General features: G+C 40.2%; 56 protein-coding genes and 1 tRNA gene (2 of these 57 running past the window's edge). 26 read left to right on the forward strand and 31 right to left on the reverse strand.

The genetic code is table 11. The features are described 5' to 3' along the window. Together kbl and paaZ are read right to left on the reverse strand one after the other, a co-directional pair. A protein-coding gene (kbl, locus tag ABDZ97_RS17045; protein ID WP_343791021.1) for a glycine C-acetyltransferase crosses the window boundary here: on the reverse strand, window positions 1-978 show its 5' portion. It extends 210 nt beyond the left edge of the window; the window shows 978 of its 1,188 coding nt (coding positions 1-978); its start codon is at window positions 976-978; its stop codon lies off the left edge, out of view. A gap of 20 nt (window positions 979-998) precedes the next feature. Further along, entirely contained in the window at window positions 999-3,050 is a 2,052-nt protein-coding gene (gene paaZ, locus ABDZ97_RS17050) for a phenylacetic acid degradation bifunctional protein PaaZ (protein ID WP_343790748.1), read from the reverse strand. 166 nt (window positions 3,051-3,216) lie between these two features. On the opposite strand from paaZ, the gene ABDZ97_RS17055 reads away from it, so the two are divergent. Further along, window positions 3,217-3,960: a hypothetical protein gene (locus ABDZ97_RS17055; protein ID WP_343790751.1), complete on the forward strand. Its 744-nt coding sequence runs from the start codon at window positions 3,217-3,219 to the stop codon at window positions 3,958-3,960. 33 nt (window positions 3,961-3,993) lie between these two features. Continuing rightward, window positions 3,994-4,185, forward strand: coding sequence for a hypothetical protein (locus ABDZ97_RS17060; protein ID WP_343790754.1), 192 nt, complete (start codon window positions 3,994-3,996; stop codon window positions 4,183-4,185). Between the two features lie 58 nt (window positions 4,186-4,243). Here the strand turns inward: ABDZ97_RS17060 and hflX are convergent, their stop codons facing one another. From hflX to ABDZ97_RS17075, 3 genes are read right to left on the reverse strand one after another with little or no spacing between them, the layout of a single operon-like run. Next, window positions 4,244-5,437, reverse strand: coding sequence for a GTPase HflX (hflX, locus tag ABDZ97_RS17065; protein WP_343790757.1), 1,194 nt, complete (start codon window positions 5,435-5,437; stop codon window positions 4,244-4,246). 3 nt (window positions 5,438-5,440) lie between these two features. Next, window positions 5,441-5,770: a c-type cytochrome gene (locus ABDZ97_RS17070; protein ID WP_343790759.1), complete on the reverse strand. Its 330-nt coding sequence runs from the start codon at window positions 5,768-5,770 to the stop codon at window positions 5,441-5,443. Continuing rightward, window positions 5,761-6,204: a hypothetical protein gene (locus tag ABDZ97_RS17075; protein WP_343790762.1), complete on the reverse strand. Its 444-nt coding sequence runs from the start codon at window positions 6,202-6,204 to the stop codon at window positions 5,761-5,763. The genes ABDZ97_RS17070 and ABDZ97_RS17075 overlap by 10 nt, the downstream gene beginning before the upstream one ends. A gap of 92 nt (window positions 6,205-6,296) precedes the next feature. On the opposite strand from ABDZ97_RS17075, the gene ABDZ97_RS17080 reads away from it, so the two are divergent. Together ABDZ97_RS17080 and ABDZ97_RS17085 are read left to right on the forward strand one after the other, a co-directional pair. After that, a complete protein-coding gene (locus ABDZ97_RS17080) occupies window positions 6,297-9,344 on the forward strand; it encodes an amidohydrolase family protein (protein WP_343790765.1) in 3,048 nt (1,015 codons plus the stop codon). Then, the gene (locus ABDZ97_RS17085; protein ID WP_343790768.1) at window positions 9,331-10,638 is read left to right on the forward strand and encodes an amidohydrolase family protein; all 1,308 of its coding nucleotides are present in this window, start codon (window positions 9,331-9,333) and stop codon (window positions 10,636-10,638) included. The genes ABDZ97_RS17080 and ABDZ97_RS17085 overlap by 14 nt, the downstream gene beginning before the upstream one ends. Window positions 10,639-10,706: 68 nt before the next feature. Here the strand turns inward: ABDZ97_RS17085 and ABDZ97_RS17090 are convergent, their stop codons facing one another. The 4 genes from ABDZ97_RS17090 to ABDZ97_RS17105 are packed head-to-tail and all read right to left on the reverse strand — an operon-like array spanning window position 10,707 to window position 17,290. Beyond that, a complete protein-coding gene (locus tag ABDZ97_RS17090) occupies window positions 10,707-14,177 on the reverse strand; it encodes an efflux RND transporter permease subunit (RefSeq protein ID WP_343790771.1) in 3,471 nt (1,156 codons plus the stop codon). A 7-nt stretch (window positions 14,178-14,184) separates the two neighbouring features. Next, the gene (locus ABDZ97_RS17095; protein WP_343790774.1) at window positions 14,185-15,297 is read right to left on the reverse strand and encodes an efflux RND transporter periplasmic adaptor subunit; all 1,113 of its coding nucleotides are present in this window, start codon (window positions 15,295-15,297) and stop codon (window positions 14,185-14,187) included. Between the two features lie 30 nt (window positions 15,298-15,327). After that, window positions 15,328-16,680: a TolC family protein gene (locus ABDZ97_RS17100; protein WP_343790777.1), complete on the reverse strand. Its 1,353-nt coding sequence runs from the start codon at window positions 16,678-16,680 to the stop codon at window positions 15,328-15,330. Beyond that, window positions 16,673-17,290, reverse strand: coding sequence for a TetR/AcrR family transcriptional regulator (locus ABDZ97_RS17105; protein WP_343790780.1), 618 nt, complete (start codon window positions 17,288-17,290; stop codon window positions 16,673-16,675). Before ABDZ97_RS17105 ends, ABDZ97_RS17100 begins: the two co-directional genes overlap by 8 nt. A 104-nt stretch (window positions 17,291-17,394) precedes the next feature. Here ABDZ97_RS17105 and rnhA point away from each other — a divergent pair, with 104 nt between their 5' ends. Then, complete coding sequence (gene rnhA / locus ABDZ97_RS17110) at window positions 17,395-17,877, forward strand: ribonuclease HI (RefSeq protein ID WP_343790784.1); 483 nt, start codon at window positions 17,395-17,397, stop codon at window positions 17,875-17,877. A 10-nt stretch (window positions 17,878-17,887) separates the two neighbouring features. Here rnhA and ABDZ97_RS17115 read toward each other — a convergent pair whose 3' ends face one another. The 3 genes from ABDZ97_RS17115 to ABDZ97_RS17125 form a co-directional block, all read right to left on the reverse strand. Then, on the reverse strand, window positions 17,888-18,583 hold the full coding sequence (locus tag ABDZ97_RS17115; protein WP_343790787.1) for a CTP synthase: 696 nt from the start codon (window positions 18,581-18,583) through the stop codon (window positions 17,888-17,890). Window positions 18,584-18,674: 91 nt separating this feature from the next. Then, window positions 18,675-19,301: a hypothetical protein gene (locus ABDZ97_RS17120; RefSeq protein ID WP_343790790.1), complete on the reverse strand. Its 627-nt coding sequence runs from the start codon at window positions 19,299-19,301 to the stop codon at window positions 18,675-18,677. Between the two features lie 97 nt (window positions 19,302-19,398). Beyond that, on the reverse strand, window positions 19,399-19,716 hold the full coding sequence (locus ABDZ97_RS17125) for a hypothetical protein (protein WP_343790793.1): 318 nt from the start codon (window positions 19,714-19,716) through the stop codon (window positions 19,399-19,401). 166 nt (window positions 19,717-19,882) lie between these two features. Between ABDZ97_RS17125 and ABDZ97_RS17130 the strand changes: the two genes are divergently transcribed. From ABDZ97_RS17130 to ABDZ97_RS17155, 6 genes are all read left to right on the forward strand, one after another. After that, complete coding sequence (locus ABDZ97_RS17130; RefSeq protein WP_343790796.1) at window positions 19,883-21,175, forward strand: aminopeptidase P N-terminal domain-containing protein; 1,293 nt, start codon at window positions 19,883-19,885, stop codon at window positions 21,173-21,175. Window positions 21,176-21,179: 4 nt separating this feature from the next. Further along, a complete protein-coding gene (locus ABDZ97_RS17135) occupies window positions 21,180-21,914 on the forward strand; it encodes an alpha/beta fold hydrolase (RefSeq protein WP_343790800.1) in 735 nt (244 codons plus the stop codon). A gap of 287 nt (window positions 21,915-22,201) precedes the next feature. Further along, on the forward strand, window positions 22,202-22,978 hold the full coding sequence (locus ABDZ97_RS17140) for a LytR/AlgR family response regulator transcription factor (protein ID WP_343790803.1): 777 nt from the start codon (window positions 22,202-22,204) through the stop codon (window positions 22,976-22,978). Window positions 22,979-22,980: 2 nt separating this feature from the next. Further along, entirely contained in the window at window positions 22,981-25,965 is a 2,985-nt protein-coding gene (locus ABDZ97_RS17145) for a ligand-binding sensor domain-containing protein (RefSeq protein ID WP_343790806.1), read from the forward strand. Window positions 25,966-26,016: 51 nt separating this feature from the next. Beyond that, window positions 26,017-26,253: a hypothetical protein gene (locus ABDZ97_RS17150; protein WP_343790809.1), complete on the forward strand. Its 237-nt coding sequence runs from the start codon at window positions 26,017-26,019 to the stop codon at window positions 26,251-26,253. A 190-nt stretch (window positions 26,254-26,443) separates the two neighbouring features. Next, the gene (locus ABDZ97_RS17155) at window positions 26,444-27,994 is read left to right on the forward strand and encodes a hypothetical protein (RefSeq protein ID WP_343790812.1); all 1,551 of its coding nucleotides are present in this window, start codon (window positions 26,444-26,446) and stop codon (window positions 27,992-27,994) included. On the opposite strand, the gene thiL is transcribed toward ABDZ97_RS17155, so the two are convergent. Beyond that, on the reverse strand, window positions 27,973-29,019 hold the full coding sequence (gene thiL, locus ABDZ97_RS17160) for a thiamine-phosphate kinase (protein WP_343790815.1): 1,047 nt from the start codon (window positions 29,017-29,019) through the stop codon (window positions 27,973-27,975). The genes ABDZ97_RS17155 and thiL overlap by 22 nt on opposite strands. Before the next feature lie 126 nt (window positions 29,020-29,145). Here thiL and rseP point away from each other — a divergent pair, with 126 nt between their 5' ends. After that, complete coding sequence (rseP, locus tag ABDZ97_RS17165) at window positions 29,146-30,459, forward strand: RIP metalloprotease RseP (protein ID WP_343790818.1); 1,314 nt, start codon at window positions 29,146-29,148, stop codon at window positions 30,457-30,459. A 12-nt stretch (window positions 30,460-30,471) separates the two neighbouring features. Here the strand turns inward: rseP and ABDZ97_RS17170 are convergent, their stop codons facing one another. Next, window positions 30,472-30,915: a nucleoside deaminase gene (locus ABDZ97_RS17170; RefSeq protein ID WP_343790821.1), complete on the reverse strand. Its 444-nt coding sequence runs from the start codon at window positions 30,913-30,915 to the stop codon at window positions 30,472-30,474. Window positions 30,916-31,062: 147 nt separating this feature from the next. Here ABDZ97_RS17170 and ABDZ97_RS17175 point away from each other — a divergent pair, with 147 nt between their 5' ends. Next, window positions 31,063-31,947, forward strand: coding sequence for a hypothetical protein (locus ABDZ97_RS17175; RefSeq protein ID WP_343790824.1), 885 nt, complete (start codon window positions 31,063-31,065; stop codon window positions 31,945-31,947). A gap of 50 nt (window positions 31,948-31,997) precedes the next feature. On the opposite strand, the gene ABDZ97_RS17180 is transcribed toward ABDZ97_RS17175, so the two are convergent. Then, on the reverse strand, window positions 31,998-32,663 hold the full coding sequence (locus ABDZ97_RS17180; RefSeq protein ID WP_343790827.1) for a signal peptidase II: 666 nt from the start codon (window positions 32,661-32,663) through the stop codon (window positions 31,998-32,000). A gap of 12 nt (window positions 32,664-32,675) precedes the next feature. After that, window positions 32,676-33,065 (reverse strand): TraR/DksA family transcriptional regulator, encoded by a 390-nt coding sequence (locus ABDZ97_RS17185; protein WP_343790830.1) that lies wholly within the window; start codon window positions 33,063-33,065, stop codon window positions 32,676-32,678. 125 nt (window positions 33,066-33,190) lie between these two features. Here ABDZ97_RS17185 and ABDZ97_RS17190 point away from each other — a divergent pair, with 125 nt between their 5' ends. The 8 genes from ABDZ97_RS17190 (at window position 33,191) to ABDZ97_RS17225 (ending at window position 37,584) form a co-directional block, all read left to right on the forward strand. Continuing rightward, complete coding sequence (locus ABDZ97_RS17190) at window positions 33,191-33,832, forward strand: NAD(P)H-dependent oxidoreductase (RefSeq protein WP_343790833.1); 642 nt, start codon at window positions 33,191-33,193, stop codon at window positions 33,830-33,832. A gap of 1 nt (window position 33,833) precedes the next feature. After that, window positions 33,834-34,880, forward strand: coding sequence for a hypothetical protein (locus ABDZ97_RS17195; protein WP_343790835.1), 1,047 nt, complete (start codon window positions 33,834-33,836; stop codon window positions 34,878-34,880). 106 nt (window positions 34,881-34,986) lie between these two features. Next, window positions 34,987-35,427, forward strand: coding sequence for a single-stranded DNA-binding protein (locus tag ABDZ97_RS17200; protein WP_343790837.1), 441 nt, complete (start codon window positions 34,987-34,989; stop codon window positions 35,425-35,427). A gap of 119 nt (window positions 35,428-35,546) precedes the next feature. After that, a tRNA-Asn gene (locus tag ABDZ97_RS17205) sits at window positions 35,547-35,620 on the forward strand. Window positions 35,621-35,670: 50 nt separating this feature from the next. Next, on the forward strand, window positions 35,671-35,958 hold the full coding sequence (locus tag ABDZ97_RS17210) for a GIY-YIG nuclease family protein (protein ID WP_343790840.1): 288 nt from the start codon (window positions 35,671-35,673) through the stop codon (window positions 35,956-35,958). A gap of 109 nt (window positions 35,959-36,067) precedes the next feature. Beyond that, the gene (locus ABDZ97_RS17215; protein WP_343790843.1) at window positions 36,068-36,355 is read left to right on the forward strand and encodes a GIY-YIG nuclease family protein; all 288 of its coding nucleotides are present in this window, start codon (window positions 36,068-36,070) and stop codon (window positions 36,353-36,355) included. 197 nt (window positions 36,356-36,552) lie between these two features. Continuing rightward, window positions 36,553-37,227 (forward strand): SCO family protein, encoded by a 675-nt coding sequence (locus ABDZ97_RS17220; RefSeq protein WP_343790846.1) that lies wholly within the window; start codon window positions 36,553-36,555, stop codon window positions 37,225-37,227. A 9-nt stretch (window positions 37,228-37,236) separates the two neighbouring features. Beyond that, window positions 37,237-37,584 (forward strand): Rieske (2Fe-2S) protein, encoded by a 348-nt coding sequence (locus ABDZ97_RS17225; RefSeq protein WP_343790848.1) that lies wholly within the window; start codon window positions 37,237-37,239, stop codon window positions 37,582-37,584. A 48-nt stretch (window positions 37,585-37,632) separates the two neighbouring features. Here the strand turns inward: ABDZ97_RS17225 and ABDZ97_RS17230 are convergent, their stop codons facing one another. Together ABDZ97_RS17230 and ABDZ97_RS17235 are read right to left on the reverse strand one after the other, a co-directional pair. Beyond that, window positions 37,633-38,127, reverse strand: coding sequence for a hypothetical protein (locus ABDZ97_RS17230; RefSeq protein WP_343790851.1), 495 nt, complete (start codon window positions 38,125-38,127; stop codon window positions 37,633-37,635). Window positions 38,128-38,196: 69 nt separating this feature from the next. Next, on the reverse strand, window positions 38,197-40,785 hold the full coding sequence (locus tag ABDZ97_RS17235) for a lamin tail domain-containing protein (RefSeq protein WP_343790854.1): 2,589 nt from the start codon (window positions 40,783-40,785) through the stop codon (window positions 38,197-38,199). A gap of 60 nt (window positions 40,786-40,845) precedes the next feature. Here ABDZ97_RS17235 and ABDZ97_RS17240 point away from each other — a divergent pair, with 60 nt between their 5' ends. Beyond that, window positions 40,846-41,826 carry an aspartate-semialdehyde dehydrogenase gene (locus ABDZ97_RS17240; protein ID WP_343790857.1) on the forward strand — a complete coding sequence of 327 codons (981 nt, stop codon included), beginning with the start codon at window positions 40,846-40,848 and terminating at the stop codon, window positions 41,824-41,826. Between the two features lie 46 nt (window positions 41,827-41,872). Next, window positions 41,873-42,283 (forward strand): OsmC family protein, encoded by a 411-nt coding sequence (locus ABDZ97_RS17245; protein WP_343790860.1) that lies wholly within the window; start codon window positions 41,873-41,875, stop codon window positions 42,281-42,283. 15 nt (window positions 42,284-42,298) lie between these two features. Here ABDZ97_RS17245 and ABDZ97_RS17250 read toward each other — a convergent pair whose 3' ends face one another. Then, window positions 42,299-43,012 carry a VIT1/CCC1 transporter family protein gene (locus ABDZ97_RS17250; RefSeq protein WP_343790863.1) on the reverse strand — a complete coding sequence of 238 codons (714 nt, stop codon included), beginning with the start codon at window positions 43,010-43,012 and terminating at the stop codon, window positions 42,299-42,301. Window positions 43,013-43,177: 165 nt separating this feature from the next. Between ABDZ97_RS17250 and ABDZ97_RS17255 the strand changes: the two genes are divergently transcribed. Further along, complete coding sequence (locus ABDZ97_RS17255) at window positions 43,178-43,528, forward strand: helix-turn-helix domain-containing protein (protein ID WP_343790866.1); 351 nt, start codon at window positions 43,178-43,180, stop codon at window positions 43,526-43,528. Between the two features lie 4 nt (window positions 43,529-43,532). Here the strand turns inward: ABDZ97_RS17255 and ABDZ97_RS17260 are convergent, their stop codons facing one another. From ABDZ97_RS17260 to ABDZ97_RS17280, 5 genes are all read right to left on the reverse strand, one after another. Next, entirely contained in the window at window positions 43,533-44,279 is a 747-nt protein-coding gene (locus ABDZ97_RS17260; protein ID WP_343790869.1) for a hypothetical protein, read from the reverse strand. Window positions 44,280-44,309: 30 nt separating this feature from the next. After that, window positions 44,310-46,805, reverse strand: a complete 2,496-nt coding sequence (locus tag ABDZ97_RS17265; RefSeq protein WP_343790872.1) for a DUF5686 and carboxypeptidase-like regulatory domain-containing protein — start codon at window positions 46,803-46,805, stop codon at window positions 44,310-44,312. A gap of 74 nt (window positions 46,806-46,879) precedes the next feature. Next, a complete protein-coding gene (locus ABDZ97_RS17270) occupies window positions 46,880-48,088 on the reverse strand; it encodes a hypothetical protein (RefSeq protein ID WP_343790875.1) in 1,209 nt (402 codons plus the stop codon). Window positions 48,089-48,102: 14 nt separating this feature from the next. After that, window positions 48,103-49,176 carry a hypothetical protein gene (locus ABDZ97_RS17275; protein ID WP_343790878.1) on the reverse strand — a complete coding sequence of 358 codons (1,074 nt, stop codon included), beginning with the start codon at window positions 49,174-49,176 and terminating at the stop codon, window positions 48,103-48,105. A gap of 12 nt (window positions 49,177-49,188) precedes the next feature. Then, window positions 49,189-49,863, reverse strand: coding sequence for a hypothetical protein (locus tag ABDZ97_RS17280; protein ID WP_343790882.1), 675 nt, complete (start codon window positions 49,861-49,863; stop codon window positions 49,189-49,191). 26 nt (window positions 49,864-49,889) lie between these two features. Here ABDZ97_RS17280 and recJ point away from each other — a divergent pair, with 26 nt between their 5' ends. Continuing rightward, the gene (gene recJ / locus ABDZ97_RS17285; protein WP_343790884.1) at window positions 49,890-51,635 is read left to right on the forward strand and encodes a single-stranded-DNA-specific exonuclease RecJ; all 1,746 of its coding nucleotides are present in this window, start codon (window positions 49,890-49,892) and stop codon (window positions 51,633-51,635) included. Here the strand turns inward: recJ and ABDZ97_RS17290 are convergent. After that, window positions 51,632-52,369: a TlyA family RNA methyltransferase gene (locus ABDZ97_RS17290; RefSeq protein WP_343790887.1), complete on the reverse strand. Its 738-nt coding sequence runs from the start codon at window positions 52,367-52,369 to the stop codon at window positions 51,632-51,634. The genes recJ and ABDZ97_RS17290 overlap by 4 nt on opposite strands. 65 nt (window positions 52,370-52,434) lie before the next feature. Then, window positions 52,435-52,863: a lipocalin-like domain-containing protein gene (locus ABDZ97_RS17295; protein WP_343790890.1), complete on the reverse strand. Its 429-nt coding sequence runs from the start codon at window positions 52,861-52,863 to the stop codon at window positions 52,435-52,437. 60 nt (window positions 52,864-52,923) lie between these two features. Here ABDZ97_RS17295 and ABDZ97_RS17300 point away from each other — a divergent pair, with 60 nt between their 5' ends. After that, window positions 52,924-53,436 (forward strand): DUF2480 family protein, encoded by a 513-nt coding sequence (locus ABDZ97_RS17300; RefSeq protein WP_343790893.1) that lies wholly within the window; start codon window positions 52,924-52,926, stop codon window positions 53,434-53,436. A gap of 5 nt (window positions 53,437-53,441) precedes the next feature. On the opposite strand, the gene ABDZ97_RS17305 is transcribed toward ABDZ97_RS17300, so the two are convergent. The 5 genes in view from ABDZ97_RS17305 to ABDZ97_RS17325 are tightly spaced (at most 4 nt apart) and all read right to left on the reverse strand, a layout consistent with a single transcriptional unit that may run on beyond the window. Next, window positions 53,442-54,854 (reverse strand): class I adenylate-forming enzyme family protein, encoded by a 1,413-nt coding sequence (locus ABDZ97_RS17305; protein WP_343790897.1) that lies wholly within the window; start codon window positions 54,852-54,854, stop codon window positions 53,442-53,444. Next, window positions 54,838-56,043 carry an FAD-dependent oxidoreductase gene (locus tag ABDZ97_RS17310; protein ID WP_343790900.1) on the reverse strand — a complete coding sequence of 402 codons (1,206 nt, stop codon included), beginning with the start codon at window positions 56,041-56,043 and terminating at the stop codon, window positions 54,838-54,840. The genes ABDZ97_RS17305 and ABDZ97_RS17310 overlap by 17 nt, the downstream gene beginning before the upstream one ends. Beyond that, complete coding sequence (locus ABDZ97_RS17315; protein ID WP_343790903.1) at window positions 56,036-57,301, reverse strand: hypothetical protein; 1,266 nt, start codon at window positions 57,299-57,301, stop codon at window positions 56,036-56,038. Before ABDZ97_RS17315 ends, ABDZ97_RS17310 begins: the two co-directional genes overlap by 8 nt. Window positions 57,302-57,305: 4 nt before the next feature. Then, a complete protein-coding gene (locus ABDZ97_RS17320) occupies window positions 57,306-57,554 on the reverse strand; it encodes a phosphopantetheine-binding protein (protein ID WP_343790906.1) in 249 nt (82 codons plus the stop codon). Continuing rightward, window positions 57,555-57,671 carry the 3' end of an ABC transporter permease gene (locus tag ABDZ97_RS17325; protein WP_343790909.1) on the reverse strand. Its footprint extends 1,161 nt past the window's final position, so the window shows 117 of its 1,278 coding nt (coding positions 1,162-1,278); its start codon lies beyond the right edge, outside the window; it ends in the stop codon at window positions 57,555-57,557.

Consider the following 57,671-nt stretch of genomic DNA (forward strand, 5'->3'; position numbering starts at 1 on the left):
AACGATAGGAGAGTCTCCCGGTTTAATATCAAAACCTGCTTCAATTATGTGTTTCTTAAAGTATTTTGTGTTCTCTTCCAGACGATCTCTCAACTCAGTTGTTGCACTCAGGATCTCAAAGATTTTGATGGATGCTCCAACGATACTAGGTGCCAGAGAATTTGAAAACAAGTAAGGACGTGAACGCTGACGAAGCATTTCAATAACCTCTTTCGGACCGGTAGTATAACCACCCATTGCTCCACCCAAAGCTTTTCCGAGTGTTCCCGTAATAATATCTACCTTGTCAAGAACACCATGGTATTCCGGCGCACCTCTTCCTGTTCTGCCAATAAATCCTGCAGCATGACATTCGTCTGTCATTACTAACGCATCATATTTTTCGGCCAGTGCACAGATCTCATCCATTTTCGCAATATCACCATCCATTGAGAAGACACCGTCTGTCACAATAATCCGGTTACGTTGCGCCTGTGCCGCTTTTAGCTGAGCCTCAAGGTCTGCCATATCACTATGCTTATAGCGATAACGCTGCGCCTTACACAAACGCACTCCATCAATAATTGAAGCGTGATTCAACTCATCAGAAATAATAGCATCATCAGCCGTAAAAAGCGGTTCAAAGACTCCCCCGTTTGCATCAAAAGCTGCTGCATACAAAATGGTATCTTCCGTACCGTAAAACTCTGCTATTTTACGTTCTAATTCTTTATGAATATCCTGTGTACCACAGATAAAACGTACTGAGCTCATCCCAAATCCGTGAGAGTCCAAAGCGTCTTTTGCAGCCTGAATCACTTCAGGATGTGATGACAACCCCAGGTAATTATTCGCACACATAATCACAACATCATCCTGCGTAGTTACGTTAACGGACGCTCCCTGTGGCGTGGTAATAATACGCTCTTTTTTATATAATCCTGCTTCTTTTATTTCTTTCAACTCCTGATCGAGTTGTGCTTTCATTTTTCCGTACATATTATTCAACTATTCGTTTTCTATTTCGACTGATCCAGTTTTTTCACCATGGTAAGAATAGTAGCCATTGCTACTGTTTCGCCTGTTTCATCATACACATCTACCAGGAATTTAACAATCCCTTTTGCGATATCTTCCTCAGAACGTTTTTCCTGATCCACCTTTTCTTTTACTGTAAATCGCACGCCAATTGTTGCTCCGGGATATACCGGCTTCGTGAAACGTGCCTCGTCAATTCCATAATTCAAAAGAACCGGTCCTTTTTTCGGATCGACAAACAATCCGGCAGCTTTAGAAAGAATAAAGTATCCGTGTGCCACACGTCCTTCAAAAATCGTCCCCTCCAACGAGGTTGCATCCATGTGCGCATAGAAATTATCACCACTGACATTCGCAAAGTTGACAATATCTGCCTCGGTAACTGTATGCTTATGTGTAAAAACAGTCTCTCCAATAACCAATTCTTCAAAATGTTTACGGAACACATGTGGATTTGCTTCCGGCTGGGCTGCTCCGACCTGGAATTGTTTTGTGATTTCTGTTATTGTGGTAGGGTGTCCCTGAATAGCCGTGCGCTGCAGATAATGCAAAACACCTCTTTTTCCTCCCATTTCTTCTCCACCTCCGGCACGTCCGGGACCACCGTGTGTAAGAAGTGGCATCGGAGAACCATGTCCTGTACTTTCTTTTGCACAAGCTTCATTCAAGACGAGAATACGACCATGCATTGAAGCAGCTCCTACAACATATTCGGTTGCCACTTTATCATCTGCCGTAACAATGGAAGACACCAGAGAACCCTTCCCCAGTTTTGTAATTTCTATCGCTTCATCCAAATTCTTGTAAGGAAGAATTGAGGAAACCGGCCCAAAAGCTTCAATATTGTGGACATCTGTTTTTGTAAACGGATCATCATTCACAAACAAAATCGGGCTAAAAAAAGCTCCTGCATTCTTATCCGCTCCCACAACTTCAAAAGTATCCAGATCACCATATACGATCTGTTGAGATTTTGCCAATTGCTCTACACTTTCACGAACACGTTGTACTTGTGTACGGGTCGCCAAAGCTCCCATTCGAACTCCTTCTACAGCAGGATCTCCGATTGTTGTAGAAGCCAGACGTTTTGAAACGGCATTCTGCACCTCTTCTACAAGATTCTCAGGAACAACAATACGACGAACAGCTGTACATTTCTGACCCGCTTTTACTGTTATTTCTCTGGTAACTTCTTTGATAAAGATATCAAACTCCGGTGAACCCGGAGTTACATCCGGTCCTAATACACAAGCATTCAACGAATCGGCTTCCAGATTAAATGCAACAGATTCCTCAACGATATGCGGAAGTGCTTTCAGTTTTTTCCCGGTAGCTGCCGAACCTGTAAATGTGACAACATCGTTACAATTTACATGATCGATAATACCTCTTCCCAGTCCGTTCACCAACTGAAGTGCTCCTTCAGGAAGGATCTTTGAGTCAATAATATCGCGAACCATAACCTCGGTAAGGTATCCCGTATACTCAGAAGGTTTAACAATTGCCGGCACCCCTGCCATCAGGTTCACTGCAATTTTTTCCAACATTCCCCATATCGGAAAGTTGAAGGCATTGATATGAACCGCAACTCCTTCTTTCGGCACCATAATATGATGTCCTATAAACGTTCCTCCTTTTGAAAGCGGTGCGGCTACTCCGTCCACATAATAAGGCAAATCCGGAAACTGACGGCGCAGGGAAGCATTTGCAAACAAATTCCCAATCCCTCCTTCAATATCAATCCAGGAGTCTACTTTAGTAGCCCCGGTCCATGCACTTACTTCGTAATATTTATTTTTCCTTTCCAACAGAAAAAGAGCCAATGCTTTCAGCATTCTTCCCCTTTCCTGAAAAGTCATTTTTCTCAACACCTTTCCTCCGACAGTACGACCATAATTCAGGATACTCTCGTAATCCAGCCCTGCACTGGAAGCTTCGCCTATCTTAGCTCCGGTTATTGCGTTAAACAATTCGATTTCTGTTCCTTCTCCGTCCATCCATTTTCCCTGGACGTAGTTCTGATATCGCTGCATAGTATTATACGTTTTTCAAAATAGAGCTCTAATTTACCTAAAATATTTAACCCGAAAGGAAATTTTACGTTGCAGGAAATCATATCCGAATAGGTAATTCGTCCTATTGCCCACTGACTTCGTTTACAGTATGTTTGTGTTCAATTAATAACGAAAAACTATTCTTATGAACCACAAAATCGTATTTACCGGATTATTCGTAGCCCTGATTGGGATGAGCTCGTGTAAAAAAGAAGAAATCATTGACGAAATTATTGATGAAACACCCACCACTCAATCAACCCCACCACCATTCCCTACCCTTTCCAATTCAGACGGAACATTGGTTGCAATAAAAGTACAAAGTTCTCAATCCTCTCCTATCGGACCTGTCACAATGACAATTGGATTAGGTGTCGCTGCATTTTATGAATCCAACAATATTGACAATTTAATTGATGCGGGAAATGTAAACGTAAACAGCAAACAATTAACAAAGCAAACAAACAATTCCTATGTGTTTCAACCGGACGCATCTAACGCCACAGGAGTTGATTTCAGCGGTGGTGTGTCATGGAGTGTAACAGGATCTGCTGCCGTAAGTGCCTTTAGTTTCGATCCTTCAATTGCCTTCCCTTCTGCCGGAGAGATTACCAGTTCAGAAGTGGTTAATAAGGCAAATGGGTACACGCTAACCATTTCCAGTGTTACAGATGCGGACTCTGTAATTTTCCAGGTTGGAAGTGTTCTAAAAACGGTTCCTGGTAACACAACATCGTGTTCGTTTAGTGCTGCCGAACTTTCCGGTTTATCCAATGGCTCAAACGTTGCTCAGGTAGCTGCTTACAAAATGGAAAATGCCACGATAACAGGAAAAAGTTATTACTTCATCAATGAAACTGTTGCCACCCAAACAGTAACGATTGAGTAATAATTCGTACTATTGAAGTAAAGTAAAACAACTATGAAAACAGTATTTCTTGTGTCCGCAATAGCAATCCTGACGCTTTTAACTTCCTGTAAAAAATGTGGAGAATGTTCTGTAAAAGAGAATAATGTCTATGACAAGGAGTATTGTACCGGAAATGCAATTGAAGATGCAATTTATGAAGACGCTAAAGAGGAATGCGAATACCTTGGTGGCACATTCGGATAGTTGATTAATTAAAAAGCCGGGATCAAAAATTATCCCGGCTTTTTGCTTCTATATTTCTCTAGTACAGAAAATTATTATACGGATACCGTACTTCAAAAATCTTCTTTACTTCTTCGTAAGTGATTTGTCTCAGTTCGTCAATATTCTCCTTTTTACTTGCAGAGATAAACACACATTTATCCTCAATCCTTGACACCCACATCTTCTTCAACTCGTCCAAAGAATATACTTTGTCTTCATCTTCTTCCAAATCAAATTCATCTTTCGGGAAGAAGCGTAAGGCATCAATTTTATTAAAAACTACAATTGTTGGCTTATCTGTACCATCAATTTCTGCAAGCGTCTCATTGACTATATTGTAATGTTCTTCAAAATTAGGATGCGAAATATCAACGACATGTAAAAGTAAGTCTGCTTCTCTTACCTCATCTAATGTCGATTTAAAAGATTCCACCAACATGGTGGGCAACTTTCTGATAAATCCAACTGTATCCGAAAGTAGAAAAGGTAAATTGTCAATCACTACTTTTCTTACCGTTGTATCCAATGTTGCAAACAGTTTGTTTTCTGCAAACACTTCCGACTTACTGAGCAAATTCATCAACGTGCTTTTTCCCACGTTTGTATAACCCACCAATGCAACGCGAACCAATTGTCCCCGATTACTTCGCTGGATACTCATTTGCTTATCAATTGCCTTCAATTTCTCCTTGAGCAAAGCAATTTTCTGCTGAATAATACGCCGGTCGGTTTCGATCTGGGTTTCTCCGGGTCCTCGCATACCGATTCCCCCTTTCTGACGTTCAAGGTGGGTCCACATTCGTGTCAAACGGGGTAACAAATACTGATACTGTGCTAATTCAACCTGTGTCTTAGCATGTGAAGTCCGCGCCCGTTTAGCAAAAATATCAAGAATCAGGTTGCTCCGATCCAGAATTTTACATTCCAGTATTCGCTCTACGTTCCGGAGTTGTGAAGGAGACAGTTCATCGTCAAATATGACAAGGCCTATTTCTCTTTCGGTAATAAACGTTTTGATTTCCTCAATTTTCCCGCTTCCGACAAAAGTCTTCGGGTTAGGAACATCAATTTTCTGTAAAAATCGCCCACATGTTTCAGCTCCTGCTGTTTCAGCCAGAAAGGCTAATTCATCAAGATATTCTCTCGCCTGCAATTCATCCTGGTGCTGTGTTATCACACCAACAAGAACGGCTTTTTCCGGTATATGTTCAGTTAAAATAAAATCTCCCATCCACTAATTCTGCAACGTTTGCACATGATCGATCACGGCCTGAATTTCTTCAGGAGTCAGCACTTCCTTAAAAGGCATCATATCCCCTGATCCGTTCGAAACTATTTTTCCGATCTCATCCCGTGAAAGTGAAGAAATTGTCAGGTCTTTCGCTCCTGAAACTCCTCCTTTTCCATTGTATTTATGACAAGCTGCGCAATGAATATTGAACAACTTTTTTCCGTCTGCTTTTTCCTCTTTCTGCCCTGTCTCATTCCCCGTGTTTTCAGGAGTTGAAGAACATCCCATCAGAAAAGCAACAGATAATCCAAAAACAAAAAACCTTAGAACCATGATCCTCCCAGGTTTCTGAATGGCCATGGAATACTAGCTACAATCAGGATCAATGCAAAAATGTAAGCAATAAAAATAGTCTTGTGCTTTTTTGCAGGATCTTCTGCTCTTTTGGATTTAGAATGTCCGACAGTAACCAAAATAATTGCCAATATCATACCGAATACATGCTCCAAACCATAAAAACGGTTCAGCGATGATTCGAACATATATTCAAAACTCACTTTAGAGCTTGTGAAGTACAGCACTAACCCTATCAACAGCTGAATATGCATGAAAATCATTGCAAACAAATTCAGTTTTCGATCCCCTTCAGAATATATTCCTGACTTTTTCTTCATCGTTGCATTAAAAATAGCCGCAATCAACAAAGCCAATACGATCCATCTTAACCCCGAGTGCGAACGCACTAAAATATTTACTACTGTGTCCATAATGTGTATTTGGAATCAAAAATACTTAAAATTCGCGGATTCTTGAGTTTTCAAACCTTTTAACTATTTTCACAAACTCGAAATATTCGCAGATGAGGAATTTACTGGTTATTTGTAGCTTTTTATTGATCTCAGCCGGTCTTTTTGGTCAGCTTTCAAGACCTGCTAACGGAGTAAAAGAATCCAACCCCAGATACGTTGGTATCAAAGGTGTTACACTTGTTGTCAGCAGTGACGAGATCATTGAGGATGCCGATGTATTGATTGAAGACGGAAGAATCTCTAAAATAGGCACAACCCTTCAATTTCCAAAGGGGACACAAATTCATGAGTTTACCGGTGAATATCTCCTTCCTGGATTTATAGAGATAAATACAGACATCGGAATTCAACAGGCACCACAGCAGCATTCCGGGAATCCGTATTCTCCTCAATTGGAAAGCAGTAAACAGGGTCCCTATTATTGGAATGAAAGCATACATCCTGAAGTTCAGTCTTTAGACCTTTATCAGTTTAATGTGAAAGAAGAATCGAAACTCTCAGATAAGGGGTTTACTTTCTCGGTTCCCCATGCCGCCAATGGGGTTGCCCGCGGAACTGCACCCCTAATTGCTTTGGGAGAAGTTCCACATCATGAAAAGGTACTATCGGGAAACGCAGCTGCTTTTTTTAGTTTACACAAAGGAAACTCAAAGCAAACATATCCATCCTCTCAAATGGGAGCTATTGCATTATTAAAACAGGCTATCATTGATGCGAAATGGTATGCAAGTTCTTCTGATAATTCTGAGAATGTATCGCTTGAACATCTCTCAAAGCAACTGCAACAAAAGCTCTTTTTTACCGCAGAAGATAAACTGGAAGTATTGCGAATCTCAAAAATAAGTAAAGAGTTCGGACTTGAAACCGCTATCGTATGCGGAGGGGATGAATATCAGCAAATAGAAGCGATAAAAGCAGGTGGGCATTCTTACATACTTCCGTTAAAATTTCCCGAAGCATTTGATGTGGTCAACCCCTTCATTGCAAAGGAAATTCCTCTTCGTTTATTGAAACACTGGGAAATGGCTCCTGCTAATCCAGCCATTTTTTATGCGGAAGAGATTCCCTTTGCCTTTACTTCTTCGGGAATTGAAAAGGCAAAAGACTTCTGGGCTGCAATTCATAAGACAATTGAAAAAGGACTCCCCTGGAAAAAAGCACTTGATGCTTTGACCTGCGTTCCTTCAAGAATTCTTGGAATGGACAATGAAATTGGTTCATTAGCATCCGGTAAGCTGGCTTCTTTCTCTGTTTATTCTGCTAATCCATTTACAGATAAAAGCGCTGATCTATTGGAAATCTGGAGTGTAGGACACCGATCCATCCTAAAAGCAAATACGACCAATGATATCCGGGGTACCTATAATATTAAGCTTACCACTCATCTCTATACCCTTAAAATTGAGGGTGAGATGAATAAGCTTTCTGCAACTGTTTACCCGGGAGCAGACTATAAACCCAAAGAAAAAGACACCAATGCCGTTGCCTGTACTATTTCCTTTAACGATCGGGATCTCGTTCTTCAGTTTAATCTGAAAGATTACCATTATAAAGGAGCTGTGCTGTTAAATGGGAAAACATACCCGAAAATGGGAGCCATGGAAGGTTCAGGAATGTTACCAACAGGAGAATGGATTAAATGGACTGCCATAAAAAACACAGCTTATAAAGCGAACAAACCCAAAGAGGAACTACCAGCAATCGATACAATAGCCGGTAATCATATTTGGTTTCCGCACATGGCTTTCGGAAGAGACTCTCTTCCCACACACTCAACCTATCTTATCCGGAATGCTACTTTATGGACGGGAGAAGAAGAAGGTATTATTGAAAATGGGGATCTATTAATTGTTGATGGAAAAATCAAACATGTAGGAAAAGGAACTTTTCACGTCCCTTCAGGAACCAAAGTAATTGACGCCAAAGGGAAAGTCGTAACCGCCGGAATCATCGATGAACATTCGCATATTGCAATTTCAAAAGGAGTTAATGAAAGTGGTCAGTCGGTAACTGCCGAAGTTTCTATCGGGGATGTTATCAACCCGGACGACATAAACATATATCGTCAGTTAGCCGGAGGGGTTACGTGTTCACAACTGCTCCATGGCTCGGCCAATGCTATTGGAGGTCAGTCAGCAATTATTAAATTAAAGTGGGGATTCGGACCGGATGAGATGCTTTTGGATAATGCTCCGAAATTTATCAAGTTTGCTCTGGGAGAAAATGTAAAGCAGACCAATTGGGGAGATTTTCAAACGATTCGCTTCCCTCAGACTCGAATGGGTGTAGAACAGGTTTATTACGATGCTTTTTATCGTGCCCGCGCCTATATGGATGCTACTACCAAAAAGAAAAAAGGGCAGCAACAGGAAACCAAACGCGATCTTGAACTGGAAGTTCTGGCAGAAATTCTCAGAGGAGAACGTTTTATCACCTGTCATTCTTATGTGCAGAGCGAAATCAATATGCTGATGAAGGTAGCTGACAGTATGGGATTCACCCTCAACACATTCACGCATATTCTGGAAGGGTATAAACTGGCAGATAAGATGCGAGAACATGGAGCAGGAGGATCTACATTTGCTGACTGGTGGGCCTATAAATATGAAGTAATTGATGCCATACCACACAATGCCAGCTTATTAACGGATCAGGGAGTAACAACAGCCATTAATTCAGATGATGCCGAAATGGGAAGAAGGCTTAATCAGGAAGCTGCCAAATCCGTAAAGTATGGAAATATGTCTCCTGCAGAAGCCTGGAAACTTGTAACCCTGAACCCGGCAAAACTTTTGCACCTCGATGATCGGATGGGAAGCTTAAAAGCAGGAAAAGATGCCGATATTGTTATCTGGTCAGACAATCCTTTATCTATTCATGCTCGCGCAGAACAAACCTTTGTTGACGGTTTATTACTGTATGATAGTCGTGCGACTGAAAGCCTGAATACAAAAAATCAGGCAGAGCGTTCAAGAATCGTTTCCAAAATGCTGAATGCTGCAAAAAACGGAGAAAAAATAGTTCCCTATTCTGCCAAAACCCTACCTCGTTATCATTGTGACACAGAAGAAACAGAACATCATCATGAAGCGCATTAATATACGACCCCTTTTCCTTTGTCTTGCTTCTCTTTTTCCTTTATTCGGAAATGGGCAAACGCCTGCTCAGAAGTTCGAAGGTAAAATTTTAATCGAAAACGGCATTCTGCACACCGGTACAGGGCAGGTTATTGAAAGGAGTTATATTGTCGTCGAAAATGGGAAAATTACTTTGGTCAAAAACGCCCTTGCTTATACGCTAGACAAGTCGGAATTTGATACGGTAATCAATGCCCAAAATCAACATATTTACCCGGGATTTTTTGCTCCCAACTCTACTTTGGGACTTACGGAGATTGACGCTGTAAGAGCTACACGTGATTTTTATGAAGTTGGTGAGTACAATCCACATGTACGATCGCTCATTGCCTATAACGCTGAGTCTTCTGTTACCTCAACGGTACGTAGCAACGGAGTTCTTTTTGCTCAGGCGACCCCAAGAGGAGGTGTGATTTCCGGGAGTTCTTCATTATTTCTTCTGGATGGCTGGAACTGGGAAGATGCTGTACGCCTACAGGACGACGGGATTCACCTGCACTGGCCCGGGTTTATAAAAAGAAACTGGAAAACGGTGAAAGCTAATGAACAGTATACTACCGAACGTGAAAAGGTGAATGATTTTTTCACTGCCGCAAAGGCATACGCTGAAGATAATTCAAAAGACAAATCAATAGATCTCCGTTTTGAGGCAATGAAAGGATTGTTCACAGGAAACAAACGATTGTACATACACGCCAATTACATCCAGGAATTACTCGATATCATAGATTTCTCAAAAGAACTTACTGTACAATTTCCGGTCATTATCGGAGGATACGATAGTCATCTTATCACCGCCCAGTTGAAAGACGCAAAAATTCCTGTAATGCTGGGACGTGTCCATGATTTGCCACAACGTGAAAGTGATGATATTCACCTTCCGTTTAAGCTTCCATACCTTCTTCAAAAAGCAGGTGTAACCTTCTGCCTTCAGAATGCAGGTGACATGGAAGCTATGAATGCCCGGAATATTCCTTTTCTAGCGGGTACTGCGAGAGCCTACGGACTAACTACAGAAGAAGCTATCACAGCCATTTCACTAAGTTCAGCGAAGATAATCGGAGTTGACAAATTATATGGTTCCGTTGAAGAGGGAAAAATGGCAACACTCTTCATTTCAAAAGGAGATGCGTTAGATATGAGTAGCAACAAGATTACAACCGTTCTTGTTGACGGTAATTTTATGGATCTGACCAATAGACAAGAAGAGCTTTATCAGAAATACAAAAGGAAATATACTTCTGAAGAAAACTAAAAGAACCTGAATAAAAAAGCCATTTTCACAATGAGAATGGCTTTTTTGATTGCTATGAAATACTTGAATTATATATTACTACGCATCTTCCACCCGGCAACTTTGTATATCCATAACTTCAATCTGTACAACGACAGATACATCGCAGGAACAATTACCAATGTAAGGAAGGTAGCAAACGTAAGTCCGAAAATAATTGTCCAGGACATTGGAGAGAAGAACAGGTTATTATCTCCCCCAAAATAAATCTTGGGATCATATTCAGACAAAAGACTAAAGAAATCTATATTAAAACCTATTGCCAAAGGAATCAACCCCAACACCGTAGTTATTGCTGTTAATAATACGGGACGTAGTCTCGTTTTACCTCCTTCAATAGTTGCGTTAATCACATCTCCCATAGGTAATGTTTCAAATTCGCTCAACCCTAATTCCTCACGTTTTTCCACGCGAATCAGGTTCGTATAGTCGATCAATACGATTGCATTGTTTACAACGACTCCGGCGAGAGAAATAATACCAATCATTGTCATGATAATCACAAAGGACATTCCGGAAATAACCAACCCGAGGAAAACCCCGATTAACGAGAAGACAACACTCGTCATAATGATAGCCGGAGTAGAGAACGAGTTAAACTGCGTTACAATAATCAACATGATAAGGAATACCGCTATCAACAAGGCATTACTCAAGAATGCCATTTCCTTTTGCTGTTCATCCTGCTGTCCGGCAAAACGATAAGTGATCCCCTCTGGTAAACCTATTTCTGTTTCGTAATCTCTCATTTTCAACTTCAACTCTTCAACCACCTCATTCGCATTGTATCCTTCTGCGTTTTTAGAAGTCACAGCAACCATTGAAACCTGATCTTTCCGGTTTACTGCCGAGTATGAAATATTGTCCATCGGTGGTAGAACTACTGATCGGATAGGAATCCGTAGCAATTCTCCTTTATTATTTCTAAAGATGAGTTTTTGGTCCAGTAAGGCATTCAGATCCTCCCGGTTATTCTTATCAAACCGAACAACAATATCGTACGTATCCTCACCTTTTGTATACGTTGCAATATCCTGACCTAATAATGCCTTACGAATTGCCATTCCGACCGCCATTGTAGAAGAGTTCAGCTTTCGAACCTGATCTCTGTCTACCACAAAAGGTATTTCAGGACGATTTGCCTCCACATCCATTTTCAATTTTTCCACTCCGGCAACATTCAAACGAGCCAGGTAATTCTTAATACGGGATGCTTCCTGAATAATTTCTGAATAGTCCTTTTTTCCGGATACTTCAATGTAAATCGGGTCTTTCTGTGGGGGACCTTCTTCATTCTTTTCTGCAGAAATTTCTATATCCGCTGTAAATTGCTGCGGAAGTTCAGATTGTATCTTTTGCAGTATTTCAGACGTTTGTATACCATCCCGATACTGGAATTCAGAAAAATTAATTGTGATCTTTGCCTTATGAGGTGTCGCCCCCATAGACACTTCGTTTTCGGAACCGGTACCTTCACCAACCTGAGTGATGATTGACTGTATAATTCGTGCATCCGGATCCTCAATCTTACTATCACGCTCAAGATACGGAGCAAGAATTTCATCCAGCGCTTTCTCAGCCTGTAAAGCTGTTTGATTCGTTACTTTGATATCCGTACCAATCGGATGTGTTACGTACACACTTACATACTTTGGTTGGTTAACCGGGAAGAAATCAACTTTTGGCTGAAACACCCCAACAAGAACCACAGAGAAAATCAATAATAAGAATGTTCCTACAATAAAAATCACTGGTTTTCTCCCTGACAAAGCATAAGTTAGAAAACGTGCATAGAAGGCTTCTAATTTCGGCAGGAATTTGTTTTGGAACCACTCCATAATCGGGAATAAAACAAACACATTGACAACTGAGATGATTCCCAAAATAATCAACAGGTTCCCGAATGTAATGATGCCACCCGCTAAAAACAGACCTCCAATCACCAGTAATCCTATACTGATAATAACCGTTTTTCGCTTGTTAGGAGAATCTGCTCCTACTTTCATGTACAATGCAGTAAGCACCGGATTGATCACAAGCGCGACAAAAAGTGATGAGCCTAATACAATCATCAGTGTGATCGGAAGATATTTCATAAACTCTCCCATGATTCCCGGCCATATCGCCAAAGGAACAAACGCAGCCAGTGTAGTTGCTGTTGACGCAATAATAGGCCAGGCGACCTCTCCGACTCCTTTTCGGGCAGCCTTAAACGGCTCCATCCCAAGATCCATATAACGGTAAACGTTTTCTACAACCACAATTCCGTTATCCACCAACATCCCGAGTGCAAGCACCAGTGAAAAGAGTACCATCACATTCAATGTTACTCCCATCGCATTCAAAATCATAAAGGACATGAACATCGACAATGGAATAGCCACCCCTACAAAAAGAGCATTTCGCAGCCCCAGGAAGAATAACAGAACCAGTACAACCAACAGAATACCAAAAATGATGGAATTCTCCAGGTTAGAAACCATGTCCCGTGTCATGTTTGACTGGTCATTTGTTTTCGATATTGAGATTCCGCTCGGAATCATCCCTTCATCTTTTGCTTGTTTCAATAATGCATCTATTTTCTCGGAAGCGTCCAACAGGTTCTTTCCTCCCTGCTTTTTCACATCCAGCATTACTACAGGTTCTCCAAACTCACGTGCGTACGAAGTTGTATCAGCATTACCAAAATATACTTCGGCAATATCTTCCAGATGCACAGGCATATAGTCATCCTGTTTTACAATCACCTTTTTTAGCTCATCTGCATTCTGAAATTCCCCATCAATCCGGATGTTCTTACGCACACCATCCATCAGGATTTCCCCCCCCGGAATAGTCTGGTGCTCTGAGGAAACTGCATTTTCTATATCTGTTAAGGATACATTTACAGCCTCAGCTTTAAGTCGATCCACTTCAATACGCATCTCCTGTTCCTGGATACCGCGTATATCCACTTCATTAATTTCCTGAAGATCTTCTATAATGTCTTCCAGATACTCTGCTGTTTCTTTCAACTGTTGCGGATTATCTCCACTTAGGTTGATATTCATAATCGGCATTTGAGAAGGGTCCAGCTCAAAAATGTTCGGTTCGGCAGGAAGTTCAGGGAAATCTGACTTTGCCCTTGCCTTATCGACAGCATCTTTTACCTTCTGAAGTGCATCTTCTGCTTCAATAGAGAAATCAAATTTCACTCGAATAGTAGCATAACCATGGATACCATTCGAATTCATTTCATCCACCTTCTTTACTGTCGCTATTTCTTTTTCAATTGGCTTGATAATTTTATCCGCCATATACTTCGGTGAACTTCCCGGCTTTGCAATTCCTATATAAATTTCAGGAATCTGTAGTTCGGGAAAGTTCTCCTTCGGCATGGATTGATAGGCGAAAAACCCACCCATCATAATAATCAACATTACCAGAAATACCGTTTTTCGGTTATTTACAGACCATGATGACAAGCCAAATTCTTTTATGTCTTTCTCTTTTTCTCCCATTTTTCAATTATTTCACACGTAAATAATCGCCTTCTGATACTCCTTTAGCACCTTTTAACACCACCTGATCTTCAACTGACAAGTCTCCGTTTACTTCCGACACTCCGTTGTACGATTCAACCACTTTAACATTCACTCTTCGGGCAATCAGTTGCCCCTCTTTGCTATCTGCAACAAAGACATAGCTGTTGTTATCACGGTCTTTTAGTAAAGCCGGAGTAGGAACTACAATCGCCTCTTCATTCTTGTAATCAAGAATCTGCACCTGTGCTAACATATTCGGCAAAAGAATTTTGTTTTCTTTTAACGCTGCCTGAATACGGAAAGTCCGGTTTGTAGGGTGAATGTAGTTTCCAATATTTGTGATTGTCAACGAGACAGTTGTGTCTCCCAAAGAAGGAACTGTCAACTGTACCGGTGTTCCCACTTTAATTCTGCTATACAAGCGTTCAGAGATTTCAGCTGTTACCTTTACCTCTCTGTTGTTCACTAAACGAACTACCGGAGATTGTGGACCTGCCATTTCTCCGATTTTCGGGAAGACTTCATCGATTACCCCATCAAATGGAGCTACTACTGTATATTTCGAACGTTGTGTTTGCAATCCTGTCAGCTTTTCTTTCAGGTTATCCAAATTGTTTTTTGCCTGCTTCAACTGGAATTCAGAACCAACTCCTTTATCAAATAGTTCTTTTTGCTTATCGTAATTATACTGTGCAAAATCAACTCCCGTCTTCAACTCCTGAATGTTATCCGAAATAATTGAGGCATCAATTCGAACCAAAGCCTGCCCTTTGGATACCCGTTGTCCTTCTTTTACAAGTACCTCGCGAATGACTCCATTGGATTCAGCATTAACCAATGCATCCTTTTCTGTTTCAATATTTCCCTGAACGTCGATATTGTGAACAAACTCGGTCAATTCTACCGGTGCTAAAGAAACAAGAGCTGCTGGTGTGGAATTTGAAGTTGTATCCATCTCCGCTATCTTCTTCTCGATATCGGCAAGTTCGTTTTTCAATTTGGTTCGTTTTTCTTCCAGTTTGGAAATTTGTGTGGCCTCACTACATCCAATCAGAATGAGTGTAACGGCTGAAAGAAAAATAATTCCCTTTTTCATGTTGTTTTTTTTAGTGACTTGTTTCTTTTTTTAATTTTCAGTTAATTGAGTGGTAAAGTTACCGTACAGGTTGTCTAACTCGTTTTTCGCATTCATTACCTGCAGAATTGCATTCAGGTAATCTGTTTGTGCTGCCAATACTTGTGAGTAGGTTTGGGTAACCTGCAAACTTGTAACAACACCTACTTCTTTCTTAATTGAAGTATTTTTATAAATTGATTTTGCCAGCTCAATATTTCTTCTCTCCAGCTTCATCATTGTCAATGCATTTTCAAAGTTTGCTTTGGTCTGAATTTCCTGGAATTGCAGTGTTCGTTCCAACTCTTTGATTGAGTTTTCATTCTTCTCTACCTCTATCTTTGCCTGCTGAACCTGCATAGCACGCATTCCACTTGAAATGATCGGGATTTTTAATGTGATTCCCCATGCAGTCGACGGGTACCAGGGTTTATCCTGAAACAGATCAAATTCCGATCGAAAAGCCATGTATTGGTGTTGGAAGAATGCAGCTAATTGAGGGAAGTGCTGAAAACGCTTATTTTTCAAATCAAACTCCGACAAACGCTTTTGCTGATTCAACATGATCAGATTGATATTATCCTGAATGGAGCCTTTCAGGTCAGCGAACTCCATCTCAATTTGTGTCAGATAATGATCCAGATCACCTTCCAACAGAACTTCGTCCGTCAGTGGGTATCCCATTTGAAGTTTAAGTAAATTCTGAGCAACCAGTAACTGTCGTTCTGTATTTACCTTCATACTGTTCAACCGGATTAAGTTTAGTTCCAATTGATCTACTTCTTCTTTCTCGATCATTCCCTGGTCATAAATCACCTCCGTGTTCCCCAATAACTCTTCAGCAGAAAGAATCAATGAATCGATCAATTTCAGATTATCTTCAGCAATCAGGACATTATAATATGCCTGAGCGATATTGTACTGCACTTCCTGCTGAGATTTCTCGATACTGCTTCTTACAAACTCTGTGTAAAATTTAGAAACCTGTAATCCAACAATGTAGGAACCGTCAAATATTAACTGAGAAGCATTAATTCCTCCCGTTACGTTATACTTCTGTCCCATTCTGAACGACACAACATCTCCCGGTTGTGCATTTGGATTAATAAAAGAAGCATCTACTACCGATGTCGGAATATTAATATACTGTTGAAAATTTCCCTCTGCATTGATCTGCGGTAAACCAATTGCTGTCGTTTCCCAGACTTTCTTTTCTGCCGATTTTAAATCCAGGTGAGCGTTCATAACTTGCTCACGGTGTTCGACACCATACTGTTGTGCCTGTTCAAGAGTAAATTTTTGCTGTGCGTTACCGGTTAATACTCCGGCTACTACAGTTAGTATTACTAAACCAATTTTACGCATTTTCTTGATTATTAAGTCGTTGTTTTAAGTATTCTAATCCCTTTTCACTCGCCATTCCCCGAATTTGCAAACGGAAAAGCTCTGTAAAAATCTCCTCTATATTACTCTGATCTATCGGAAAGAACTCTCCTCCGAAAACCAAATCAGATTTTGCCAGATGCAAACGGGCAACCAAATCAGGATTCATATTGTCCCGGTAAAGACCTTCGTCAATCCCTCTTTTAATATTTTTAAGTATTTGTCCGAACAAAAACTCCCACTTATGCGTATTCAATAATTCCCACGCTTTAGGATGGTATTTTTGCAAATCATAAAAAACAGATGGATGAACATTTTTTACCATATCAGCAACAAACTGCGATATCCCAAGTAACTCTTCAATTGCATTCTTTGCCGTCGACTCATTCAGTCCACAATTAAACCTGTCTGCTTCCAGTTTGGTTTTGATTATTTCCTGAACAATTTCATCCTTATCTTTAAAATAATTGTAGATGGTTTTCTTTGATACTGAGAGTTCTCTGGCAAGATCATCCATGGTAACACTCCTTATACCATAACGTGTATAAACCTGTGTTGCCTTGAGTAATATTTCCTCTCTTTTTTCTTCCATGGCGCAAAAGTATATCAAAAAAAACACTCAGGAAACGAAAAACAAAAAAAAAGTTTCCAAAGTTTCCATTTTGCCATCATTCATTTTTTTTGTACTCTTGAGCCATGGCAATTAAAATCTATACAGACGGTGCTGCACAAGGCAACCCGGGCAGAGGAGGCTATGGTGCAATACTCCGATTTGGAAGCAAAGAAAAAGAACTTTCCTGCGGATATCGTCTTACTACCAATAACCGTATGGAACTACTTGCTGTCATTGTTGCTTTGGAGCATCTGAAAACAGATAAATATCCGGTAACCGTCTATTCTGACTCAAAGTATGTTGTTGATGCTGTGGAACAAAAATGGGTTTTCGGTTGGCATAAAAAAGGTTATAAAGGAAAAAAGAATGCAGATCTTTGGAGGAGATACTTACCCCTTCATCAAAAATTTCACCCCAGATTTGTTTGGATAAAAGGCCATTCCGGTCATCCTGAAAACGAACGCTGCGATCAGCTGGCAGTAGCAGCAGCAAACCAACGTGAGCTATTGATAGACGAGGGTTATGAACAAAGCGAACAGGAAGTAAAAGGAGAAAATCTTTTATAAATAGATTGGATCAAACTGTCTCTCCGGCAGTCTTTAGCTGCTCCAGACAGGCTCGCACAAATAAATTTATCAGAGGATGAGGCATTTCGCGGGTTGATGAAATTTGCGGACAGAACATAGTAGCAAGCGCAAAAGTGTGATTCTTCAATCGGACAATTTCGGGCTCTTCAAACTGATCCCGACCTTCTATACTCAGCACCTGATCCTGAAGCGCGTCCAGCAACCGGGGGTAGAGAGAATATCTTGAAGAAGTTAATTCCACATTGCTGTGTGTGGCATATAATTTTTTCATCGATGCATTCAACGGCTGAATCTGTACCGGTTCAAACTGATTACCTGAAACTAAATTATCACTAATCAGTTTTTCATTATTCCCATTCAGATTATTCTGCTTGATCAACAATTCAATAAACAATCTGTATACTTCCCCGGTCATTAACAGAGGGGTATTCAGATTAATTACCTGCCCTAAAACACCACTAAGAAAAAACTCATTGAAATAAGGACCCGGAGCAATCAGAATTCCGTCGTACACTGAAAATGTATGCGGACGCATATTAACCGCCTCTGACGGACGAATCCAGTAATAGCTCAACTCGACCTCCAGATATCTTTCACTGTGTTCCAACGCCATGTTCGTAGCGTGGTGTGAATTGTAAGTAAAGTTGAAATCACCGATTACAGCTATTTTCAAGCATTCCGACATATTTCGTGTTTGATGAAACTTTTGAAAATTAAGAAAAAAAAAAGACCGATACAATATTATCGGTCTTAATTTAAAAAGTTTTAACTAAAAATTAATTGTTCTTAAAATAAGATATATACGTTCCATTTTCGAAATGTACTGAGTCTAATCCATCCAAAGAATACAACCAACAAGAGAAGTCGGCTGTGAACTTAATATAATCCCCTTCTTCATCCGACTCCTGTGTAATTGACGTAAAAGTAAACGTCTGAGGTTCGGGCGAATTTTCATTTGAAACCCAAAGATTACTCTCACTGTCTCTCCACTCTAACATAATTCCATTTAAGGCTCCATCCGAATAAACAGGATCGTTTGGTGTCAGCATTCCTTCAAAAAACAATTTAAACTGGCTAATAGAAGGTAAATCTCCCTCTACAGCATCCCAAAATGCTCTACCTACAGAAATTTTAAATAAATCCGAATAATTCGTTGAACGGATTGTATTAAAATAAATGATACTCGATAATTGAGGAGAAGATTGTAATTCCCGGAAACTGGTCGTCTCTACAGAGAACCCATCCACATCATTCACATAAGAAATGGACGTTCCATTTGTATCCGCTACAAAAGAAGTACTCAGGTCAACTTCCGGCTTTGGTGGTGGGATCACTTCATGTTTCACACAAGACACCAGCACTCCTGAAGCTGCAGCAGCCAAAAAGAAAAATTTCAGTTTCATGTTAAAGCATTTTGACGGATAAAAATACAATTATTACCCTTTGTTTCCAACTAATGAGACGAAAATAATCACATTAGGTTGGCTTTACCTGTTTTTTTCACGCTCTGATCTGTCGCACAGGATTGTAAAAAGTCGGTTCTTCTATAGTAAAGCTATCCAGACCAAACGCTTTTGAATCGCATTCGTACAGACGTTCATCATTTCCCATATCAATTACATGGAAACGTGAAGAGTCTACTTCTACTCCACTATTCCCCAATCTGGCAAGTAAACGATTCAAATCTGAAAATGTAATCAGTAATGTTGCTGCAATTTTTTCTCCCGCCTGCGTAATACGACAGTTAACAACTACTTCACTATCTCCTTGCTGGAACTGAATTCTGTTGATCTCTAAACGTTCAAATATTGCTATCATAACTCTTGTTTTTTGTTACAGGACAAAGTTGCAACACTAACTACGTAATCAATTTACGCTGTAAAAAACAATCTGTATATCAGAAGAATGAATTAAAAGCTCTCCCAAAGCCGTCCGAAAACGCGAAAAAAGTAGTACTTTCAACCATTGAAAAACGACATTAGATATGAAATACGATAGAATACCGTCAAAGCTGTTTATTGCAAACCGATCTAAATTTATTCAGGATATGCAGCCAAATTCGTTGGCTGTTTTCAACTCTAACGATATTTATCCGATTAGTGCCGACAGCACAATGCCTTTTCAGCAACACCGGGATATCTTTTATCTTTCAGGTGTAGATCAGGAAGAAAGCATTCTTGTTCTGTTTCCTGATGCAAAAGACGAAAAGCACCGTGAAGTTTTATTCCTTCGGGAAACAAACGAACATATCGCTGTGTGGGAAGGAGAAAAACTAACGAAAGAAGCTGCCTTTGAGGTTTCAGGGATTAAAACAGTGTACTGGCTGTCTCAATTCGACACCATTTTCAAAACACTAATGGCAGAAGCCGAAAGTATTTACCTCAACACGAATGAACATTTACGGGCAAATACGGAAGTTCAGACACGGGAAGACCGGTTTATCGAATCCTGTAAGGAAAAATATCCCGCTCATATTTACCGAAAAAGCGCTCCGATTATGCATAAAATTCGTTCGGTAAAAGAACGAACGGAGTTAGAACTCATGCTCCATGCATGTTCAATTACGGAAAAAGGGATTCGCCGCATATTACCATTTATAAAACCCGGTGTTTATGAATACGAAATAGAAGCCGAGCTAATCCACGAATTTGTGCGTAACCGCTCACGGGGCTTCGCATACACTCCAATAATTGCAAGTGGTAAAAACGCATGTGTTCTTCACTATATTGATAATAATAACATTTGTAATGATGGTGATGTCATCCTGTTGGACGTAGGAGCTGAATACGCCAATTATGCATCCGATCTTTCCCGATCTTTTCCGGTAAACGGACGATATACCCAAAGACAAAAAGAAGTTTATAATGCTGTTCTTCGCGTAAAAAAGTTCGCAGAAACACTATTAGTCCCGGGAACGGTACTGGCTGAATACCACAAAGAAGTCGGTTTATTCATGGAAAAAGAATTGATTCAATTAGGATTAATTGATCAAACAGACGTGAAGAACCAAAATCCTGATTGGCCTGCTTACAAAAAGTATTTTATGCATGGCACATCGCATTACATCGGACTTGACACACATGATGTCGGCCCGTGGAATGAACCTATGAAAGCAGGAATGGTCTTTACATGTGAACCTGGTATCTATATCCAGGAAGAAGGTCTGGGAATTCGTATAGAAGATGATCTTGTAGTGCAGGAAACAGGTGCCCCTGTCAACCTGATGGCTACTATTCCTATTGAAGCAGATGAAATAGAAGACCTTATGAATTCATAAACGGGTGGATACAAGTAACAAACCCATTGTATTCCTTCATGGATTTCTTTTGGACTCTTCGGGGTGGGAGGTGATGAATACATCTGTCTTCTCCCGCCCTTTACTATTTCTTGACCTTCCCGGACATGGGAAAAATAAAGAAATAATCCCGGAAAAAGAGCAGATTTCAGCCTACGCTGATTGGCTGGAAAACGAAATAAAACAACGTGAAATAACTCACTTTGATCTGGTCGGTCATAGCATGGGAGGTTATATCGGACTTGAAATGCTCCAACGCACATCTTCGGGAATGGACAAACTCGTATTATTTCATTCCAATTACTGGGAAGACAGTGAAGAACGCAAAAAAAACAGAGACCGAATAGGGGCTGTTGTGCGTAAAAACGTCAGAATTTTTCTTAATGAGTCTATCCCGTTGCTATTCCATGTACCTGAAAAATATCCTTCAATTATTTCAGATATAATTAACCGTGCAGCAGCAATGCATCCTGATGCAATTGTACACAGTGCCCAGTCTATGAAAAACAGAGCTGACCACAGAGCCCTTGTTGCAATGCACAAAGACCGGGTATATTCAATACAGGGTGAATTTGATAATCTGATTTCCGCAAAAGAATCAGAAGAAGACTGGCCGGGACATTTCGAACATTTTTTTATACAAAAAAACTGCGGACACATGAGCCACATTGAGCAACCCGACGCATCCGCAGAAACTTTAATAAAAATGTTGGAAAATTAATTTCCGTTTTCTCCGAAGACCCAGATATAATTAGCTGAACTCAAAGAAAAAATAGATGGTAGATGTTTTCTCATAATTCTGTGTTTTTTTGGATTCCTAAAGCAACAATGTTATCACTAAGTTAAGCGATAAGGTTGTTTCTTTTTCCCTAACTTTTTCAGTTGTAGGGTTCATTTAGTAAACGGTATTGTATATTGACTAAAGGGATTACGTTCTTTTTTTACGTAAAGATTACGTTACCATATAAATGAAAAACACTATTTTTAATAAAAATCCAAAAAACGAAAATGAATTTACGTGCTGTTGTTGTAGATGATGAAGAATTAGCAAGAAAAAACCTTATTATGCTCCTTGAAGAATTTTGTCAGGAGGTAGAGGTAATCGGTGAGGCCGGTAATATTGATGATGCACAGAGTATTATTGAATCCAGTAATCCCGATGTTGTTTTTCTTGATATCCGCATGCCTTCGGGAGCGGAAGGATTTGATCTTCTGGAACGAATTGAAAAGAAAGATTTTCTGGTTGTTTTTGTAACAGCGTTCAAAGATTTTGCGATTCGGGCGTTTAATGCAAATGCTGCCTATTATATTCTAAAACCAGTTGATGTAGAGGATCTTCAAAATGCAGTTCGTAAAGTGCAGGAGACAAAAGATGCTTTTCAGGTAGCTCCCGAAAACTTCTCAACGTATTTTGAGTCCATACGCAACCTGTCCGATTCACTTGTTCGCAACAAACCTTCCAACCGTATAGCCATTTCTCATACCAAAGGATTAAAAATCATCGAGGACAATACGATTGTGCACCTCGAAGCAAGTGGAAACTGTACAATGCTTCATTTTGAAGACGGCTCAAGATATCTTGATACGAGAACACTTAAAGTGTATGAAAACCTTCTTGACCCATCTAAATTTTTCAGAGTGCATAAATCACATATTGTAAACCTCAATTATCTGACAGAATACTTAAATGAAGATGGTCATTTTGCTGTATTGAATAATAAAGATCATATTCCCGTAGCACGAAACCGTGTTGTAGATTTTGTAAAATTGCTGAAAACACTTTAAGCATGTTCTATCGTGCCCTGTATGTTTTTATTGGTCTTATTTTATTCTGTACTTCACTTTCAGCACAGGAATATTCTTTCCGAACTTATAGCGTAGCGGAAGGTTTACCTCAATCCCAGGTTACATGTATCACACAGGACAAACAGGGATTCCTATGGGTGGGAACTCTGGGAGGACTGGCGCGATTTTCAGGTCGTGAATTTGAAGCGTTTTCTGTTGACCAGGGATTACTTAACAACCGAATTTCTTCACTGGCAATTATAGGAGATACCTTGTGGGTAGGACATGAAAACGGTGTTTCCTACGAATTTAACAATCAATTCGTTGCACTCCCTATTGAAAAAATAAAAGACGGAGGAAAAGTAAGTAGTATTCTTTTCTATAAAGGCAACTATTTCTTTGGGGTCAACGGAAGCGGTCTCTTTCGTTTTTCAGAAGGTAAAATCGTTCAGATCAATCCAACAATTCATGGGATTAGTAACCGGGATGAATTTGAACGTATCCGGGACATGGTATTATATGATTCCAAAATGTACGTCGCGACACGAACAGGAATATTTTACTCACATGACGGATTCTCATTTCACCTTGTTCCAGGATCAGAGGAATACAGTTTCAGCTCGCTGAAAATTGACCCTCTTACCAACCAATTATTCGCTTCATCCTATGGTGATGGCGTATTTCATCTTGAAAACGAAAAGCTTAAACCTTATATGAATTCAGCCTCATTGCTTGGAGGAAATTTTAAGCATTTATTCATTGATCACACCGGAAAAATCTGGTTATCTACAAAATTTAACGGAGCTGTCCGTATTGACGAGAAAGAAAACCTCCACCTACACACTTCCAACGGTTTACCTATGGAGAATATTTCCTGTGTATTTGAAGACAACACACACGGTATCTGGTTGGGGACTGAAGGAAAAGGACTCGTGCATTTTTCCGGAGAAGCTTTCACCTTTTACACAACAAGAAGCGGACTGAACAGTGACTTAATTGTATCAGTTGCTCAGGATAAAGAGCAAAACATCTGGTTTGGCTCCTACGCAAACGGAGTAAGTCAAAAAACAAAATCCGGATGGAGAAATTACGACGACAGAAACGGACTGAGTAACAATACGGTCTGGGCAGTCGCAACGGACAAAAAGAATCAGGTATGGTTTGCAACAGCAGATGGACTTAACCGTTTTGAAAAAGATCATTTCATACCTTATTTTCAATCTGACTATCCTTCCTTACCCGGTGATAAAATCATGTCACTTTTTCTGGATAGTCATCAACGTTTTTGGGTAGGAGGACAGGAAGGCGCAGCTTATTTCGAAAATGATTCTGTCTATCCACTAAGTAAACTTATCTCTCAATCTGCAAATCTCAGAAACGTAAGGGATTTTGCCGAGTATGACGGGCAGCTTTTCATGGCTTCACAAACAGGAATTCACGTCCTGACAGCAAGTAAAGTGTTACTAAGTTACCCCATTTCCGAGAATCAACCCGGTGCATATAGTATTGAAGCGGACAAATTCGGGAATATCTGGATTGGTACAGAAGAAGGAGTATACCTTTTCAGAGATGGCGTGATTCGCCAGTTAAACTACTCGGACTTCAGCGGATCTAACTTTGCTGTGTTTATCCAGAAAGATGGTGACAATATGTGGGTCGGGACTAACAACGGTCTTTTCAGGTTCACTCCCAAAAGCGGAGACTGGAACACCTTCCATGTTGAACAATTTGGTATTTTTGAGGGGCTTGTCAGTCTGGAAACGAACATAAATTCTTCTCTCATTGATCAGGGAGGTAATCTGTGGTTCGGAACTTCCGAAGGATTAATGAAATTTGATAAAACGAAGGAAAATGTCTTTGCAAAAACCATTCCTCCTATCCTCAGTCTTCGTTCTGTTCTAGTGAACTTTCAACCTTATGAAAAACCAATGGACACATATAATCCTGTCCGTTTTTCGCATAGTCAGAATCGTTTCATTTTTAACTTTAAAGCAGTTACCCTTGCCTTTCCGGAGGATATCAAGTTTCAGTACCTCATCGAAGGACTTAATGAAGACTGGTCTCCTCTTTCTAAAGTGGATGAAATCAGTATTTCGGGACTTGTCCCAGGGGATTATCGACTTCGCGTCAGAGCCGTCAGTAAAACAGGAATCTATTCAAATGAGGTGAACTTTCCTTTTGTCATTCTTCCTCCTTTTTATACAACCTGGTGGTTCATTTCACTTTGCATTCTTCTTACCGGAAGCCTTGTTCTTATCCTGTTTCGTTTTAAACTAAAACAGGAACGCTCAAGGAGAGAACAGGAACGACTTGTTTTCACATCCCGTTTACGCGATCTGGAACAGCAATCATTGAATGCTTCCATGAACAGACATTTTATCTTTAACGCTCTTAATTCTATTCAGTACTTTATCAATACTCAGGACCGTCTTTCAGCCAACAAATACCTGAGTCAGTTTGCTAAACTTATCCGAAAAAATCTTGATAGCTCTTCAACCGATCAAAATATGGTCACACTTTCAGAAGAAATTGAACGTCTGAAGCTCTACCTATCCCTTGAATCTATGCGCTTCCGGGATCGATTTGATTATGAATTCACCATTGATCCATCCATAGATACTGAGGCAGTAAAAGTCCCCTCCATGATATTCCAGCCTTTTGTTGAAAACAGTATTATTCATGGTATATTACCACGTCAAAACACAAAAGGAGAAATCCACTTTTCTGCACATAAAAATGCAGAAACTATTGACTTTATCATTGAAGATAATGGAGTTGGGTACGAAAAGAGTATCAAACAGAAACAGGGAGATGGCGATCACCAGTCTAGAGGAATGAGTATAACCAGTTCCCGGATAGAGCTTTTACAAAAGATTTCGGGTAAATCTTTCCTACTTATTGGTCCCAATGACATAAAAAATGACACAGGAGAATCAATAGGTACGCGTGTTCACATAAAAATACCAGACAATTCTTTGGAAGATTAGAAACAAAATCATATATTTGTTAGACTAAGTTTGATTTTTTTCTTATTAAGAATGAAAAAGTTACTCTTCATATTAGCCGTTTCCACTTTCGTTTTTGCATCATGTAAAAAGGAAGTCATAACTCCTGTTTCAGTTGAAGAAAACAGTGATGAAGCGACAGAAATGACTACGCGCAGCCTTCAGGGAAGTGGATCTACAAATACCGGTGGAGATCTTTTTGGGGGAACAGGTATTACAGACCCCAACAATGATACCGATGAAGATAAACGTAAACGCGAGGGAAAGTAATAAAGTTACTATCTAACATATTTTAAAGATGTCTTTTCAGGCATCTTTTTTTGTTTCGAATCATAAGAGTCCTGCTACCAATCAATAATACTACCTTTCTATTTACTAAATAAAATATACAGGTCAGAGTTTATTTTTACCAAATCTCATTCTTTTTCCTACCTTGTTTGCTGAATTGTAAGTTACAACTATGGCAGCAACTCCTTCTACATCATTATATGAACTGATTAAAAGCCTGACAAAATCCGAGAAGAGATATTTCAAGGTGTTTTCTTCCAAACATACAATCGGAGAAGAGAATAATTATATCACTCTATTCGATTATTTAGATAATCAAAACGGTTATGATGAGACCAAATTATTTGAGGACTTTAAGGGACAGGCCTTTCTCAATAAATTCTCAATCACCAAAAAAAGACTTCAGGAAAACATTCTGCGATCTCTTGATTCATACCATTCCAACTCATCCATTGATGCCCAATTATACCGGATGATGCATTACGCCGAAATTCTGTATGATAAATCTCTTTATAAGCAATGCAAAAAATATTTACAAAGTGCTGAGAAACTAGCTGAAAAGCACGCAAAATACCATATTCTTCTTGAAGTTAATCAAAAAATGAAGCGCTTGCTTGAAAACACAGGATATGCCGGTTCGGATCAGGCGTTTTTGGATGCCATGCAAACAAAAGACAACGAATTAAGCGAAGTCATCCGGGGATATAATAATCTATGGCATATCAAAAGTTCGCTGATGATGCATCTGAATAGAAATGGTGTTGCCCGGAATCAGGAAGAAAGGAAAATATATGACGAACTTATACACCCCCTCTCCCACTGCCAATATGCCGTAGCATTTGACTCTATTTTTCTTGTTAATCAGATTCAGGCCGCTTATTATTTCGGCACATTGGATTTTCAGAAATCAGAACAATATATAGCTGCAAATATTACACTATACAAAGAGAACGCTGAACGGCTTAAGGAAGAAGTAAACGTATACTTCAGTCTGATCTCAAACGGAATTTATCTGAATCATCATTTGGGAGATTATTCACGGGTTGATGAGTTACTTAACGAACTTAAAACTATTTCAAAAGAATCGGGAAAGAACTTATCAGAAGACTTAAACATAAAATTGTTCAGTAGTATCAATAGTACGCGTCTGATGCTTTATAATGAACGTGGAGAGTTTACTGAAGCCATACAAACTGTTCCCCTGATTGAGGAAGCTTACCGCCTGTACGGATCAAAAATTGCTCCGGCAAGAAGAGCTTATCTCAACTACAATATTGCCGTTGCTTATTTTGGAGAAGGAGCGTATACTCAGTCTCTTAAATGGATTAATACCATTTTAAATGATAAAGACCTTGATGAGAAACTGGATATTTATTGTTTCTCACAGCTTCTGAATCTGATTCTCCACTTCGAACTTGACAATCGGGAACTCCTGCCCTATGCTATCAAAAATACTCAACGTTATCTGAAGTCGAGAAACCGGGTCTATAAATTTGAAGAAATCTTTCTCAAGTATCTGAACAAGCTCTCCCGAACGATCTCTCCGCTAGATCAAATGGATTTGCTCGAAAATGTTATTACTGAAATACAACCATTAACCGAGGATCCTTTTGAACGATCCGTATTTGATTCTTTTAAGTTTCTGCTTTGGGCAAAATCCAAATTATCGAAACGTCCTTTTGCCGAACTTGTACATACCGCTTACTCAGAGCGATCGAAATGATTCCAGCCCTGAGCCTGAATAGGGATTAATGCTCCTCCCCGATCTATCACATAAATTCCGGCATTTTCTTCCACCATGTGACCAATAACAGTCATATGCGGACTTCCTTTTACCTTGTCAAAATCAGACTGACTAATCGTGAAAAGCAATTCATAATCCTCTCCTCCGTTCAAAGCACATGTGCTCGGATCCAGATCGAAATCTCTCGCTGTAGAATATGTTGTCGGATCAATAGGTAATTTCTCATCATAGACATGACATCCCAGTTTACTGGCTCTGCACAAATGTAGAATCTCAGATGCCAATCCGTCAGAAACATCAATCATCGAAGTAGGTCGCACACCCAATTCATCCAGAAATCCAATCACATCCCTCCTTGCTTCCGGTTTAAGCTGTCGTTCCAGTATATAATCATAGCCCTCCAGATCAGGCTGTGCTGATGGATTCGCTTTATATACTTCTTTCTCACGTTCCAAAACCTGCAACCCGACAAATGCACCTCCCAGATCTCCGGTAACAACCAGCAGGTCATTTTCCTTCGCTCCCGAACGATAAACAACATCTTTCTGATTCACTCTTCCAATGGCCGTAATACTAATTACCAATCCGGAAAGAGAAGAAGTTGTATCGCCTCCCACCAGATCCACACCATACACATCACATGCCTTCTTTATTCCTTCGTACAGTTCGTCAATTGCCTCAGCCGGAAATCTGCTAGAAACACCAATGGAAACCGTAATTTGTTCCGGCTTACCATTCATCGCATAAATATCCGACAGATTCACAACAACTGACTTATACCCTAAATGCTTTAACGGAGCATACATGAGATTAAAATGGATTCCTTCAACCAACATATCCGTGGAGATCAACATGTGCTCCTCTTCATTGATCCGAATCACAGCAGCATCATCTCCTACTCCCTTTACTGTCGTACCATTGTGGTGCGTAAAGGAACCTGTAATACGGTCAATCAATCCAAACTCTCCGATTGCATCAAGTGGCGTTCTTTTTTCTGTACTCATACTACAAAATTAGGAAAATTATAAGGGAACAATTTCACCTGCAAACAGTTTTAGTCGATTTTGTCAGTACACGTAACGAGCAGGGCAAGAAAAAACCGCTATCTTTGAGTTCTGAAAATTTGAACAATGGAATTTTGGATTAAAGCTGGACAACTCGTTTTGTCACTCTCTATACTTATTGTACTTCACGAATTAGGACATTTTATTCCTGCACGCTGGTTCAAAACACGTGTCGAGAAATTCTATCTCTTCTTTGATCCGGGATTCTCACTTTTCAAAAAGAAAATTGGTGAAACCGAATGGGGAATCGGGTGGCTTCCCTTAGGAGGTTATGTGAAAATAGCCGGTATGATTGATGAATCAATGGATACCAAACAGCTTGAAAAACCGGCCCAACCCTGGGAGTTCCGTTCAAAACCGGCCTGGCAAAGACTGATCATTATGATCGGTGGAGTAACCGTGAATCTTATTCTCGGGTTTCTCATTTATATGATGGTTCTTTGGGTATGGGGTCGTGAGTACGTCACGATGGATGCAGCACCCTACGGAGTACATGTGCAGCAGGAATTAAAACAATATGGTTTTCAGGATGGAGATATTATCCTTTCGGCAGAAGGAAAACCGGTTGAAGATTTGCGCGAACTAAACGTTGGAATCTTACTGAGAGGATACCGTGAAATAGAAGTACAACATAGCAGCGGGGATAAAGAGACCATTACACTTCCTGAAGATATTGACTACACGCTTTTCCAAAAGGATGCTTTTCCGGCTTTCTCTATCAGAAGTCATTTCAGTGTAGATAGTGTTCTTCCGGTAACTCCTGCTTCTAATGCGGGAATGATGCAGGGAGATAGTATCATTTCCATAAACGGAGAACCCGTAGTTTTCTTTCAGGATTTTACAAACCAACTCAGAGAGCTAAAAGGAGAAAAGGTTGATTTGGTTGTTTGGAGAAACAATACAGCTGTCACATTAACTCCCGAAATAGACACACTAGGAAAACTAGGTTTTTCTGCCTTGCAACACATCGAAACAACTCAAATTGATTACACCTTCGGACAGGCGCTGGCAAGTGGTTTTTCGTATGGCTACTGGACACTCCACGATTATGTTGCTCAGTTAAAATTCATTTTCACCAAAAAAGGGGCTTCCAGTCTGGGAGGATTTGGTGCAATCGGAAATATGTTTTCACCCACCTGGAACTGGCAGTCTTTCTGGTTAAACACAGCTTTTATTTCTATCGTCCTTGCGTTCATGAACATTCTACCCATCCCCGCATTAGATGGGGGACATGTAATGTTCTTACTGTACGAAATGATTACCGGAAGGGAACCCAACAAAAAAGTTCTTGAATATGCGCAAATGATCGGAATAATCCTCTTACTTGGATTACTGCTCTATGCGAACGGGAATGATATTTTCAGGTTCTTCTTTAAATAAGACCTTGTAAGACTATCTCTTCTTCGAAAAAAAGTCCAGCAATAAGGCTTTACAGTCATCCGCAAGTATTCCCGCTACAATTTCTGTTTTGGGATGATAAAGAGATGGCTGAACCCTTCCTGCACCTCTTTTTTCGTCAGAAGCACCATAGACAACTCTTGAGATCTGTGACCAGTATAATGCCCCTCCACACATTACGCAAGGCTCCAGAGTTACATAAAGCGTACAATCCGTGAGATATTTCCCTCCTATATAATCTGCCGCCGCAGTAATTGCCTGCATTTCTGCATGTGCAGTTACATCATTAAGCTTCTCTGTATAATTATGCGCCCGGGCAATAATCCGGTTATTAGCCACTATAACTGCCCCAACAGGTATTTCATCTTCTGAAAATGCTTTTTGCGCTTCCAAAAGAGCCTGCTTCATAAAATATGTGTCATCAAACGGTTCAAGCATAGTGCAAATATGTCAAATTTCTTTGCGGCATTGGGAATTTCACGTTAAAATCCAACTATCTTCTCATTTACAAACCCTTAATTTATTTTCAGTAAAATAAATCTCTACATTCGTTCGTATTTAAATCAGAACCCTAAAAACGAAACTATGAAAAACTGGAAATCTCTGGCGGTAATCCCGCTTATTATGATCTCGGCCTGCAAAAAAGAAGAAACTGACCCACCCGGAACAGATACATCTGGCCCCAGGCTGGTATTTAAATTCAAATTTGACCCGGATCAGGAACGCTTAAACAACTTTGGACAACCCTCTTCGATTCCCGCAGAACATGGTGCTCAGACTCCGGATTTCAATGGAATGTCTGCTCATTATATTGAACTTGCTCCATCCGGATACACGCCATTAGGAGAAGGTGAAGTAGTTTTCTATGGAGCCGAAACGAATGTAGGAGGAGAAAAAGCGGTGGACTTTTCGAAAGCAATTATTAAAGGCGACGGTGAAGTCTTCTACTCGATTCCTTTAAGCCAGGTTGCTACAGGGAATTATCAATGGGCTCGTGTATCTCTTGCTTACCAGAACTTTGATATTAATTTCCGTTGGGACAATGTTGATTATACAGGAACACTTGCTTCTTTTGTTGCCTATAGAAGTTACATCAATACCTACAAAATAAAAACAGCCTCACGTTCTGTAAATGCGAACAAAGATCAGGGGTATTGGGGGTTTGAAGCTACCTATCCCGTTGTGGGAGCCGTAACAATTGACGGACAGGCCCAGGGCACCACCGTTCCTAATCCCCTATTTGACACTTCGCCCATCCCGGCAGGAAGTTGTGTGGTGACAGGGCAATTTGAAAATGGATTGACAATAACCGGAAACGAAACGGAAGATATTGTTGTAACGCTTTCCTTTAGCATTAACAATAGTTTTGAATGGTATGATGTCGATCAGGATAATATCTACGAAACACAGGCAGGAGATTATCCTGTTGATATGGGAATACGTGGTTTGATTCCCATCGTTGAACCCTAGAAAGAAAAAGTAACTCCATAAAAAAAGCAACCGTCATGGTTGCTTTTTATTTATTCTTGTATCACTTCAGGCTCTTCATTTTTGTCCTCTTTCTTTTTCTTTCCCGAGGAAGGAAAATAAGTCCGTTGGCGAATCAGTATCATAATCACTCCACAGGTTATCGCTGCGTCCGCTACGTTCCAGATCGCACCGAAAACATCTTCTCCACCAAGCCACGGAACCCACTCAGGCCAACGGGCATTGAACTGAAACATATCCACAACATTGGCAAACAGAAATCCCTGCTTACGCATCACATACTCACCCTCACTATTCAACACCCAGTTAAAAGGTGAAGACGGATCAAATTCAAAGACATAGTCATAAACAGCACTATCTATCAGATTACCCGTTGCTCCAGCAAGCACCAGAGATATCGCTACAATATACTCTGTTCGAACAGAACGGTTTCTTAGCTGTTTAATCAGGTAATAGATCAAACCTGAAATAGCAAGTAAACGGAAAATACTCAATGCCAGTTTTGCCCACGAACCTGAACCCAGCGTTGTACCGAAAGCCATACCCTGGTTCTCAATATACATCAGACGAAACCAATCGCCAAAAACATTCACTGTCTCGTGAAGCTCAAACGTCGTTTTAATCCAAACCTTAACTACCTGATCAACGATCAGAATTCCGAGGATTAAAACTACTGCTATTATGGCCTTTTTATTCAAACTTCCGGTTTATTATCCCTGTGCGTTTTTTGCTTCGATACTCAATGTAGCATGAGGAACCAGACGCAAACGTTCTTTTCGGATCAATTTTCCAGTCTGACGACAAATCCCATACGTTTTGTTTTCAATCCGTACCAGCGCATTCTGAAGGTTCTGAATGAACTTTTCCTGACGGGCAGCCAATTGTGCCATTTCTTCCCTTGAAAGCGTCTCTGAACCGTCTTCCATCATGTTGAAGCTACGACCCGTATCATCTGTTCCGTGATCATCGCTATGCGACAACGATCCCTTTAACAATTCCAGATCCACTTTCGCTTCTTCAAGCTTATCCATGATTATTTGTCTGAACTCCTCAAGTTCAGCATCCGAATATCTTGTCTTCTCTTTATTCTCTTTTGCCATAACCAACCCGATTAACTTCTTATAATAGGTAATTTTGAAAAAGAACAAATATAATAGAATTTCGTTTCAAACGAAGTTAAACTTTGAATGCACCGCATAATAGTTATTCACATATCTTTGCAAAGATGGAAAACAGAACAATTGTTGATGCACTTCAATGGAGATATGCCTGCAAGAAGTTTGATCCCGGAAAGATAATTCCCGAAGACACTTTTCAGCGCATACTTCAGGCGCTTAATCTGACACCAACTTCTATGGGGATGCAACTTATGAAGTTTCTGGTAGTCCAAAATACAGAAGTCCGGAAAGCACTTGTTCCGCATGCTTATAACCAACATCAAATAACGGATTGTTCTCACTTACTCGTGCTTTGCCGCGAAAGTCATGTAACTCAGGATTTCATTGACGAATACGTCAATCGTTCCGCCAGGATACGCAATCAGGATGTTAACTCCTCTAAAATCAAAGGATTCAAAAAGATGTTAGAATCTGCAAACCTGATGAGTGAAAATGATCGCGTAAAATGGATGAGTAGTCAGGTGTATATTGCCCTGGGTGTCTTATTGACGGCCTGTGCCGTTGAACAAGTGGACGCATGCCCTATGGAAGGTTTCGTACCTCAGGAATTTGATCGCATTCTCAAATTACGGGAAAAGGGACTTAAAAGTATTGTTGTTGTTCCTCTTGGTTATCGTCACGAAGAAGATCCTTATCAGCATCTGCCCAAAGTGCGTAGAGAACTTGACACAATTGTAGAATACATCTGATATGCAATTACCATCGGTATTTAAGCTTTCTGATCGTCCTGAACCCGGAATTATTGAGTTACTTAAGGCAACCCGCCTGGGAACAAAAGGCGCTACTTACAGACACCTCGATACGGAAAAACGAATCAACGAGCTTGTTACTCCTCTTTTTTTGTACATACAACGCAGAGAAAAGGTTCTTGGAAATATTACATTCTGCAGGAGGAGTCTTCCGACATCCGTAAATGTGTTTTATATCCGTTACTTTGCATTTGACAGGAAATGGAGTGCCTCCGAAGAACAGGAAAAAGAGCAAAAAAACTCACTCTTCAAAAAAGGGCTTGACCAGTTCTTCCAGGCAGCGTTCGAAGGACAATTTACACCTACTCCTGATTTGTTTTATGCCTATATCGAGCCGAACAATACTCGCTCGCTGTGGATGGCTAAGAATTTCAATTTTCAAACACATACACAAATTGTCACCTGGTCTATGAGCAGGAACTTTCCCAGACATCATAAACAAGTAAGGTTATTAACAACCGGTGAAAAAGAGCAGTATCACCAACTACTGACCGAACAATATCGTGAATACGCACTCTTCTTTCCGCACCATACATTGAAAGACAATCCAATAATAGGTTACTTTGAAGGGACCTCTCTCATAGCTGCATGCAAAATACATGAAGTAAACTGGCAGATCATACGTCTCCCCGGGAAAAATGGCAAACTCCTTACCCAGGTACTCCCTTTTATTCCTTTTGTCAATAGAATTATTCGTCCCTCTCACCACAGATTTCTTGCAGCAGAAGGTCTGGTATCTCTCAAAAAAGACCCAACAATTATAGCATCACTTCTACAGAGTGCACTGGCCATTACAAAAACGAACTTACTATTGACCTGGTATGACGAAAAGGATATTTTTGCTCAGTCTCTTTATCCTCACATCAAAAGGGGGCTTGCGAACTATCTCCTTCCCAAACAAAACGTCGCTCTGGTAACAAAAGAACGAGAGCCCGGTAACCTTTCTACAAACACCCCCTGTTATGTTTCTGCTTTCGATCTTATTTAGAAGTATTTAAGCTCTCAAACCGGCTATCTTTTTCATTCTCCTATTTTTTTCTGCAAAATTGGTATTCAGCAAAATACTTTCTATATTGTTGCAAAATTCACTACAAATGGCTACAGTATTCGAAACAAGACTTATTGGAAATATTGGGAAAGATGCAGCCGTCCGTCACATGGATCGCGGCGTAGTAGCAATCAATTTTCCTGTCGCACACAACAAGAACTGGAGAGACAAACGCACCGGTGAAGCAAAAACCAAAACTACGTGGGTAAATTGTACGATTTGGAAGAAAGAAGGAGCCAATATGCGGATTCTTGATTTTCTCAAGAAAGGAACGCTTGTCGAATTGGTCGGAACACCTTTTGCAAAAGCCTATCTTCAGGATGATGAATCCATTAAAACGGAAATTCGCCTCAATGTGTCCAAGACTAATATACTCCGGCCTGCAAAAACAGATGATAACGACGGTTATGATTACGACGACAGTGATGATGACGACTACGGAGATTACAACGATTCAGAAGATGATTTTTCTTTTGATAGCATCTAATTGATTTACAGAAGCATCCTAAATATTTTTTTATTTTTTTGTCAGAAATTATTTTTTTGACTGATTTTTTCTCTATATTTGCACTCGCTAATGAAAATTAGCAGTGTTGAAATCAACACTCCTCCTTAGCTCAGTTGGTTAGAGCATCTGACTGTTAATCAGAGGGTCCTTGGTTCGAGCCCAAGAGGGGGAGCCTAAAAAAAGCGAGTGTGAAAGCATTCGCTTTTTTCGTTTTACCTAACAATGGAACACTTTGTTTACATACTACAATCACATAAACTTAATCGATTCTATATCGGAGAGACGGTTAATCTGGAAAACAGACTTCAACAACATTACGATAAAACCTATGGAAAGAATAAATATACTGCCAAGGCAGATGACTGGGCGGTCTACTTTTCCATAACATGTTCTTCAAAAAATCAGGCAAAAGCTATTGAACGACACATCAAGAAAATGAAAAGCAAAGTTTATATTCAAAACCTAAAAAATAACCCCAGTCTGATAACAGAGTTATTAGCGAAATATTAAAAATCTACTGTTAATCAGAGCCCCGATAATCGGGGTTGGTTCGAGCCCAAGAGGGGGAGCCTAAAAAAAGCGAGTGTGAAAGCATTCGCTTTTTTCGTTTTACCTAACAATGGAACACTTTGTTTACATACTACAATCACATAAACTTAATCGATTCTATATCGGAGAGACGGTTAATCTGGAAAACAGACTTCAACAACATTACGATAAAACCTATGGAAAGAATAAATATACTGCCAAGGCAGATGACTGGGCGGTCTACTTTTCCATAACATGTTCTTCAAAAAATCAGGCAAAAGCTATTGAACGACACATCAAGAAAATGAAAAGCAAAGTTCATATTCAAAACCTAAAAAATAACCCCAGTCTGATAACAGAGTTATTAGCGAAATACTAAAAATCTACTGTTAATCAGAGCCCCGATAATCGGGGTTGGTTCGAGCCCAAAAGGGGGAGCTTAAAAAAAGCGAGTGTGAAAGCATTCGCTTTTTTCATTTTACCTAGTAAAAACAACCATACTACCAGCCCCATAGATTTCCGGTTTTTCTCCCCTCAACACTTATTTTCCTTACCTTTGTAGAAAACGGATTTGTTATGAAAAAAGTCGTTTGGATCTTCGCTGTAATTTTTGTCGTAGCCCTTGGAATTGCTTACAAAATGAACCTCGATCAGGCAAAAAAGCAAGAACACGTTCTAAAAGTTTACAACCCAATTGATATCATTGAAAAAAGTCTTGTCGACAGTACCCTTTTACGAAAAGGATATGGTCATACCATCGGTGATTTTTCTTTTACCAATCAGTATGGAGAGACCATTACCCAAGCAGATATCAAAGAGAAAATATTTGTAGCTGATTATTTTTTCACTACCTGCGGCTCTATCTGCCCTAAAATGACAGCACAAATGACTCGTGTACAGGGTGCTTTTCTCAATAATCCTGATGTTATGATTCTCAGCCACACGGTATGGCCTGAAGTAGATACAGTGGAACAGATGTTGCGTTACGCTAAGGAAAAAGGTGTTCGTAAAGGAAAATGGCATCTACTGACCGGAGACAAAGAACACTTATATGAATTAGCCAGAAAGTCTTACTTTGTCTTAAAACCAACTGAGGCTGAGGATGTAGGTGACGGAGAAAGTGATTTTATTCACACCAACAACTTTGTTCTTGTTGACAAAAAACGTCGTATCCGCGGATATTACGACGGAACATCTTCTGAAGAAGTAGATCATCTCATCCGGGATATTAAAATTCTATTGGACGAATAACTTCTCAGTATGTTTTCCGATAAAACCAAACGATACAAACTAAGTGATTCCCGACAATCTTTTCTTGCATCATTTGCACAGGATGGAGAATTAGTCATTCGTTTGGGATTCGGGGAGGTTTTGTTTGTACGAGCCGGTTCTTCCGTTTATGCTTTTCGTAATAAATGTCCGCATCAAAATAAGCCCCTTAATGGATGTACTATCCGGGAAGGATCTGTTATCTGCCCCTGGCATAAGTATCAATTCAATCTGGAAAATGGAAGAGGTCATGGGTTGTATCTTGAAACCTACCCTCTGCTTGAAACAGAAGAAGGTTTTTTCCTGGAACGCACATATTTTAGCTGGTTCGGGGAATAAAAAAATCCCGAAGTAAAATACCCGGGATTTTTATACAAATATTTACTATTACTTAAACGTATAACGCGCTGTCAGACCAACCCTGGCATAATCCGGGTAGACACTCCATGGAACAATTGGCAGACGGGGTCCTAAATCAAACGCCAGATTCAATGGAATATTCGGGAACGTGTATTCCAAACCTCCGAAGATACTTACCCCGGTTGAAAAATAGCCATGCTTGTATCCTGAAACCGGATGATATGTCCCTCTGTTATAGAAAAAACCAACATCAGCAGCAGCTCCCAGATACCATCTCATTCCTGATGGTTTCGGAATATCGAAATGATACATTCCTGCAAAATCAATCGCAGCAGATCTCCACCCTGCCCCGGCATTCAACTCTATTGCCCACGCAGCCCCCAAATTATGCTTTAAAGTAAAGTTGACATTATTAGGAAATCCTAACCTTACTCCGATTGCCGTTTTATAAGGCTGTGCGTAAGAAACAAACGAAAAAGCTAATGCAATAACAACTGTTAAACTCAAATTTCTAATTTTCATACTTTTACTTTTTTATCTAACAAAAATCTGAGTAGTTTGGTTCGGAAGCCTGCTTCAAAAATAACAAATTTAAAGCCGGGATGCAACTACAACGACTTTTCTTGCTGAGATATTCTGTGCTGTTCCCGTTGGAGAATATACCTCAAATACGACAATATATCTTCCTGTAGGACACTTCTGTTCATCTTCATTCAACCCATCCCATTTTAGTTCTCCCCGCTGATCAAAATAATGATTGTTTACCAGTGTTCTCACTTTTCGTCCATTCTCATCATACATATGAATAGAACCGACCATCCCCGGTTCGGGTAAGTCATAGACCAGCATTACAAAATCTTCAAACCCGTCATTATCGGGCGAAAAAACTTTAGGTTCTACGGAGAAACCCCCATCTGCATTCGCTTCAAAATTTTGTGAATTTTTTAGTCCCGGTGTTCCAAAACCGATCGTTTCTGATGCCGTCTGCCAGTTCGAAGCATCATTTGATTTCCCTGAACTGCTTATTCGTTCCAACGATTTCCCTTTTTTATCATCCAGTAACCTGAAATGCCAGTCTTCCAGATAATCCACCCGGTCAATAATTCCGCCGGAGTCATCCAGAAGGAGTGCACTTCCTTCACCATTCGAATAGGCGGGTAAATCACAATATATGAATGTTCCAAAACCATGTGCCGGGTATGCCTGCTTAACTTGTAAAGAGTCCTTTGTGAGAACGAGATACTGACCGGGCGAAAAAAGAAAGGGGACCTCAGAAATCAGTTTAAATCCGGAAATTGTATCCGTATAGTTTGCCATCTGCCAGTATTTCAAGTCAAAGGTTTTATCTGATACGTTCAACAACTCAATATAATCAGACCCTCCCGTCAATGGATTAAAAAGAATCTCATTAATCACCACGTCTCCCTCAAACGGAAGAGAAGGAAGTACAAATACAGTCGAAAGATCCGTGATATTACCAGAACAATCTTCAACAGCCATAAGCTCCAATGAGTAAATTACACTAGGCACCAACGGTTCTGAAAGATAGATGTCCATCACGTAAGAATACCGTTGCTCCACCTTAATTGAATCCAATGCTACTAAAGGAGCAATAGTTAGCCCCAAATTTACTAAATCGACTGAGTCCATCAATTCTGTAAATGTAATCCGGACCTTGTTCTCTGATTCTGCAAATGCACTTTCAATGGCGGGAGGTGTACTGTCCGGAGTCGTTGTATATACAGAATTCTGTTCACCGGGGGTTCCACCCGAAACACTTGCCGAAGCTGTCCAGTTAGTGCTGCCTGAACAAGGTAACAAAGGGTTAATCAACTCAAGCGAATATCCGCCATCACTCTTTTCCGAATCCTGATAGGTGGCTAAAGAATAAATCATATTATCAATCAATATAGTCTCCGTTGCATCCCAAAGAAAAATTTCATCGGCACTATTTTTTAACCCGGGAAATGACGTAGCATTAATTATCGGTTTACCGGGAAATGAATCTAATGCTCCTGTTGGAGTAACAAGCAGGTAGCTATGTGGTAAAAGCAAAACAGATTGAATCGTCCCACAGGAATTATCATTACAAATTTTCCATCCTGTCAGATCGAATGTCTTGGCAGTTGTATTCAATAATTCAACATATTCTGTTACAGGTTGCCCGACTGAAGGTGACTCATCCGCCATTACTTCATTAATCCGGACATCTCCCCACGACGGTTCGTTGGCTATGTAAAAGAAAAACTCTTCGGCAAACGGTGTGATAACATTCCCGGCAGGATCTGCGATCCCGGAGACAACTAATTCATGCATTGCTCCATCAATAAAATCAGTAGCAAAAGTGAGGTGAATCAGAGCGTTATTTACGGGATCCAACTCAACTGAAATCGGAGAGCCTACTGCATTATTAACTGTATAACCCGCATTACTTTCTACCGAAATTTCATCTAATGCTTCATTAAAGAGCAAATCGATCGTATTCTGAGAAGTTACTGTAAGTGAAACAAACTCCGGAGCTATCAGATCCGTGTATGGTTGGCCCGTCACAATAAAGTCATCAAAGTAAAAATGTTCTGAGCGAGTTGCGGTATAATCACAATAGACGCCAAAGAAAGAAGAGTAGAGATGAGCATCATCAAATACACTTCCTTCTGATAAGAACACTCCTGTCAATGAAGTGTCGCGGAACAGTTCCCAGTTACCCGCAATGTCTCTTGTTACCCGAATTCGTACATTTACCGGACTAGTATTAACTGAGCCCGCTACTCCCTGAATAATCCTTGTTCGGGTATTTCCTGTCTGCCTGTATAATGAAATTTCATCCGTAGTCCCTCCTATATACACAAAGTAACCATTCAGATCATTCCTCAAATCGTCTGAATCGGACACCAGAAAAATTTGTGTGTAATTGGAAGATGACGGATTGAAATCCATTCTCACAAAGAATTCCCACTCAGCATTTTCAATAGCTGGACATGCAATAGCCAAATAAGCATCACTGGTTTCAGAAGGTGCTGATAGTTGCAATTCCCCTGATCCATTTACGATAAATTTCGCATCATCTCCCGCCCAAAGATTACCGGTTGTAAAATCTCCGTCTGTGAAGTCATCTGCAAATTGTCCATAAAAACGGGGAATAAGTAAAAGGAAAATAACAACGTGTAGATATTTTAACATAGCCTCGGTTTAATACTGAAATATACTATTTTTGTAGGAATTAAAAAATTTGATCTCGTTATGAAAGTTGCAGTAGTTGGCGCGACGGGTATGGTTGGAAATGTGATGCTTAGAGTATTGGAAGAACGAAATTTCCCCGTAACTGAATTAATTCCTGTTGCATCAGAGAAGTCTGTTGGAAAAACAGTTTCTTTTAAAAACAAAGAATATCCGGTTGTTACCCTTCAAACTGCTGTAGACTGTAAACCTGATTATGCTATTTTCTCAGCGGGTGGAGCAACCTCTCTGGAATGGGCACCAAAGTTTGCCGAAAACGGAACGGTTGTAATTGACAACAGCTCTGCCTGGCGAATGGACCCAGAAAAGAAATTAATTGTACCTGAGGTCAACGGAGATTTACTTTCCGATCAGGATAAAATCATTGCCAACCCAAATTGTTCTACGATTCAGCTTGTAATGGTTCTTGCACCGCTTCACAAACGATATGGTATTAAACGCGTTGTTGTATCTACCTATCAATCGGTTACCGGAACAGGGGTAAAAGCAATGCGCCAGTTGGAAAATGAACGCAACGAAGAACAGGGAGAAATGGCTTATCCTTATCAAATTGACAAGAACTGTATTCCACACTGTGATGTTTTTGAAGAGAATGGTTACACAAAAGAGGAAATGAAACTCACACGTGAAACCCGAAAAATTCTTGATCCTGCTATAAGCGTTACAGCAACAGCCGTACGAGTTCCTGTAGTTGGCGGACATTCAGAAGCCGTAAATATTGAGTTTGAAGACAAGGATATCAGCATCACTGAAATCCGGAAAATTCTTTCTGAAACTCCCGGAATTACTCTGAAAGACAATACAGATACATTAACGTATCCTATGCCGGCATACGCTCAGGACAAGGATGATGTTTTTGTCGGGCGAATCCGACTGGACGAATCTCAACCGGGTACAGTCAATCTCTGGATTGTGGCGGATAACCTTCGAAAGGGAGCGGCTACAAACGCAGTGCAGATTGCTGAAACATTGCTCCGTAAATAATTGTTTTTCTACTTCTTTTTTCGTAGTATAGTGAAAAGGGAAAATTATGAAAAGAAAAGCAACAGCTGTTTGGAACGGCACGGTTAAAGAAGGAAAAGGGCACCTTACAACACAAAGTAAAGTACTTAGTAAAACTTCCTATTCTTTTAACAGTCGTTTTGCCGAAGGAACGGGAACAAATCCGGAAGAATTACTTGCCGCAGCGCATGCAGGATGTTTCACAATGAAACTCAGTCTGGATCTAACAGAAGCAGGATATACTCCGGACGAGTTGGAAACAGAATCCGTTATAACTTTAGAAGAAGGAAGGATTCAACTATCCGCGCTACATCTAAAAGCCAAAGTACCCGGAATTGGTGAAAAAGAATTTCAGGAAATTGCAAAAGGAGCAAAGGAAAACTGTCCGGTCAGCGGAGCGTTCAGTTTCGATATTACGTTAACTGCCGAACTTCTCTGATAAAGTTTATACTTTTTATATTTTCACTCCGAACAAATATCCGACAAGGGCAGTAAGCCCCATGGCTACTGTTCCCCAAAAGGTAATGCGTACGATAGCTTTTCCGACTCCTGACCCTCCGGTTTTGGCAGCCATTGCGCCCAAAATTATCAGGAAGAAAATAGCAAATCCATACAGAAAATATTCCATTCCTTTTATCGGTAGAAAAAGAGTAACCAGTAATGGCATGATACCTCCTGCAGTGAACGCCGCTCCGGAAGCTATTGCCGCCTGAATGGGATTAGCCTGACTGATATCATTAATTCCTAATTCATCACGGACATGCGCCCCAAGTGCGTCATGTTCGGTAAGTTCCCTTGCTACCTGAAGTGCAGTCTCCTTTTTTAATCCACGACTCTCATAGATTTCTGCCAAACGCTGCATCTCCAGTTCAGGCATTTCTTTAAGCTCTTCCTTCTCGCGTTGAATATCTGCTTTTTCAATGTCTGTTTGAGAACTAACGGAAACATACTCACCTGCTGCCATGGACAACGCTCCGGCGACCAATCCGGCAAGTGTTGCAAGAACAACCGGTTCACGCAAATCACTGGCTGCCGCAACGCCGATTGCCAAACTTGCTGTTGATATTATACCATCATTTGCTCCCAGTACCGCAGCTCTCAACCAGTTACTTCGGTTAATGTAATGATTGTCCAGATAAGTATCCAGACCGTTTTCCGTATTATTCATAATCAGCCTCTTTCTATTCTATGCAGATAATTTGTTCGTATGTCATGAATTTACTGCTTTTTTAAATGAATACATCTTTACTTCATAGAAGCTTAACTTTATTTTACGCAAATGTGTAAAACATGTTGATTTTATTTCCCGAATTGCTACATATACTTGCGTAGTATGATACACAGAGGGGAAACAGTGGAAAAAGCGGTTCGCGAAAGTGGTTATTCAATAACCAAGTTGGCGAAGCGTATGGGTAAGAGCAGAAGGCATATTTACAATGTGTTTGAGAATCCGCAGGTTCCAATTGAAACTGTACTTGAAATTGGAAGAATAATCCATTATGATTTCTCAGAGATTTTACCACAAGGAGGTTTCTATATTTCCCCTGACAGCCACAACATATCCTCTGATAACAAAGGGGCTTACGGTCCGAACGAACAATCTGTAGAGTACTGGAAGAACAAATACCTTATTCTTCTTGAAAAATATAACGCTGTTTTAGAAAAAATGGGAGAAGAACGGTAAATCGTTACTTATTTCCTGTCCAATGGTACAAATACGTTGTCTTGCTTCCTGCAGAAAGCATAGTTGACTGTACTTCATTTGTTTCTATTTTTCGGAATATAGAATCCTTAGTACTACGTATTTCCAAAATATACTTCTCAGCAGGATCATCTAAAAGACTTTCGCGATCAAAAGTCCCTATCTCCACTTTGTCTCCAGAGTTTAGTCTATATACTTTCCAAATACCTTCAGGATCCATTTTCTGCTGAACTCTGATTATTAGTGTATCTTCACTTCCGTTTTCCCACCATACATGCATCAATTGCTTTTCTCCTAAATCATTTGACTTAATTGCATCTAACGCAGGTCTTTTGGGAAAAGCAAATCCTCCGATCGTATCGATTACCGCAGTAGAGTCGGGTTGAGAAGGAGTTATCCGATTTCCATTTCGATCCAATAAAATCATGTCTTTTACATGCCTTCCCTCGGAGTTATACTCATTCTCAATACGCTCTACACCACCATTATCATAAAAAGTCAACCGGATCATTGCATACCCTCCGGCATACCTTCTGCTTCCTGAGAAGACAAGGTTTCCCTCCTTACTAAACACTTCTACCTTCTCTTCTCTTGCAGAAGATCCGTATTGCCTGTATAATTCCGTTGTTGTTTCCCGCACAGCTAACTCTCCGGAATCATAAAACCGTTCCTGTATCGTCTGCGAAAAAACAGATTGACAACATACCAGCAATACGACCATCCAATACTTCATATCACACTAAAGGTACAAAATTTGTGCTCGCTAAAAAGTAAAGACAAAGGACGGTTTCACAATAAAATAATACGTCCCGGGCTTAGTAATATCGGTTAACCGCCAGGTAAAGTCCATCCGGGCAAATTTAAAGATGTTCTCAAACCCAAAACCTACTTCGTAATACTGATGATTTGATAAGGTCGACATTCCATGCGGAAAAAGGTATTTTCCTTCATTATTACTGTTTGATAAAGATCCCAGGTATCCTTTGGCAAATACAAAACTTCTCCATTTCAATTTTTTAATCAATGGTATCCGGTTCATGATCATCCCCTCAAAATGGTGTTGTACATTAAATTCTACATATTGATCTGTGGCATACTCCATAAACTGCATCAGGTTAAAAGCTCTGTCGTCATTGAGAATCAATTGATTTCCGTACGGGATATCCAAAAAGGGAAACGGAACATTCCCGAATGTTTTCCCTCCGGCAATCAGATAGTGAAAATAACCTGCTTTACCCGCCCGAACCTTCTGTTGTAATTGCAATCGTATCTTCTGAAAGTCGAACTGCGATCCTAATGTCTTTTTATCAGCAAAGCGAAAGTCAACTGTAACTTCTGGAAATCGTAAGAACGGAATTTGCATCACTCTTCGTTCAGTGAATACTGCTTTTACCTCATCCTCCAGGTAACGAAACTTGAATGTAAGGCTCAGCCCCGATGCCCGGTAATTAGCTACCGTGTCCAACCCCGAATCAGTAAGTCTGATATACTGATTGTCCAATGTCGGAGTATATGTTTGATGAAAATAACCTAATCGTGTCACAAAACCCGTTGCCCAGTTTTTTTCCACATACGCAGAAAAATCATTTACATACTGTCTGCTGCTACCCTGACCCACCTGCATAATTGAGGAAAATAAATGATCTATACGAATCTGATTCTCACTTCTTCCAAGCTGTTGAATATCGTATGAATAATCTGCCCCAATATGCATCCGCTTTCCCTGATTTTTCCCAAAAGAAACCCGAAAATCTCCCCCATACTTCCATTTGGCGTCACGGAGACCATACGCAGTGTATGCAGACGCAAAAAAATGATCCGAAAGATCTTCGTGTGTTCGCAAACCGAATTTAAACCTGCCGTATTCTACCTGATTATAGTTGTAAAACGTATAAAAATCACCTATTTCCAATACATTCTTTAGGGGAATATATCCTGAAAAAACAGAAACAATCAGATTCTTTCTGAACTGGTATTTCGGATCTTTCTCCAATGTTTCCATCATACCGAAAAGGTTATCCTCCTGTTCTGTCATCTCGCCTTTCCGTAAGGCTTCCCACTGCTCTTCCGTGAGAGACTCTGCATCATCTGTGTACTCAACCTCTTCCAACCCCGAAAAAACTGTCTTTGAAACAATGGTATCTACAGCATACTTGTGATAAACAGATGTTTTTCTACCAAAGAATCCGGTCAGGTCTGCCTGATTTTCCAATACAGTGAAATCGGCAAGCACAGAAGCTGTGTCCGGCAGCCAGTATTTAGCATCCACAGGAGAGTATGTCTGTCTCACCATATAACTCCTGACGAAATTGACATTTGCCTGAATATCAAATCGCAAATTGATTTCACGAATTGCTGCATCTGCAGAGTCTATCCACATACTTCCCATAAACGTTAAGTCCAGATAATTTTTTGGTTTAAAAGCAACCTGATATGCTTTTCTTTCCGAAAACTTTGTACTGTCAATCAGATAGTACTCGTAATGGGATTTATACTGATCATTAATCGGACTGATAAACCCTTTATCCAGCACGACAATTGTGTTTTCATAAATATTAGGTGTTACTTGTAAGTCTTCCGCAAACTCCAAAATCCGGGGTCCCTTGAGTCCGGTCATGTTCACCCCCTGTACCACACTTTTTTTTGCGGCAGGTTCAGAACGCACATAATGTAACAACGCTTTTTCAACCAACAATACGGGAAGAAAACGCACCCCTTCGTCAGTCGTTTCTACATTGTCCCAGATAAAATCGAATGGACGAAAAAGAAAATTCTTTTTGATTCTGTCAGAAAAATGATTCAGGTCAAACCTTATCTTACTGTATTCTTTGTATGTGTATGTCGGAAAAAAATCAGGGTTGTTGTACTGTTTATTCGCAATTACTCTGTCCAGAACTTTCCAGGCAGGATTCTGTCCCGGACCTACGACAACCTCCCCCAGACTGAGTGTCTTGGATTGTAATTCAATTATAATTTCCTGTTCTCTTCCCCGGTCAAATGCTACTTTTTTATGGTGATATCCCATATACGTGACGATAAGGGAGTCCTCCTGAATTACAGACAACGGAAAGGAAAATGTAAAAGAGCCATCAATTTTTGTCGTTGCACCTACCCCGGCATTGACCAACACGACCTGAGCAAAACCCAGAGGGTCTTTTGTATCCGAATCAATAACTTTCCCCGAAACAGTTGTCTCTTGTCCGAAGACAAGAACAATGTTCAGCGTCATTATCAGTATGATCCAAATTCCTATTTTCATTTTCGGGTCTGAGGAGTAAAAAACAAATAACTAAATGTAAGGGTTTTCATAACATGTATGCTTCAGGGGTTTCATTATCCTACCCATTCATTATTCATAAAACGATAGAAAAGGATAACCTGAAACACAATATTCAAAAGAATCAGGACAAAAAAAGCAGGTTCTCTCAACCATTTCTTATCCGATTTAACCAAAAGTATAAGCCAGAGGTAAAAACTTAAGAACAGGAATTTTGCCAATACCTGTATATGCACATAGGAAGCAAAAAAGAACCAAAACAGGAAAATGACTACAAAAGCCATCCAAAGCTGTTTCATTCGTATCTCAACAGTGGAATTGAGCCAGAAATGCAAAGCAATGAGAATAAAAGGAGTAGCAAATATAAAACGATTCAAACTGAAAAGACTTCCTCCTCTAAACAGTAATACCGACAGCGTAATTCCTCCCAGGTAAGCAAGCGAAAAGACCAACTCTCTGGGCAACTTAACTTTTCCTACCTTACCTACTTTCAATAAATTGGCAAGCAAAACAAGTCCGGCAATCCCCCCGATTAAGAAGGCAGCACCATCTAAACGGACAATAAACCCTCCTGCCCAGGATGTCAATGGAAACTCAGGTAGGCGCAACGCATTACCCCAACCACTTTGTACACTGAAAAACGTAAACCATTCACCCGTGTCCATAAATTGAAAGAGTCCGACCAGTATAATACCCAGGGCAGTTGATAACAGGTACATTCCTATACGCTGTAGGCTCCCTTTTCGGTCGCCGGACAACATTTCGACAAGTAACAGAGCCGGGATAAAAATAGTGAAAGCCGGACGCGAGATGGTAGCGAACAATAATCCGATATACACCCATTTCATTTTGTTTTTTCTCAATCCGATCAAAATGAATGTTGAGCAGAGAAAGAACAAAGCTTCTGAATACGGTAAGAAAAAAAAGATGCACCCGGGTATAGAGAGATATACGATCACCTCTTTCCATGAACTTCCCAATTGCCGGATCAAAAAATAAAAAGAAACAAGAAACACACACCCATTCAATACCGAAATACCTATTGCTCCTACTGGAATCAGTTTCCAGATAAATGGGAAAAGAGGAAAAAAGGCAACTCTGAAACCTTCGTATCCTTTGTTTCGAATCCAATGATAATGTTCTGCATCCCAATTGAGAAATGAACTTTCAGAGAACAGATCTATCCATCCGCTAAAATGCATACCCAGAAGAATGACTACGCAAAGCGATACGTAAATAATTGCGGCTGACAGTCGTTTATCCATTCGGTTATTCTCTATCAGGGAATTTGAAAGTTCACGGTAACATGTATAGCTGCACTCCCTGAAGGAGCTAATTGTAACGGCACATCAAATGTTGAATTCATATAATCTCCCGAAGAGAAAGTCTGATCTCCATTCTCGTCGTAGATCACGTTTACAAAATAATTTCCGGGATGCATATAGTTGAACAAATATCCCGTCTCTGTAGCTGCTCCTACCAAAACATAGCGTGAACGATATTTCAAATTTTCCTGTAAAAATGTGAACCCGTTAAATAATGGCTCTGTCGTAATCAAAATCAACACCTTCTTTGCCGGATCAGGATCAGATGGATTACTAATAGAGACTGACACCTGACTTTCTCCTAAATACGGCTGTTGGGATTCCGGGTACGGATCTGCCGCATTTGAATAAAATATTGCTTCCGTAAGTCCATCAAATGTCGTTGAAAAATCTTTTACCATTGCTTTTTGCGGGTAGTTGAAATGATTGACCGCATCTTCCGTTGCAGTTACGTCTTTTCTCTCCGCCTGCCATTGCATATGTAATACGGGTTGTGGTAATGAATTATACTGATTGGTGTACGTGAACATTTTCAGGCTGTCTCCTACGAAATGGATATCCGTATAAACTCTGTTACCTCCTGAAACAACATCTGCGAAACGGTAAAAACTAAATCCGGCACTCTCGTATACACTATCCGCTATCATATAAGAATTGCGAACCATCCCGGCAAAACCACCTCCGTTCCGAAAAGCAATTTTATATTCGCAATCCTGTTTCACAACAAAAAAAGACATAAAAATATCGTTAAGCGAATCCAGTTCATTTTTCGAAGAAACCTGAGCTGCGGAAACAGGGCGTAAATCTACAATCCACTCCGGAAAACTGCCTAAGGGAGTCGGAGAATATACAGGCCCCTGCCAAATTCCGGGCAATTTTTCCAGGATACCATATCCCATAACCTCTGTCGTACTTGAAAGTTCTCCACTACAATCAGTAGGAGATATCGTTTCCGGCACATCCGGTTGAATTTTTTTACAGGCTAACAAAAACACTGTAACACACAAAAGGCTGACTATTTTTGTCATAGTAGTAGAATATTACTCTCTGAGATACACCGTTGGGTGTGAAAAGTACAAAGACAAATCTATCTTTTCCCATTCTTCTCCACCCGGATGTAAGTGGATACGTGTTACCCCTTCTTTCTCCTCTCTAAATTTATCGGTAATTACATCAAAAGCATTTTCAACATCGTCAAACGAAGGATTATAAATAATCAGCTTGTTATCTGTAAAGTTCAGTAACATCGGCAACCAGTATCCATTTTCAGAAAAACAAAGTATATAGTTATTATCCAATCGGTCAATGTTTTGTTTTCTTAGCGTATTTGCTCCGTTAAAACTAAACAGTTCCGTTGTCTTTCTCAAACCAAAATAGTAGTTTTCTCCTTCGAGAGTACAGGGTAACGAATCATATTCGTTTATTCCGAAAATATGATCATTTCTTACCTCATATTTACTGCTTTCCCTTATCTCTTCCCGCGAAATTGATCCGTAAATATTTGACGAAATATAAATTCCACGTGCTTTTACTGTGATTTTCTGATTGCCACTCGTATCCCTGTAATTACCAAACAACTTGGGAGGAATTGAAAGAATATTGCCGTATTCCGGTGGTACCGGTTGCACAAAATCATAATTCACCACCTGTCCCAAACCGACATAGGAAACACAAATGGTCATCAGAAACAATACAATTTTTTGTAATTTTGGCATTCCTAACTTACTTTAAAACCGAAATTATGCAAAAAAGATGGCTTGTCAAAGACTTGCCTGAACATACTGTTGTAAAACAGTTTCAGGAAGAACTGAAAATACCGGAAATTATTTCAACTCTGCTTCTTCAGCGGGGGATTACTTCGTTTGACGAAGCCAAATCATTCTTCAGACCCTATTTACGGGATTTACATGATCCTTTTCTGATGAAGGGAATGTCCGAAGCTGTAGAGCGTCTGATTCTTGCATTAAACAATAAAGAAAAAATTCTTGTTTTTGGGGATTATGATGTGGATGGAACTACTGCTGTGGCTCAACTAGTTATTTTCTTCAAAAAGCATGGATTCAACGTTGATTTTTATATTCCCGACAGATACGATGAAGGGTATGGTATTTCCATTAAAGGGATTGATTATGCTCTGGAAAATAATTGTAGTGTATTCATAGCTCTGGATTGTGGAATCAAAGCGGTAGAAAAAATTGACTATGCCCGTGAAAAAGGACTGGATGTAATCATTTGCGATCACCATACTCCCGGAGAGGTGTTACCCAACGCCATTATCCTTGATCAAAAACAAGCTGATTGTGCTTATCCATACAAAGAGTTAACAGGATGTGGAATTGGTTTTAAACTCATTCAGGGATTATTGGAAAAACTGGCATTGCCACAGGAAGAATTGTATCACTTTCTGGATCTCAATGCTATTTCCATTGCCGCCGATATTGTTCCTGTAACCGGTGAAAACAGAATTATTGCTTTTCATGGGTTAAAGCAATTGAATGAACAACCGCTCCGCGAAGGACTCGCTGCTCTGCTCAAACATGCCGGAAAGGAAATTCCTCTCTCGTTTACAAATATTGTCTTTGTCATTGCTCCACGTATTAATGCTGCAGGAAGAATACAGTCCGGAAAACACGCTGTTGAACTTTTAATTTCTGAAAATAAAAAATTAACCCATCAACTGGCCTTCCAAATTGAGGAAGATAACAGTATAAGGAAAGAACTCGATCGATCTATCACAGAAGAAATCCTGGAGCAACTGGCCGCCGATAAGGAGTATGCATCGATGAGTTCGACCGTTGTCTACGGAGAAGACTGGCACAAAGGTGTAATTGGAATCGTAGCCTCCCGGCTGATCGAAACCTATTATCGTCCCACTGTAGTACTGACCAAATCAAATGGTGTCGCTGCGGGATCTGTACGATCAGTATCCGGATTCAATGTATACGAAGCTCTGGAAAATTGTTCGGAACATCTTATCCAGTTTGGCGGACATAAATACGCTGCAGGACTAACCATTCAAACAGAACAGATTGAAGCATTCAGAAAAAAATTTGACCAGATAGTAGCAACTCATCTGAGTGACGAAATGAAAATCGCCGAACAGGTAATTGATCTCTCCTTATCTCTCAATCAAATTTTCTCACCGGGAGAATCTTATTATTCCATCCCAAAAGTCAAACGAATTCTGGATCAGTTTGAACCCTATGGACCGGGGAATATGAAACCTGTTTTTATGACAACCGATGTTTTCATGGATCCCGCTTATACGCGTATTGTAGGAGACAATCACCTGAAAACCCGTTTGCGCTCTCCACAACTCCCCTTTGCATTGGATGCCATTGGTTTTAATCTGGGACATAAACTCAACGAGATCGCCGAAGGAGAGGCTGTAACCATTCTTTTCACGCTAGAAGAAAATACATGGAACAACAAAACAACATTGCAACTCAATATTAAAGATATAAGGCCGGATAACACTCCGGATTAGTTCTCTTTAACCAGCCACATAAGAAATTCACGATTCCCTTCTCCTCCCAGAATCGGTGATTCTGCATGTGCTTTATAGGTTAACCCATTGGAATTAGCTTCCTCTATGATTTCATTGATTACAACAGTGTACAACCGTTTGTCGCGTACGACTCCATTTTTACCTACATGTGCTTTACCTACTTCGAATTGAGGTTTTACAAGGGCTATAACAGAAGACTGAGGCTTGAGAAAGCGGGTAATATGAGAAAAAACTTTTTTGAGTGAAATAAAAGAAACATCAATTACACAAAGATCACATGGATCGGTTATTTCCTGATCCGTAAGGTCCCGAACATGGGTTTGTTCCAAATTTACTACTCTGGAATCTTTTGCTATTTTATCTACCAACTGTCCCGTCCCAACATCTACACAAAACACTTTGTTTGCCTTTTCAGAAAGCAGTACTTCTGTGAACCCTCCTGTTGAAGCCCCGATATCCATCGCTGTTGTTCCTTCAACTTTCACTGGCCACAACTCCAAAGCTTTCTGTAGTTTCAACGCACCTCTTGACACCCAGGGAAGTTCTTCCGCCATCATCTCTATCTCTGCATCACACGGTACTTTTTTACCGGGTTTAAACAGTAATTTCCCATTTACGCGTACACCGTGCTGTTTTATTACTTCCTCTGCCCGTTGTCTTGAAGAAACAAGATTCCTTTGCATCAGAATTTTATCAATTCGCTCTTCCTCCATATACTCTCTTTATGAAACAAAAAAGCTCGCCTTTACAAGCGAGCTTCCTGTACTAAAAGTTTTATTTACTTCTTTTCCATTGTCAAAGAGATCTCTCCTTCTTCTTCGGAAATTTTCACAACCATTTTGCTTGCAGAAAGCTCAGTAATATCCATGCTTTCTTCGTTTCCGTTAGTTGTAATTGTAAGTTTTTTAGAATCGTCAGAAAGTTTCCAGCTTCCTTCTTCCTCTTTCTCCTGCCCCATCATTGATGACTTCTGAGTAACTTTTCCGTCTGCAGCGAACTCCATTGTCATAGACTTCATTGCTTCTTCCATCATAGGAACCATAGCTTCCATAAATGCTTTTTGCTCTTCAGGAATACTTTCCATCATAGATGACATGTCTACTCCCGTAACTTGCCATTTTCCAACCAAATTGTCTTTAGCAGACCCACCGCAAGCTACCATAACCAAAGCTAAGGCACTTACAACAAAAACATTAATTAATTTCATCCGTTAAAAGTGTTAATTTTGTGGCTAAGATAAGGAATTTTGAATCGTAGAGAAATAATCATGGAAGAAATTGTAAACAGAGTACAGAAAAGTGGAATAATTACACTGGATCTGACTAGCTTCTTACCTAAGGAAGAAGTAGTTGAAATCGATTTGAAAGACAATCTCTGGAACGAATTAGTGCTTCGTGAGAAAGACTTTCGGAGCTTCATAAAAGAGCATAACTGGAGTAGTTATGAGCATAAAGTTGTTGCTGTTTTTTGTTCGGCAGATGCTATTATTCCTACCTGGGCTTATATGTTGGTTGCATCAGCTTTGGCAGAATATACTCCGTTTGTTTATTTTGGAGATACAACTCAGGCTCAGAAAGGATTTATCGAAGACAGAATCAATGCGTTACACATAGACGATTACGCGGATGCACGGATAGTTATTAAAGGCTGCGCTGAAATTCCGGATCCTGAAGCTCTCTTTTTAAAATTAACCACGCGCTTACGTCCTGTTGTAAAGGTTCTTATGTATGGAGAGCCTTGTTCTACGGTTCCTGTATTTAAGAAACCCCGAAAAGCATAAGCAGATTAACGTTTAATTTTTCCAGAAGCTGTCATTTCGACCTCTTCTACGATTCGGATACGCTGAGGAAGCTTAAACGACGCCAGGTATTTTCGACAGTAACTAATGATGTCTTCTACAACTAACAGAGTTTCACCTTCAGGGACCAGCTCTGCAGCAACAATTTCCCCAACCAACGGGTGATGATCTGCGTAAACCCTCGCCCGGAGAACTCCCGGATACTGTTCCAGGATAAATTCAACTTCCTGTGGAAAAACTTTGTTCCCACCAACATTGATCATTGATTTCTTCCTCCCTAAAATACGGACATTACCATTGCTCTTTATCGTCGCAATATCTCCAGTCATAAAAAACCCATTTTGCAAAACCATTTCCCGTTTTGTCAATGGACTCAGGTAGCCTGCAAACATTCCGGTACCTTTTATTCCCAGATTACCAATTGTTTCTTCCGAAAGCTGATTTCCTACATCATCAAATACAGCAACTTCATAATCCGGAAGAGCAGAACCGACATCATCGGGCTCTTCGATATTATACAAGGTATTAATCAACGGCAGACCAACTTCAATTATTCCGTATGCCTGACTCACTCCTATTCCATATTTTTTGTAAAACTCATGACACACCGTAGAAGAAACAGCTGTGGTGGTAGAAATTACATGTTGCAGGGAACTTAAATCTATCGGTTCTTTTAATGTGCTGAGAAGCCGAATATGTAATGGAGAAGAATACAATAGAGTTCCTTTATATCTTTCGATCGTTCCTGCCAGTTTTCTTCCATCCAGTCCTCCCGTTACAACAATTCTCGCTCCTTTAGCCACATACAATACTAATGAGACAACGAAATGAAAAGCCATTGGCAACACCCAGATAATCACGCTGGTTTCATCGATATTTAATACTTTATTGGCAGCAGTGATCCGCTCTTTTACCCCACTGTGGCTCATCAACACCCCTTTAGCTTTTCCTGTGGTTCCTGAAGTCGGACGAATAAACACCGGATCAGGGCATAACTCAAGAGCTTCCTCATCGGGACGGTTATGTATAATCTCAAGGCGGAAAACCGTATTGTAAAGTCTATCTCCTTGCTCCTGATTTAAAAAATGAGCAATCTTATTTTCCCTGAGATGAGCTGAAATTTCGGAAGAAGTAAGTTCATGAAATACCGGCATAACAATATAGCCAGCCTTAACCCCTGCAAACAAGGCTATCAAAAAATTCCTGTCATTGGCATAACAAATTCCTAAACGCAGAGTTTTGTCTTCCGAGTATTTTTGTAACTCTGTTGCCAGCTGATCAACTTCCCGAAGTAATTCGGCATAGGTAAGGTGACCTGATTCGTCCGTTATTGCTATCCGATCAGAAAACCTCCGGGCACTTTCCCGTAAAAAGTGATATGTGTTAAAAGTAGTGTTCAATCGTTTGATACAGTTTTTCTATCACACGCTCCAGATCCATTGCGTTATCCGCTCCGGCCATCTTTCCGGCTGCAAAACCGGTCTGGAGACAGGTTCCTGTAACCCGGGCACTAGAGATAGCCCGTTCATCAGCGGAGATATTCTTACCCGCCATAAATAGATTATCAAAGGTATTGTGTCGGAGACATCCCGCAGGAATTCCATAACATACCCCCGTTAACGTTTTTATTTCTACCTGTCCGTCCTCCTTCCATTCTTCCATTGGCCAGGCACCAACAGCAACAAAATCAGAAGATTTGAAACTTCCTTTCAGCTGATTCTCTGTAAGTATTTTTTTTCCTTTGGGACGTTTTCCCGTCCTCCACCCCATTTCAGGGAAAAGAACACTTATCGTAGCCTTTCCGAATGCTTCCGTTTGTTCTTTTAATTCAGGCAAAAGTTTTTCCTGAACAAACTTCTGTGTCGCTACCAGTAGCTGTTCTTTCTGGTCTTCATCATCCGTTCCGGCAACTTTCAGCGCAAGCTTCAGCACTACCTTTCCGGTTTTGAAAGACCCCGGAACCACATAAAGAGGAGGGAAATCCATTTTAGCAACAAATCGACTCAGGATCATCTGTAATTGAAATTCGCTATTCGCTGAAACTCCTGATAGTTCAAAAATATAAGCCGGAGCCTGATAATTATCAGAACAAATCGTTTCTGTACCCAAAAATTCAGTTACAACTGCTTTTCCTGTACAGTCAATAACTGCATCAACGGCTAAAGGGAGCTCTTCCCCATTTTTTTCGATAAGTACTTCTGTTATTAAGCTTCCTGAAGTTTGTATACCGCTAATCTGCGCAGAAGAGAGAACTTCTACCTTATTTTCCGTCAGCTTTTGGGAAAAATAGTCTGTCAGACGTTTCCAATCGTATGAAAGAACAGGATATCCTGCATGATTAATTACTCTTGCCTGCTCATCAAAATCACAATACGATTTATAAAAATCTGTAAGGAAAGGATGTTCTATCAGTTCGTCTTTTATAAAAAGACCGCAAATCGTTCCCACATTGACATGTGTACATTGCCCTCCCGGATAACAGGCCTTATCAACAATTGTTACAACCCCACCGGATTCTGCCGCTGCAACTGCTGCAGCATAGCCCGAAACACCGCTTCCGACAACCAGAATATGTCTTTTCTTATTCACCTTTCTCCAACAATACCTTCAATGTATCTTCCAGATTATCAACCTCTGATTCACTCAAAGCGTCTTTCGAATACAAAACGAAGATACGTGTTTTTGTCTGAAACTTAGCAAAGGCAAAAGTTAATCCCGGAGGAAAGGTAAGCGGAGGAAGGTTCATTGCATCGACCACTTTTCTACCAAACAATTGTGACAGTTCGTCCGGATGCTCGGGAGCTACAGTAAAAAGAAAACTTGAAATGGCTCCTCCATGCGGACCTTTAATAAAACGATAATACACTCTTTTTGGTACTACACGCAAATAATGCATCAATGAGTTATACTTATCCGGTGTCCGGTACTTGATCTGATTCTTCATCTGAGCTGTCAGGTCAGTCGTAAGCTGCCTTAAACCGCCTTTCATTTTACTTTTCTCCAATCGATAAAATAACAATGAAAGATGATTTGAAAGAACCGGCCCTTTTGCCATTTTTTTCCTTTGATCCTGGGGAACGGGAACCCAGAAATTGTCTACTTTCCCTCCTCTAGTCAGCAACATTTTCCTTACAGCAATTCCACAAGCTGCCAGAAAAAATGTACTCTGTCCGAATTTGGCTCCGTTTTGTACAGAATTTAAACGGATCTTTTCGGATGACCCTTCTGAAAAATCAATGATTCTTACAGCCGGAACAGTATCCGGGTTGACTTCCCCGGAAAAAACAGTGGTTAACTCCGGGCGTGATGTCTTACTGACAAATTTCTTTGCGTCTCTTGCATCAGAAAATACAACTTTCTCTTTGTTTTTCCCTTTAAAAAAAATCTCAGTACTTCCTTCGTTCAGACTTTTCATGTATAAAACAGCACCATACCCATCCATAAGCAGATGATGCCATACAAACACAACAGTTGTACGTTCATTAGGCCGCTGTATCAGAAAAAAGCAGAAATAAGGAGCATTGGCATTACTGTCAATCGTATATTCAAGAACTTTCTGTGGGATCTGCTCCCCGGAAACAATCTCATGAATCGCGATTTCCGATTGATCTCCCACTTCCCAAAAACTCCCGCTTACTACAGAACGTTTCTTTAATCGAACTCCACTTAAACGGGCAGATAAGGGATGTTGACACAATAATGATTTAAGCTCTCCGACGGTCAATACCCCGTCTAATTCAAAGAAATATCGGCATGTACTTCCAACCGTATTCAATCGCTCATTATGTTTTTCAAGAGCAAGGAAGAAGTGATCCAGACCAGTTAACGGAATTCTATCAAAAGCCATCGGATTACTGTTGTTTTTCCGCGCATGCGGCAAGTGCATCAATTGACACCAGATTCTCAGGAATTAATTCGCTTTCCGGAATCTCAATTCCAAACTTACGTTCAATGAATAGTACCAGTTGTATGATATCATAGGATTCAACTCCTATTTCGCTGAACGGTGTAACAGGATCAAACTCCACAGGCTCATCCATAATTTCACTGTTCAGGTACTTTACCATTTGCAGGCTTATCATTGACTTGTTAATCGGCATTTACTGATATTTTCTTTTACGTTGATAAACAAAAACCGATACCAACAAACAGACAACAAAAAATGTCAGCAGTTTGATACAGTTTGGTAAAATCGTTGCAAATGTACCTTCTTTCAG

The organism is Wandonia haliotis (genome assembly GCF_039523435.1).
Lineage (GTDB): Bacteria > Bacteroidota > Bacteroidia > Flavobacteriales_D > Crocinitomicaceae > Wandonia > Wandonia haliotis.

What these genes read in the sequence shown, in the direction of transcription:
- ABDZ97_RS17195 (WP_343790835.1), top strand. Translation starts at nt 33,834, where the DNA reads ATGCAATTACCATCGGTATTTAAGCTTTCTGATCGTCCTGAACCCGGA.
- ABDZ97_RS17200 (WP_343790837.1), top strand. Translation starts at nt 34,987, where the DNA reads ATGGCTACAGTATTCGAAACAAGACTTATTGGAAATATTGGGAAAGAT.
- ABDZ97_RS17075 (WP_343790762.1), bottom strand. Translation starts at nt 6,204, where the DNA reads ATGGACACAGTAGTAAATATTTTAGTGCGTTCGCACTCGGGGTTAAGA.
- ABDZ97_RS17255 (WP_343790866.1), top strand. Translation starts at nt 43,178, where the DNA reads ATGATACACAGAGGGGAAACAGTGGAAAAAGCGGTTCGCGAAAGTGGT.
- hflX (WP_343790757.1), bottom strand. Translation starts at nt 5,437, where the DNA reads ATGGGAGATTTTATTTTAACTGAACATATACCGGAAAAAGCCGTTCTT.
- ABDZ97_RS17070 (WP_343790759.1), bottom strand. Translation starts at nt 5,770, where the DNA reads ATGGTTCTAAGGTTTTTTGTTTTTGGATTATCTGTTGCTTTTCTGATG.
- ABDZ97_RS17230 (WP_343790851.1), bottom strand. Translation starts at nt 38,127, where the DNA reads ATGAAAATTAGAAATTTGAGTTTAACAGTTGTTATTGCATTAGCTTTT.
- ABDZ97_RS17155 (WP_343790812.1), top strand. Translation starts at nt 26,444, where the DNA reads ATGGCAGCAACTCCTTCTACATCATTATATGAACTGATTAAAAGCCTG.
- ABDZ97_RS17120 (WP_343790790.1), bottom strand. Translation starts at nt 19,301, where the DNA reads ATGAAACTGAAATTTTTCTTTTTGGCTGCTGCAGCTTCAGGAGTGCTG.
- ABDZ97_RS17245 (WP_343790860.1), top strand. Translation starts at nt 41,873, where the DNA reads ATGAAAAGAAAAGCAACAGCTGTTTGGAACGGCACGGTTAAAGAAGGA.
- ABDZ97_RS17055 (WP_343790751.1), top strand. Translation starts at nt 3,217, where the DNA reads ATGAACCACAAAATCGTATTTACCGGATTATTCGTAGCCCTGATTGGG.
- ABDZ97_RS17240 (WP_343790857.1), top strand. Translation starts at nt 40,846, where the DNA reads ATGAAAGTTGCAGTAGTTGGCGCGACGGGTATGGTTGGAAATGTGATG.
- ABDZ97_RS17320 (WP_343790906.1), bottom strand. Translation starts at nt 57,554, where the DNA reads ATGCCGATTAACAAGTCAATGATAAGCCTGCAAATGGTAAAGTACCTG.
- ABDZ97_RS17185 (WP_343790830.1), bottom strand. Translation starts at nt 33,065, where the DNA reads ATGGCAAAAGAGAATAAAGAGAAGACAAGATATTCGGATGCTGAACTT.
- ABDZ97_RS17275 (WP_343790878.1), bottom strand. Translation starts at nt 49,176, where the DNA reads ATGACAAAAATAGTCAGCCTTTTGTGTGTTACAGTGTTTTTGTTAGCC.
- ABDZ97_RS17095 (WP_343790774.1), bottom strand. Translation starts at nt 15,297, where the DNA reads ATGAAAAAGGGAATTATTTTTCTTTCAGCCGTTACACTCATTCTGATT.
- thiL (WP_343790815.1), bottom strand. Translation starts at nt 29,019, where the DNA reads ATGAGTACAGAAAAAAGAACGCCACTTGATGCAATCGGAGAGTTTGGA.
- paaZ (WP_343790748.1), bottom strand. Translation starts at nt 3,050, where the DNA reads ATGCAGCGATATCAGAACTACGTCCAGGGAAAATGGATGGACGGAGAA.
- ABDZ97_RS17280 (WP_343790882.1), bottom strand. Translation starts at nt 49,863, where the DNA reads ATGCCAAAATTACAAAAAATTGTATTGTTTCTGATGACCATTTGTGTT.
- ABDZ97_RS17115 (WP_343790787.1), bottom strand. Translation starts at nt 18,583, where the DNA reads ATGTCGGAATGCTTGAAAATAGCTGTAATCGGTGATTTCAACTTTACT.
- ABDZ97_RS17150 (WP_343790809.1), top strand. Translation starts at nt 26,017, where the DNA reads ATGAAAAAGTTACTCTTCATATTAGCCGTTTCCACTTTCGTTTTTGCA.
- ABDZ97_RS17290 (WP_343790887.1), bottom strand. Translation starts at nt 52,369, where the DNA reads ATGGAGGAAGAGCGAATTGATAAAATTCTGATGCAAAGGAATCTTGTT.
- ABDZ97_RS17250 (WP_343790863.1), bottom strand. Translation starts at nt 43,012, where the DNA reads ATGAATAATACGGAAAACGGTCTGGATACTTATCTGGACAATCATTAC.
- ABDZ97_RS17105 (WP_343790780.1), bottom strand. Translation starts at nt 17,290, where the DNA reads ATGGAAGAAAAAAGAGAGGAAATATTACTCAAGGCAACACAGGTTTAT.
- ABDZ97_RS17085 (WP_343790768.1), top strand. Translation starts at nt 9,331, where the DNA reads ATGAAGCGCATTAATATACGACCCCTTTTCCTTTGTCTTGCTTCTCTT.
- ABDZ97_RS17100 (WP_343790777.1), bottom strand. Translation starts at nt 16,680, where the DNA reads ATGCGTAAAATTGGTTTAGTAATACTAACTGTAGTAGCCGGAGTATTA.
- ABDZ97_RS17215 (WP_343790843.1), top strand. Translation starts at nt 36,068, where the DNA reads ATGGAACACTTTGTTTACATACTACAATCACATAAACTTAATCGATTC.
- ABDZ97_RS17265 (WP_343790872.1), bottom strand. Translation starts at nt 46,805, where the DNA reads ATGAAAATAGGAATTTGGATCATACTGATAATGACGCTGAACATTGTT.
- ABDZ97_RS17060 (WP_343790754.1), top strand. Translation starts at nt 3,994, where the DNA reads ATGAAAACAGTATTTCTTGTGTCCGCAATAGCAATCCTGACGCTTTTA.
- rseP (WP_343790818.1), top strand. Translation starts at nt 29,146, where the DNA reads ATGGAATTTTGGATTAAAGCTGGACAACTCGTTTTGTCACTCTCTATA.
- recJ (WP_343790884.1), top strand. Translation starts at nt 49,890, where the DNA reads ATGCAAAAAAGATGGCTTGTCAAAGACTTGCCTGAACATACTGTTGTA.
- rnhA (WP_343790784.1), top strand. Translation starts at nt 17,395, where the DNA reads ATGGCAATTAAAATCTATACAGACGGTGCTGCACAAGGCAACCCGGGC.
- ABDZ97_RS17125 (WP_343790793.1), bottom strand. Translation starts at nt 19,716, where the DNA reads ATGATAGCAATATTTGAACGTTTAGAGATCAACAGAATTCAGTTCCAG.
- ABDZ97_RS17270 (WP_343790875.1), bottom strand. Translation starts at nt 48,088, where the DNA reads ATGGATAAACGACTGTCAGCCGCAATTATTTACGTATCGCTTTGCGTA.
- ABDZ97_RS17140 (WP_343790803.1), top strand. Translation starts at nt 22,202, where the DNA reads ATGAATTTACGTGCTGTTGTTGTAGATGATGAAGAATTAGCAAGAAAA.
- ABDZ97_RS17300 (WP_343790893.1), top strand. Translation starts at nt 52,924, where the DNA reads ATGGAAGAAATTGTAAACAGAGTACAGAAAAGTGGAATAATTACACTG.
- ABDZ97_RS17235 (WP_343790854.1), bottom strand. Translation starts at nt 40,785, where the DNA reads ATGTTAAAATATCTACACGTTGTTATTTTCCTTTTACTTATTCCCCGT.
- ABDZ97_RS17225 (WP_343790848.1), top strand. Translation starts at nt 37,237, where the DNA reads ATGTTTTCCGATAAAACCAAACGATACAAACTAAGTGATTCCCGACAA.
- ABDZ97_RS17175 (WP_343790824.1), top strand. Translation starts at nt 31,063, where the DNA reads ATGAAAAACTGGAAATCTCTGGCGGTAATCCCGCTTATTATGATCTCG.
- ABDZ97_RS17190 (WP_343790833.1), top strand. Translation starts at nt 33,191, where the DNA reads ATGGAAAACAGAACAATTGTTGATGCACTTCAATGGAGATATGCCTGC.
- ABDZ97_RS17080 (WP_343790765.1), top strand. Translation starts at nt 6,297, where the DNA reads ATGAGGAATTTACTGGTTATTTGTAGCTTTTTATTGATCTCAGCCGGT.
- ABDZ97_RS17315 (WP_343790903.1), bottom strand. Translation starts at nt 57,301, where the DNA reads ATGGCTTTTGATAGAATTCCGTTAACTGGTCTGGATCACTTCTTCCTT.
- ABDZ97_RS17210 (WP_343790840.1), top strand. Translation starts at nt 35,671, where the DNA reads ATGGAACACTTTGTTTACATACTACAATCACATAAACTTAATCGATTC.
- ABDZ97_RS17295 (WP_343790890.1), bottom strand. Translation starts at nt 52,863, where the DNA reads ATGAAATTAATTAATGTTTTTGTTGTAAGTGCCTTAGCTTTGGTTATG.
- ABDZ97_RS17220 (WP_343790846.1), top strand. Translation starts at nt 36,553, where the DNA reads ATGAAAAAAGTCGTTTGGATCTTCGCTGTAATTTTTGTCGTAGCCCTT.
- ABDZ97_RS17145 (WP_343790806.1), top strand. Translation starts at nt 22,981, where the DNA reads ATGTTCTATCGTGCCCTGTATGTTTTTATTGGTCTTATTTTATTCTGT.
- ABDZ97_RS17170 (WP_343790821.1), bottom strand. Translation starts at nt 30,915, where the DNA reads ATGCTTGAACCGTTTGATGACACATATTTTATGAAGCAGGCTCTTTTG.
- ABDZ97_RS17260 (WP_343790869.1), bottom strand. Translation starts at nt 44,279, where the DNA reads ATGAAGTATTGGATGGTCGTATTGCTGGTATGTTGTCAATCTGTTTTT.
- ABDZ97_RS17130 (WP_343790796.1), top strand. Translation starts at nt 19,883, where the DNA reads ATGAAATACGATAGAATACCGTCAAAGCTGTTTATTGCAAACCGATCT.
- ABDZ97_RS17090 (WP_343790771.1), bottom strand. Translation starts at nt 14,177, where the DNA reads ATGGGAGAAAAAGAGAAAGACATAAAAGAATTTGGCTTGTCATCATGG.